This window comes from Streptomyces sp. NPDC059373, from assembly GCF_042751495.1.
Lineage (GTDB): Bacteria > Actinomycetota > Actinomycetes > Streptomycetales > Streptomycetaceae > Actinacidiphila.
The window spans coordinates 110328-160231 of the sequence record NZ_JBHYXC010000016.1 but is presented as its reverse complement, the minus strand read 5'-3'; the positions used below and the strand labels follow the sequence as shown (position 1 = coordinate 160231).

The window sequence follows — 49904 nt, the reverse complement described above, 5'->3', positions numbered from 1 at the left end:
ACGTCGTTGACTGACGACAACGCCGCGAGTTCCCCCAGCCCTGGGGGCTGGGAGGTGCCCCCAGTGCCAGGGCACGCGACGCCGCGGAGATCCACAAGACAGGCTCTAGCGGACCGCCTTGGGCGCCTCGTGGACCTCGGGCTCCTTGAGGGGGAGCCGCCTCGACGTGTCCTGGGAGCAGGGCAGCGCCGGGTGGCGGCCGAGCAGTACGACGCCGATGGTGATCGCGGCGAGGCCGGCCGCCTCCCAGGCCAGGGCGCCCGGGGTGACGCGCAGCCGGTCGCCGAGGAAGCCGACGCCGCAGGCTATGCCGGCCAGCGGCTGGGCGGCGGTCAGCGCGGGCAGCGACATGCGCAGCGGGGCGGTCTCGAAGGCGCTCTGGACGAGGACCAGGCCGGTGAGGCCGATCGCGGCCACGGCGTAAGGCTGCCAGTGCAGGGTGAGGGCCGCGATGCCCTCGTCCTCGACCAGCTGGCCGGTCGTACGGGTGAAGGCGTCCTGCAGCCCGTACAGCAGGCCCGCCGCCAGGGCGAGGACGGTGGCCTCACGCGAGGGCGTCAGCCGTTTCGCGACGCCGACCAGCAGCAGCGCGATGCCGGAGACGATGCCGACCAGCAGCCAGTGGCGCAGCGGCCCGGCGTGCCCCCCGCCGCCCGAGGGCTGGCCGGCGACGATGAAGGCGGTGACCCCGGCGGCGAGCAGCAGTACCCCGGACCAGCCCTGGCGGCCGAGCCGCTGGCCGGTGAGGCGGCGCGAGAGCGCCATCGCGAAGAGCAGGCTGGTGGCGGTGAGTGGCTCGACGAGCGAGACCTCGCCCTGGGTCAGCGCGAGGGCGCTGAGCACCAGGCCGGTGACCATGAAGAAGATGCCGAGCAGCCATTCGGGCATCCGCATGAGGTCCAGCAGCAGCCGGAAGGACAGGAAGTCCGAGAGCGGGGCACGTTGTGCGGCTCGCTGCTGCAGTACGAAGCCGAGCCCCAGGCAGCAGGCGGAACCCAGCCCGAGCAGGAACACGGCCACAGTTTGTCAATCCCCTCATAGGACGACGACGATCGAACGGCTTGGGGCCGACGATAACCCCACTGGGCATGTGATCGCGATGCTTGGCGACCTTGCGGGGGCGCCCTCTTGACAAACGCGGCTGTCACCGCTTGGTCACTTCCCGGATACGGTGCAGCTCGGCAACCACGTCCGCGAGGGTTTCGCACTCCGGGGTGGTCGTGAGCTCGGGCGGAGCGCCGTCGGCCCGCCCGTCGAGCGCGTCCGCGAGCGCGGTGATCGCCCCGGTCACCTCGGCCGCCTCACGCGCCGAGGGGCGGGGCGCGCCGTGCTCCATCCGCACCGCGCAGGCCGTCGCGGCGTCCACGATGCGTTCCGCCGCCGCGACGAGGGGGCCCCAGTCCGTGATCCGGGCGCGCTGGGCCGGCAGCTCGGCCCGTACGGTCTCGGCGGCGGCCCTGGCCTCGCCGAGCGCCTGGTACGCGGACCGGCGCAGCGCCATCCGCTCCCCCGCCCCCTCCCCCGCCGGTGCGGCGAGGACGTGGCCGAGGTAGGCCTCGGTACGCCGCAGGGCGGCCGCCAGCCGCAGCCCGACCCGGGCGGCGGGGTCGACCAGGCGCGGCAGATGCCCGGCCAGCAGCACGATGGCGCAGGCGATGGCGGTGTCGGCCAGCCGGTTCCCGGCCGCCTGGGTGTCGCCGCCGACCCAGACGAAGGACAGCACCAGCAGCGTCACCACGGCGGTCTGCAGGGCGTAGTGCCGGCTCGCCACCGGCACCAGCGCCCCGGCGGCGCCGGCGACGAAGGCCGGCCACCAGTGGCCGCCGGACAGGACGGCGGTCGCACCGGCGAAGACCAGGACGCCGAGCGCCGTTCCGGCGAAGCGGTTCACCACGCGGGAGAACAGCGGCCCGAGGTCCGGCTTGACCAGGAACGCCGCCGTGGCCGGCAGCCAGTACCAGTGGCCCGCCCGCAGCGCCAGCGCGACGGCGGCGCTCGCCGTCACGCACACCGCGACCCGGGCCCCGTAACGCCTGCCGGGCGCGCTCAGCATCCGGCGCCGTACGCGGGGCGGGGCCACGGACTCCACCTCGGCGGGGCTCGACACCTGCGGCACACTGCGGTCGAACGCCAGTGCGGCCTGCAGCAGCGCCCGGTCGAAGGCGGCGCGGGCGGCCGTGCTCGACTCGGGCGCGGGCAGCGCCCCCGGCGACGTACCGGTACGGATGGCGGCGGCCAGCCGGCGCGGCCCCTCGACGATGCGCGGCGGGAGCGACCGGCCCTCCCACAGCAGCGCCACGCCCGCCTCGCACAGCGCGGTCGCCGCGTCGAAGCGCTCGGTCAACAGCAGTTCCTCGTCGGTGACCCGGCGCCGCAGCAGCCGGTGCAGCCGCAGAGCCTCGTCGGCCCGGTCCAGCGCCGCCGTGAGCCGCCGCCGCGCCGGTACCGCCCCTGGGCCGCCGACCGCGGCCAGCGCGTCGGCCAGGGCCTCGAACACCACGGCCAGCGCGGCCCGTTCGCCGTCCAGCGCGCCGCCTGCCGGGCGCGGCGTCCGCAGCACGAGACGGAGCAGGAGCAGCCAGGCGGCGCCGGCGAGGAAGCACAGCGCCTTGAACCACGGCGTGCCGGGCAGCGGCATGCCCATCCCGATCACCGTGGTGACCATCAGCTGGACGCCCGCCGCCGAGCTGACCGGCCCGGCCGTGCTCACCGACCCCGACACCAGCCCGACCGCGAAGATCACCGGCAGCACCCACCACCCGGGCACGACGGCCGCCGCCACACCGCCCAGCAGCAGCCCCGCCGCGCCCGCCAGCGCCGGCAGCCCCACGTGGACGATGCCTGTCCGCCGGGTCCCGGGCCGGTCGTTCACCCCTGCCAGCATCGCGCCCAGCGCGGCCAGGACACCCGCCTCCGGCCGCCCGGCCCCGATTCCCGCCGCCAGCAGCGGTCCCGCCGCGAGCGCCCCGCGCGCCACCGCCGCCCACGGCACGGGCAATCGCTGCCAGCGCAGGGGGTGGGCAAGCCAGAGCGGCAACTTACGCAGGGGCAAGAGGGCATCCTTGACGTGATGGGGGTGCGAATGGGGGGCCGGCCAGGACGCCATCGACCGGCGGCTGCTCTCCAGGGTACGCGGGGCCCTGCCCGGCCCGGCGGCCCGCCACCAGGGCGGTCAGTAGCCGGTGATGGCCAGCGGCCCGGCGCCGGTGGTGCCGATCGCGATGTGGGGGCCGGCCGCGGGATCCGCCCAGCGCAGGATCCGGCTCATCGCCGCCGCCGGTACGGATACGCAACCGGCCGTCGCGCCATGGCCGTTGACGTGCAGGAAGATCCCGGCGCCCCGATTCCGGACGGGCTCGGCGTAGTTGAAGCCGATGACCATCGCCCGGCCGTACTGCACGGGGTACGCGTTCAGCCGCTCGGCCTCGGCGGGGGCGCAGTCGGCGGGCAGCGGCTGGACCCAGCGGTTGTAGTCGGCGGAGGCGTTGTCCTCGCACCACCACGAGGTCGCGGTGACGCGGCGGTAAGCGGTCCGGGTACCGCGCGGTGCCGGGTCGACGCCGAAGGCGAGGGGCAGGTCGTACAACCCGGTCGGCGTCGTGTAGGTGTTCTGCCGGCGGCTCGCGCCCTCGGCGAGTCCGTGGGCGCCGAAGCGGGCCGGGGCGGACCCGGCCCTGGTCCACCAGCCGTCCCGCAGGTCCCACCAGGTCACGGTGCCGGTGGTGGAGCCGGGTCCCTCCGCCTCGGCCGTGACGAGCTGCGTACCGCCGCCCGTGTCGGCCATGCGCGCCGGCAGCGACGCGCCGGGGACGCGCGGGCCCGCGCCCACCGTGCCGGCGACGGAGGCCAGCACGGCGGCGCAGGCCACGGCGAGACGGAGGGCGCCGGTCAACGCGGGAGGGCGGCCTCGATGGCGGAGGTGATCTCCTCGGCCTCGGGCTCGGTACGGGGACGGAAGCGGCCGACGACCTCGCCGTCGGAAACGAGGAACTTCTCGAAGTTCCACTGGACGTCGCCGGCCTCGCCCGCCGCGTCCGGCGTCTCGGTCAGCGCCGCGTACAGCGGCTGCCGGTCGCCGCCGTTGACGTCGGCCTTCTCGAAGAGCGGAAAGCTCACCCCGTACGTCGCGGAGCAGAAGGTCGCGATCTCCTCCGACGAGCCCGGCTCCTGGCCGCCGAACTGATTGCTGGGGAAGCCCAGCACGCTGAAGCCACGGTCCGCATAGCGCTTCTGCAGCCGCTCCAGGCCTTCGTACTGCGGGGTGAGCCCGCACTTGGAGGCCACGTTCACGATCAGCAGCGCCTGGTCGCGGTAGTCGGCGAGGGAAGCGGGCTCGCCGGACAGGGTGCGCAGGGGAATGTCGTACAGGCTCACGATGGATAACTCCTCGGTCAGCGGGTTGTCGTCCGTCTCAACCCCGCCGTCGGGCCCGATCTTCCCACGAGGGCCCCTGATCCGCCCGCGGGGAACAGAGCAAGGCCCCCTTTCCCGGAGTGACGGCCCTTGTGACGATCTGACGCCCGGCCAGGACCGCAGGGTCTCCAGGCCGACGCACGTCGCACGAAAGAGCCGAGCGGGAACTAATGGACCATCACCCATGTGCACCGGCCAGGGGCCCCGGGGCGGCGATGGCCCGAGCGGGTCGGGTCAGCCCCGGCGGCGGTGGCGACGGCCCTTTGGCGTCCGGGACTGTGTGACGACCGGGTCACGGACCGGGACCGCTCACCTCTCGCGGGACCTGCAGCTGTGCCATTCTGATGGTGTGAGCGCCCTGCCCAACGATGGCGGCGCCGGGGTCGGTGTCTCGGGGCCGAGAGCAGACGTGGCCGGGGCGGATGACGCCGCTGCGTCCTCTCCGGCGCCGGAGGAGGCGCTGAGGGAGCAGGTCCTGGCGTTCGCCGGGGCGGTGCTGGCCGCTGTATACGAGCTGGTCGACAACGCGGACGGGCTGCGGCTGGTCGAGACGGCCGGGGGGCGTACCGCCATGTACGGGTTGCCGGAGACGTACTCCCTGTCCGGTGCCTCGCCCGTCGCCGACGCCTTCGGCGCCGACCGGCCGCTGTGGCTGGACTCGGCAGGCCTCGCCGCGTACCGCGAGAGCGAGGCGGGGAGGCTTCCCCCCGAGGTGTCGCTGGGCGCGCTGCCGCTCGGGGCGCCCGGCGGGCCGCGGGGGTGCCTGGTCGTGGTGGGCGACGCCCCGGACGGCTTCGGCGCCGAGCAGCGCGGCTTCCTGGAGACGTACGCCGGGCAGGTCGCCGCACGGCTGCGGGCCGGGGACGGTGCGCCTCGGTCGCTTCTGGCGCTCGCCCTGGACCGGCTCCGCGTCGGCTCCTTCACGGTGGACCTCAGCACGGGGCGGATCGACGCGGACGCACGGCTGCTGGAGCTGGCCGGCATCGGCCCGGACGACTACGACGGCAGGGGCGAGTCCCTGCTGGCGCTCGCGGTGCCGGAAGACCTGCCCGCGCTCATGTCCATGGTCGATCCCGGCCACATGCCCCCGGGCGGCCGGGAGCTGGAGTTCCGGGTCCGCCGGCCCACCGGCGAGCTGCGCTGGCTGCGGGTGCGCAGCCGGATGCTGGCCGACGCCTCCGGCACGCCGGAGCGGGTGGTGGGCGTGGTCGCCGACGCCTCGTATCTGCGGACCGGTGTCGACGAGATCTCCAGGGTGCAGCTGCTGTCCGCCAGACTCGCCAACGCGACGACCATCAGGGACGTCAGCCGCGTCGTGGCGTCCGCGCTGCGCGAGCCGCTGGGTGCCGCGCGGGTGGCGCTCGCCGAGACCGAGGGCGACCGGCTGGTGGTCACCGTCCTCGATCCGCCCCAGCACAGCGCGTGGCCCGACGTGTGGCGTTCCGAATGGCGTTCCGAATGGCCCGACGCGCCGATCCGCGACCTGCCGACGCTGGAGGCGGCGCTGCGGGAGGGCCGTACGACCCTGTGGCCCGCGGACGCCGCCCTCGAACCCGGTCTCGCGGGCGTCGGCCCCGGCGGGCTCGCCGTGCTGCCGCTGCCGTCGCAGGGCCGGGTGGCGGGCGTCTGCCTGATCGGCTGGGACCAGCCGCACGAGTTCGTCCCCGAGGAGCGGTCGCTGCTGACCGCGACAGCGGGCCTGGTCGGACAGGCTCTGATGCGGGCGCACGCACACGACGCCGAGCAGGAACTCGCCACGATGCTCCAGCGCAGCCTGCTGCCCCGCAGGCTGCCGGAGCTGCTCGGCGGGGTGGCCGTCGCCCGCTACCTGCCCGCCATGAGGGGGCTCCAGGTGGGCGGCGACTGGTACGACGTCATAGCGCTCTCCGAAAGCCGGGTGGCGCTGGTCATCGGGGACGTCCAGGGGCACAGCGCCGGGGCAGCCGCGATCATGGGGCAGATGCGTACGGCGATCAGGGCCTACGCAGTGGAGGGCCATCCGCCCGATGTGGTCGTCTCCCACGCCAACCGGCTGCTCGTCGGCATGGAGACCGACCTGTTCGCCACCTGCTGCTATGTCGACCTGGACATGGAGGAGGGCAACGCCTGGTTCGTCCGGGCGGGACATCTGCCGCCGTTGCTGCGTCTCCCGGACGGCAGCACCGAGGAGGTGACGGCGGAGGGCGGCCTGCCGCTCGGGGTGCTCGCGGAGACGGATTTCCCCATGACCTCGGTCGGGCTGAGCCCGGGCACCGTTCTCGTCCTCCTGACCGACGGGCTGGTCGAGTCCGCGAGCCTGCACCTGGACGAGGGCCTGCGCCGCATGCGAGTCGTGCTGTCCACCGGCGATCCGTCGGACGCCGGGCGCCTGGCCGACGACCTGCTGGGCGACCGCAGCCGGCGCGACGACGACGTGGCGCTGCTGGTCATGCGCTACGACGGGATGAAGGTCCGGCCGATACGGGCCAACTGGACCGTCTGGCGGCTGCCCGACGCCGTCATGCACGCGCGCCGTTTCACCGCCCGCACCCTGCGCGCCTGGAAGATCACGGAGGTGTCGGACGTGGTCCTGCTGGTCGTCTCCGAACTGGTCACCAACGCCCTGGTGCACACGACGGGCGAGGTGCGCCTCGACTTCACGCTCGGCGCGGACCGCCTGCGGGTCGCGGTGACCGATTCGTCGCCCCGTGCCCCCGCCAAGCCGGTGATCGTGGACTGGGAGGCGACCGGCGGCCGGGGCATCCTGCTGGTCGAGGCGGTGTCGGCATCCTGGGGCGCCGTGCCGCTCGGCGGCGGCAAGCAGGTGTGGAGCGAGGTCATGGTGCCGCTGCGCGAGCCGGAAGAACCGGAAGAACCGGAAGAAGCTGCACAGGAGCCCTGACCAGGCGGCGGGCCGCTCAGTGCTCGGCCACTCGGCCGGCGTCGACGACCAGCCGGCGGGTGGTCTGCACCGCGTCCAGCATGCGCCGGTCGTGGGTGACCAGCAGCAGCGTGCCGTCGTAGGAGGCGAGCGCGGCCTCCAGCTGTTCGATGGCCGGCAGGTCGAGGTGGTTGGTGGGCTCGTCGAGGACGAGGAGGTTGACGCCGCGCGCCTGGAGCAGGGCCAGGGCGGCACGGGTGCGCTCGCCCGGGGAGAGAGTGGCGGCCGGGCGCAGCACATGGGCGGCCTTGAGGCCGAACTTGGCGAGCAGCGTACGGACCTCGGCGGGCGGGAGGTCGGGCACCTCGGCGCCGAAGGCCTCCATCAGGGCCTCGCTGCCGTAGAAGAGGCGCCGGGCCTGGTCGACCTCACCGACGACGACGCCGGGGCCGAGGGAGCCGCCTCCCGCGTCCAGGGGGACGCGGCCGAGGAGGGCGGCGAGCAGGGTGGACTTGCCGGAGCCGTTGGCGCCGGTGATGGCGACCCGGTCGGCCCAGTCGATCTGCAGGTCGACGGGGCCGAGGGTGAAGCCGCCGCGCCGGACCTCGGCGCCGCGCAGGGTGGCGACGACGGCGCCGGAGCGGGGTGCGGCGGCGATCTCCATCCGCAGCTCCCACTCCTTACGGGGCTCGTCGACGGCATGGGAGTCCAGGCGTTCGATCATCCGCTGGGTCTGGCGGGCCTTGGAGGCCTGCTTCTCGGTGGACTCGGCGCGCGTCTTGCGGCTCTGCTTGTCGTTGTCGCTCGCCTTGCGGCGGGCGTTGCGGACGCCGTGCTCCATCCAGTTGCGCTGCATGCGGGCGCGGGACTCGAGGCCGGCGCGGGTGTCGGCGTACTCCTCGTACTCCTCGCGGGCGTGGCGGCGGGCCACCTCGCGCTCCTCCAGGTAGCCGGCATAGCCGCCGCCGTACGTGTTCACCTGCTGCTGGGCGAGGTCGAGCTCGACGACCCTGGTGACGGTGCGGGTCAGGAACTCGCGGTCGTGGCTGACGACGACCGTGCCGGCCTTGAGACCCTTGACGAAGGCTTCGAGGCGCTCCAGGCCGTCCAGGTCGAGGTCGTTGGTGGGCTCGTCGAGCAGGAAGACGTCGTAGCGGCTGAGCAGCAGCGAGGCCAGACCCGCGCGGGCCGCCTGGCCGCCGGACAGCGAGGTCATCGGCTGGTCGAGGCCGACGGTCAGGCCGAGGGAGTCCGCGACCTCCTCGGCCCGCTCGTCCAGATCGGCGCCGCCGAGGGCGAGCCAGCGCTCCAGGCTCTCGGCGTACGCGTCGTCCGCGCCCGGCGTCCCTTCCACGAGGCCCTCTGTGGCGGCGTCGAGCGCCTCCTGGGCGGCGGCCACTCCCGTACGCCGGGCGAGGAAGGCCCGTACGGTCTCGCCCTCCCGGCGCTCCGGCTCCTGCGGCAGATGGCCTACGGAGGCGGTCGGCGGGCTGAGTCGCAGCAGGCCCTGCTCGGGCGTGTCCAGCCCGGCCAGCAGGCGCAGCAGCGTCGACTTGCCCGCGCCGTTGGCGCCGACCAAGCCGATGACGTCGCCGGGGGCGACGACCAATTCGAGACCGGAGAAGAGGACACGATCCCCGTGACCTGCGGCAAGATCCTTGACAACCAGTGTGGCGCTCATCAGAGGGTGATCCTAGCGGCCCCCGTGCGTCGGCCCCGAACCGTAGGAGAGGCTCCTTACATGCCCAGCCGCAAAGCCCTGGTCCGCCGCCCCAGCCCCCGTCTGCCGGAGGGCCTGGTCACGCACATCGACCGCTCACCGGTGGATCTCGCTCTCGCCCTGCGGCAGTGGGAGGCGTACGTGGCCGCGCTCGCCGCGCACGGCTGGGAGACGATCGAGGTCGACCCGGCCGACGACTGCCCCGACGGCGTCTTCGTCGAGGACACGGTGGTCGTCTTCCGCAACGTCGCCCTGATCGCCCGGCCCGGCGCCGACTCCCGCAAGCCGGAGACCCCGGCCGTGGAGCAGGCCGTCACCGCACTCGGCCTGTCCGTCAACCGGGTGCACGAGCCCGGCACCCTGGACGGCGGCGACATCCTGAAGGTCGGCGACACCATTTACGTAGGCCGGGGCGGCCGCACGAACGGGGAGGGCGTACGCCGGCTGCGGTCCGTCTTCGAGCCGCTGGGCGCACAGGTCGTCGCCGTCCCCGTCTCCCGGGTGCTCCACCTCAAGTCGGCCGTGACCGCCCTTCCGGACGGCACCGTCATCGGCTTTCCGCCGCTGGTCGACGACCCTGCCGTCTTCCCCCGCTTCCTTCCGGTGCCCGAGGAGGCCGGGGCGCATGTGGTGCTGCTCGGCGGCGGCCGGCTGCTCATGGCGGCGAGTGCGCCCAAGAGCGCGGAGCTGTTCGCGGACCTCGGTTATGAGCCGGTTGTCGTGGACATCAGCGAGTTCGAGCGACTGGAAGGTTGCGTGACCTGTTTGTCGGTCCGGATGCGGGAACTCTACGGATAGGAGGCCGGTTGCCTTTTCGACCGGTATTAACCTACGGTGGCGTAACCTACGCAAGCGTAAGTGTCTTTCAGTCGTCAGGAGCGAGCACAACGTGACCATCACCCCGTCCCAGCGCACCGAGTCGGACACATGGAGTGACACGAAGCTTCTGTACGCCCTGGAAGAGGTGGTCGAGACCGAGCTGAATCGCCACCTCGGCGTCGCCAAGGAATGGATGCCGCACGAGTACGTGCCGTGGAGCGACGGCCGTAACTTCGACGGGATCATGGGCGGCGAGGCCTGGGCGCCGGAACAGTCGAAGGTGACGGAGATCGGCCGGATATCGCTGATCGTCAACCTCCTCACCGAGGACAACCTGCCGAGCTACCACCACGAGATCGCGACCATGTTCGGCCGCGACGGCGCGTGGGGCACCTGGGTGCACCGCTGGACGGCGGAGGAAGGCCGGCACGCCATCGCGATGCGGGACTACCTTCTGACCACCCGCGCCGTGGACCCGGTGGAGCTCGAGCGGTTCCGCATGACCCACATGTCGGAGGGCTTCGAGTCCGACAACGCGCACAGCATGCTCCACTCGGTGGCGTACGTCGCCTTCCAGGAGCTGGCGACGCGCATCTCGCACCGCAACACCGGCAAGGAGTCCGGCGACCCGATCTGCGACCGCATGCTGGCGCGGATCGCCACCGACGAGAACCTCCACATGGTCTTCTACCGCAACCTGCTGGGCGCGGCGCTCGAACTCGCGCCCGACCAGACGATGCGGGCCATCCGCGACGTCGTCGTCGGCTTCCGGATGCCGGGCCACGGCATGCCGGGCTTCGAGCGGTCGGCCGCCCGGATCGCCATCGGCGGTATCTACAACCTGCGGATCCACCACGACGACGTCCTGATGCCCGTCCTGCGGCACCTCAAGGTCCTGGAGACCACCGGCCTGGGCCCCGACGGGCTCAAGGCACAGCAGGAGCTGGGCTTCTTCATGGGTGAACTCAACGCCCAGGCCGTCAAGTTCGACGAGCGTCGCGAGGCGCTGCTGGCCCGTCGGGCGGCCCGCGCCGCCTCCTGACCCGAAGCGGTCAAGCCGCCCGCCGCCGGAAATCATGCACGCGTGCTTGTTTCCGGCGGCGGGCGGTGCCAGTCTGGCGCCCGTGGCCGATCCGACGTACGTACTGAGTGATCTGCGGGACGAGAGCCAGGACCTGGACGAGCTGGTGTCCGGCCTGGCCGACCAGGCGTGGGCGACCCCAACTCCCGCCCAAGGGTGGACGATCGCACACCAGATCGCCCATCTCGCCTGGACCGACGGGCAGTCACTGCTCGCCGTCACCGACCCCGACGCCTTCGCCCGTGAAGTGGCGGACGCCATGGCCTCCCTCGACACCTACGTCGACGAGGCCGCCGAGCAGGGCGCGGCGCTCCCGCCCCCCGAGCTGCTCGCCCGCTGGCGCACCAGCCGCACCCGGCTCGCCGCCGCTCTGACGGCCCAGCCGCCCGGCGCACGCTTCCCCTGGTACGGGACCGCCATGAGCACCGCCTCCATGGCCACCGGCCGCCTGATGGAGACCTGGGCCCACGGCGAGGACATCGCCGACGCCCTCGCCGTCCGCCGCGCCCCCACCGCCCGCCTGCGCCACGTGGCCCGCATCGGCGTACGCGCCCGGGACTACGCCTACGCCGCACGCGGACTGGAACCGCCCACCGAGGAATTCCGCGTCGAACTCACCTCCCCCACCGGCGAGTTGTGGACCTACGGCCCCGAGGACGCCCCCCAACGCGTCACCGGCCCCGCCCTCGACTTCTGCCTCCTCGCCACCCGCCGCCGCCACCGCGCCGACCTCACCCTCACCACCGAGGGCAAAGACGCCGACCACTGGCTCGACATCGCCCAGGCCTTCGCCGGCCCGCCCGGCACCGACCGTGAACCCCGCGGATAACTTCCCTTCGCCGCCCGACCACGGGCGAGTGAGCCGAAGCGGAGCGGTCGCTGTCGAAATGGGGGCACCTCCCAGCGGAAGCGCTGGGGGAGAGAACGCGCGCAGTCCGCGAGGAACGAGCGGGCGAGCACGATCGACTGTCGACAGCGACTCAGCGCAGCGGAGGCGAACCGAGCCCACAAAAAAGGGGAAAGACGTGAGCGACACTTCCCGGGCCACCACGCTAGCTCGCCTCAGCGAGCTCGAATCCGCACACGCCAAGGCCATCGCCGGCGGCGGCCCCAAATACACCGAACGCCACCGCACCCGCGGCAAGCTGCTCGCCCGGGAGCGGATAGAACTCCTCCTGGACCCGGACACGCCCTTCCTGGAGCTCTCACCGCTCGCCGCGTACGGGAGCGACTATCCGGTCGGCGCGTCGATGGTCACGGGCATCGGGGTCATCGAGGGCACCGAGTGCGTGATCACCGCCAACGACCCGACCGTGCGCGGGGGCGCCAGCAATCCGTGGACGCTGAAGAAGGCGCTGCGGGCCAACGAGATCGCCTTCGCCAACCGCCTGCCGCTGGTCAACCTCGTGGAGTCGGGCGGCGCGGACCTGCCCAGCCAGAAGGAGATCTTCATACCCGGTGGGGCACTCTTCCGGGACCTGACCCGGCTGTCGGCGGCCGGGATCCCGACCGTCGCCGTCGTCTTCGGCAATTCCACCGCAGGCGGGGCGTACGTCCCCGGGATGTCCGACCACGTGATCATGGTCAAGGAGCGCTCCAAGGTCTTCCTCGGCGGCCCGCCCCTGGTCAAGATGGCCACCGGCGAGATCAGCGACGACGAATCGCTCGGCGGCGCCGACATGCACGCCCGCACTTCGGGCCTCGCCGACTACTTCGCGCTGGACGAACCAGACGCGCTCCGCCTGGCCCGACGCGTCGTCGCCCGCCTTCGCTGGACGAAGCAGGGTCCGGCTCCCGCCGCCTCGTACGACCCTCCACTCCACGACGAGGACGAGCTGCTCGGCATCGTCCCGGAGGACCTGAAAACACCCTTCGACCCCCGCGAGGTCATCGCGCGGATCACGGACGGCTCGGAGTTCGACGAGTTCAAGCCGCTGTACGGCCCGAGTCTGGCCACCGGCTGGGCGCAGGTCCACGGCTATCCGGTCGGGATCCTGGCCAATGCGCAGGGGGTGTTGTTCAGCGCCGAGTCCCAGAAGGCCGCCCAGTTCATCCAGCTGGCCAACCAACGCGACATCCCGCTGCTCTTCCTCCACAACACCACCGGCTACATGGTCGGCAAGGAGTACGAGCAGGCCGGGATCATCAAGCACGGCGCCATGATGATCAACGCGGTCTCCAACTCCCGCGTCCCGCACATCTCGGTCCTGATGGGCGCGAGTTACGGCGCCGGGCACTACGGGATGTGCGGCCGGGCCTTCGAGCCGCGCTTCCTCTTCGCCTGGCCGAGCGCCAAGTCGGCGGTGATGGGCCCGGCGCAGCTGGCCGGGGTCCTGTCGATCGTGGCGCGGCAGTCGGCGGAGGCGAGGGGGCAGGCGTACGACGAGGAGGCCGACGCCGCGCTGCGTGCGATGGTCGAGCAGCAGATCGAGTCCGAGTCGCTGCCGATGTTCCTGTCCGGACGGCTGTACGACGACGGGGTCATCGACCCGCGCGACACCCGCACCGTGCTCGGTCTGTGCCTGTCCGCCGTCCACAGCGCGCCCGTCGAGGGGGCACGCGGTGGCTTCGGCATCTTCCGGATGTGAGGGACGCACCACGTGAAAGAAGCAGAAGACGCAAGCACGAGAAGGGATGACCGTCGGTGATCCACTCAGTCCTGGTGGCCAATCGCGGTGAGATCGCCCGCCGTGTCTTCCGTACGTGTCGCGAACTGGGCGTCGCGACGGTCGCCGTCTTCTCCGACGCCGACTCCGAAGCCGCCCATGTACGCGAGGCCGACGCCGCCGTACGCCTGCCGGGCAACTCCCCCGCCGACACCTACCTGCGCGCCGACCTGATCGTGAAGGCGGCCCTGGCGGCGGGAGCGGACGCGGTCCACCCCGGCTATGGCTTCCTGTCCGAGAACGCCGGCTTCGCGCGGGCCGTGACCGCCGCCGGGCTCACCTGGATCGGCCCCGACGCGGAGGCCATCGATGCGATGGGCTCCAAGACCCGCGCCAAGCGGCTGATGGCGGCGGCCGGAGTGCCCGTCCTGGACGTGGGCGTGGCGGACGTAGGCCCGGAGGACCTCCCGCTGCTGGTCAAGGCGGCGGCGGGCGGCGGCGGGCGCGGGATGCGGGTGGTCCGCGAACTCGGCTCCTTGGAAGGCGAGTTGGCGGCGGCCCGGGCGGAGGCGGCGGCGGCCTTCGGTGACGGCGAGGTCTTCGTCGAGCCGTACATCGAGCACGGCCGGCACATCGAGGTACAGATCCTCGCCGACGCGCACGGGACGGTCTGGACGCTCGGCGAGCGCGACTGCTCCGTCCAGCGCCGCCACCAGAAGGTCATCGAGGAGACCCCGGCGCCGGGTATCGGCGACGACCTGCGCGGGAGCCTGTACGCCGCCGCCGAGGCCGCCGCCCGCGCCATCGGCTACACCGGTGCGGGCACCGTCGAGTTCCTGGTGGCCCCGGACGGCCGCGCGTACTTCCTGGAGATGAACACCCGTCTGCAGGTGGAGCATCCGGTGACGGAGGCCGTGACCGGCCTGGATCTGGTGGAGTTGCAGATCCGCGTCGCCGAGGGCGCCGGCCTCCCCGCGAGCCCACCGGCTCCGAGCGGCCACGCCGTCGAGGCCCGCCTCTACGCGGAGGACCCGGCCCGCGACTGGCAGCCGCAGACCGGCGTCCTGCACCGGCTGCGCTTCGGGCGAGGGGGCGGCCTGCGCGTCGACGCGGCGTACGAGGACGGGGACAGCGTCGGCACGCACTACGACCCGATGCTCGCCAAGGTCATCGCGCACGCGCCCACCCGCGACGAGGCGTTGCGGGTGCTGGCCCGCGCGCTGGAGCGGGCGCACATCCACGGCCTGGTCACCAACCGGGACCTGCTGGTCCGGGTCGTGCGCGACCCCGGTTTCGTACGTGGCGAGCTGTCCACCGCCTTCCTGACCCGGCTGCCGCCCGCCGCCGCGCCCGCACCGGAGGCCGTACGCCTCGCGGCCCTGGCGGCCGCCCTGGCCGATGCCTCGGACCGCCATCCGCTGGGCGGGTGGCGCAATGTCCCGTCCCAGCCGCAGAGCAAGGCCTACCGCGCCGAGCCCGCCGGGGAGACGCACGAGGTCCGTTATCGGCTCGGCCGGAGCGGCCTGGACGCCGAGGGCCACCCGGACGTACGTCTGCTGGCGGCGACCCGGGGGCGGACCGTGCTCGAAGTCGGTGGCATCCGGCGGGCGTTCGAGGTGGCGGTGTACGGCGACAGGGTGCATTTGGACTCGCCGCTGGGGGCCGTCGCGCTCACCGCACTGCCGCGCTTCCCGGAGCCCGAGGCGGCGCGCGCCGCACCGGGGTCGCTGCTGGCGCCGATGCCGGGCACGGTCGTGCGGCTGGCGGAGGTGAAGCCCGGGGACCGGGTCGGGGCCGGGCAGCCCCTGCTGTGGCTGGAGGCGATGAAGATGGAGCACCGGGTCACCGCTCCCGCGTCCGGGGTGCTCACCGCGCTTCATGCCGAGGTCGGCCGGCAGGTCGAGGTCGGCGCCGTACTCGCCGTCGTACAGGAACTCGCACCGGAACTCGTACCGGACCCTGGACAGAAAGAGGACGCCTCATGACCGCCGGCCTCGACACCGCCCTTCTGGAGAGCGACGAGAACCGAGCCCTGCGCGCTGCCGTCGGCGAGTTGGGCCGCCGCCACGGGCGCGGCTACGACTCGGAGAAGCTGTGGCGGGAGGCAGGCTCGCTCGGTTATCTCGGGGTGAACCTCCCCGAGGAGTACGGGGGCGGGGGCGGCGGGCTCACCGAACTGTCCCTCGTTCTGGAGGAGTTGGGTGCCGCGGGCTGTCCGCTTCTGCTGCTCGTGGTCTCCCCCGCGATCTGCGGCACCGTCATCGCCCGCTTCGGCACCGAGGAGCAGAAGCGGCGCTGGCTGCCCGGCCTGGCCGACGGTACGACCCGGATGGCCTTCGGCATCACCGAGCCGGACGCGGGCTCCAACTCCCACCGGATCACCACCACCGCACGCCGCGACGGCACGGACTGGCTGCTCACCGGCCGGAAGGTCTTCATATCGGGGGTGGACATCTGCGACGCCACGCTCATCGTGGGGCGTACGGAGGACGCGCGCACCGGCAGGCTCAAGCCTTGCCTGTTCATCGTGGAGCGCGACACGCCCGGCTTCGAGTACCGGCGGATCGAGATGGAACTCGCCGCGCCCGAGAAGCAGTTCCAGCTCTTCCTCGATGACGTACGCCTTCCCGCCGAGGCCCTGGTCGGCGACGAGGACGGCGGGCTGCTGCAACTGTTCGCCGGGCTCAACCCGGAGCGCATCATGACCGCCGCGTTCTCCATCGGCATGGGCCGCTTCGCGCTCGCCACGGCCGTCGACTACGCCGGCACCCGCCAGGTCTGGAAGGCGCCCATCGGCTCCCACCAGGCCATCGCCCACCCCCTCGCCCAGGCGCACATCGAGCTGGAGCTCGCCCGGCTGATGCTCCGCAAGGCCGCGTTCCTCTGCGACGCCGGGCAGGACATGGCTGCCGGCGAGGCGGCCAACATGGCCAAGTACGCCGCCGCCGAGGCCGGGGCCAAGGCGGTCGACCAGGCCGTACACACGCTGGGCGGCAACGGGCTGACGACCGAGTACGGGCTCGCGTCGCTGCTCGCGGCGTCCCGGGTCGGCCGGATCGCGCCGGTCAGCCGCGAGATGATCCTCAACTTCATCTCCCACCACACCCTGGGCCTGCCCAAGTCGTACTGAGCACCGAGTCGAACCGAGAGCACCGAGTCGTACCGAGCACCGAGGGGACACGCGCCATGCATCAGCAGCACACGGACACCTTCCGCAGCGACTACCCCGACGTTCCCGTCCTCGACCTCCCCATCCACGACGCCGTGCTCGGCCGGGCAGCCGAGTTCGCCGACCTCCCGGCCCTGATCGACGGCCTCGACGGCACCACGGTCACCTACGCCCAACTCGACGTCTTCAGCCGGCGCATCGCCGCCGCCCTCGCGGAGGGCGGTCTGCGCAAGGGCGACGTCCTTGCTCTCCACAGCCCCAACACGGTCGCCTATCCGGCGGTCTTCTACGGCGCCACGCGGGCCGGTGCGGCCGTCACCACCGTGCATCCGCTGGCCACCGCCGAGGAGTTCGCCAAGCAGTTGCGCGACTCGCGGGCCGCCTGGATCGTCACCGTGTCGCCCCTGCTGGCCACGGCCCGCGAGGCTGCCGAACTGGCGGGCGGCGTACGGGAGATCATCGTCTGCGACAGCGCCGAGGGCCACCGCTCGGTGCTCGGCATGCTGGGCTCCACCGCCCCCGAGCCCGACGTCGCCATCGACCCGGCGGAGGACCTGGCCGCGCTGCCGTACTCCTCCGGGACCACCGGCGTCCCCAAGGGCGTGATGCTCACCCACCGCAACATCTCCACCAACCTGGCGCAGCTCGAACCCGTGCTGCCCATGCGGCCCGGGCACCGCATCCTGGCGGTGCTGCCCTTCTTCCACATCTACGGCCTGACCGCGCTGATGAACGGCCCGCTGCGGCACGGCGCCACCGTCATCGTCCTGCCGCGCTTCGACCTGGAGCAGTTCCTCGCCGCCATCGAGACCCACCGCGTCCAGGGCCTGTACGTGGCTCCGCCCATCGTCCTGGCGCTCGCCAAGCACCCGGCGGTCGCCGCCCACGACCTGACCTCGCTGGAGTACGTGCTCAGCGCCGCCGCACCGCTCGACGCCGAGCTGGCGCAGGCCTGCTCCAAACGGCTCGGACTGCCGCCGCTCCTCCAGGCGTACGGGATGACCGAGCTGTCGCCGGGCACCCATGTCGTCCCGCTGGACACCCGGAATCCGCCGCCGGGCACCGTCGGGAGGCTCATCCCCAGCACCGAGATGCGGATCGTGCCGCTGGAGGGGACCGCGCCCGGCACCGGCGAGATCCTCATCCGGGGCCCGCAGGTCATGAGGGGCTATCTCGGCCGGCCGGAGGACACCGACGCCATGATCGACGAGGACGGCTGGGTGCACACCGGCGACGTGGGACGTGTCGACGCGGGCGGCTGGCTGTATGTCGTCGACCGCGTCAAGGAGCTGATCAAGTACAAGGGTTACCAGGTGGCCCCCGCCGAACTGGAGGCCGTTCTGCTCACCGACCCACGCATCGCGGACGCCGCCGTCATCGGCGTGCCGGACGAGGACGGCAACGAGATACCCAAGGCGTACGTCGTCCCGCAGCCCCGGCCCGGCAGCCCGCTCACCTCCGACGAGGTCATGGCGTACGTCGCCGGGCAGGTGGCCCCGTACAAGAAGGTGCGCCGCGTCGAGTTCACCGACGCGATCCCGCGCGCCGCCAGTGGCAAGATCCTGCGGCGCGAGCTGCGCGAGAGGGAGAGGGGCAACACCGCCCGATGACACCGACACTCATACGGCACGCACACGACCGGGGCATCACCACCCTCACCCTCGACTCCCCGCACAACCGCAACGCGCTGTCCGCCCGGCTGGTCGCCGAGCTGTCCGAGGAGCTGGCGCACGCCGCGAAGGACCCGGAGGTGCGGGCGGTACTCCTCACCCACACCGGCGGCACCTTCTCCGCGGGGGCGGATCTGAACGAGGCGGGCTCGCCGTCCGGGCCGCGGCTGCTGGCCGAACTGCTGCGGGCGATCGTGGAGTTGCCCAAGCCCGTCGTCGCCCACACCACCGGCCATGTGCGGGCCGGCGGCCTCGGCCTGCTCGCCGCCTGCGACCTGGCCGTCGCCGGGCCGGACGCCACCTTCGCCTTCACCGAGGCCCGCCTCGGCCTCGCCCCCGCCGTGATCTCGCTGGCCGTACTCCCCCGCCTCGACCCGCGCGCCGCCGACCGCTACTTCCTCACCGGCGAGACCTTCGGGCCCGCCGAGGCCGTCCGGACCGGCCTGGTGACCGCCCCGGACGACGCGCTCCCGGCCATCCTGGACGGCCTGCGTGCCGCGTCGCCGCAGGGGCTGGCCGAGTCCAAGCGGCTCACGACCGCAGCGGTGTTGCGGGCCTTCATACGCGACACCGACGCGGCCGTCGAGCAGTCCGCCCGCCTCTTCGCCTCGGCCGAGGCGGCGACGGGCGTACGGTCCCTCCTCGAACGCCGGGACCCGCCATGGGCGCTGTGACCTCGCGCCGGCCCCAGCAGGACCGCAGCCGCGCCACCCGCCGCCGCCTCCTCGAAGCCGCCGTGGCCTGCCTCGCCGAGCACGGCTGGGCCGGCAGCACCGTCACCGTCGTCGCCGAACGGGCGGGGGTGACCCGGGGCGCGGCCCAGCATCACTTCCCCACCCGCGAGGACCTGTTCACCGCCGCCATCGAGCACGTCGCCGAGGAATGGGTCCGCGCCCTCCGCGACGACCGCTCCCACGCCCTGCACAGTGCCGGCGCCCCCCGCACCCTGGCCGTCGTCGAACTCCTCGCCGACCTCTACACCGGCCCCCTCTTCCGCGCCGCCCTCCACCTCTGGGTCGCCGCAGCCAACGAACCGCCCCTGCGCCCCCGCGTCACCGCTCTCGAATCCCGCCTCGGCCGCGAGGCCCACCGCCTCGCCGCCGAACTCCTCGACGCCGACGAATCCCTCCCCGGCGTCCGCGAAACCGTCCAGGCCACCCTCGACCTGGTCCGCGGCCTCGGCCTCGCCAACCTCCTCAGCGACGACAGCGCCCGCCGGGCCGGCGTCGTACGCGAGTGGTCCAGGGTCCTGGACGGCGTGCTGGACGCAGCGCTCCACACCGACGGCACGCGCTAGGGGCGCGCGAGCACACCACCTGGCAGGCACGGCGCGAGCTGAGCGGCTGGAGGGCCGGTTGCTCACGCTCCGCAGTCACTGCCCGTCGGCGCGGACGGCGAGCGAACGTCGGCCGAAGGCGTGCAGCCAGCGGCGGCGCAGCCCTTCTTCCATCGGCGGCAGGGAGATCACCTCATCATCGGAGATCGCGGCGGTGAGCCGTTCGAAGGCGCTGAGCATCGACGTGGGGATGCCTGGCGAGTCGCCGAAGACGGCCAGGGTCTCCTCGTACGCGTAGAAGGGCCGGTACGGGATCTCCACCGAGCCCCAGTAAACATTGAGTTGATCGGCCGTCATTCCTCTCGGCAGTCCCTCGAACCTGGACCGGGCCAGGGATCGGCCCGCCTCAGCCTTTTCCAGCTCTCCCAGGTCGATGCGCATGGGAACAGGCAGGATCCGGATTCCCCGCCCGCCGTAGCGACTCTCGATATCTTTTGCGACGGCGGCGGCACCCTCGATGCTCTGGTCGCTGAGGGTGAAACAGTCCACCAGCACGTCGGGCAGGTGGACGGTGCAGATGTCGGCAATGTCGCTGAGACCGGTGCGGCTGTCGATGAGTACGTAGTCGTAGTGCCGTCGCATGTCATCGCGCAAGGCGTCGAAGAACGGGCCGCCGCCGAGGCGGTCGTAGAGGTTGTCCCAGTCCAGGTTGCTGACGGTGGCGGAGTATTCGCGGTTCTGCCGACCGGCGGAGACCATGTCAAGCGTGCCGCCCACGGGGAACGGCCAGTCGAGGGATACAGCGTGCGGCAGGATCCGTGCGTAGGCGAGATGCCAGTCGTCCGCTCGGTGCGCCTGCCCGTCGAGGGCGGCCCATGTGTAATCGGTGATCATGTCGACGACACCGGTGGTGGCGCTGAGGGTGGACACGTCGAGAAAAGGGTGGAAGAACCGGTGCAGTCCCGGGGCTTCCAGATCCCAGTCGACAACGAGCACGCGCATGCCGTTGGCCGCCAGGATCCACGCGGTGTTGGCCAGGGCCATCGTGCGGCCCGTCCCGCCCTTGTACGAATAGAAGGTGACGATCCGGCCGTCACGGTCTTCGGTCATCGACGCCCCCGCCATTGCCGCTGTCGGAGCCCATACGGTCGCCCGGACCCTTCAGACTAGCCGCTGGCGCCGCTCTTTTGCCTCGTTCCAGGAGCTGTTGGCCCGGCTCCGGGCTACCCTCGCGTTAGCGGAGACCGTGGGGGAATATTGAAGATCTTTCTGAGCTGGTCCGGTCCGCCGTCGAAGCGGTGCGCGGAACTCCTGGCCCCCTGGCTGCGCTACTTCAGCCCCGCCATCGTCCCCTTCGTCTCGTCGGCAAGCATCAGGAAAGGCGCCCGCGGCCTGCCGGAGATCGCCGAGCAGCTCGACGGATCGTACTTCGGGATCGCCTGCATCACCTTGGCGAACCTCCAGGCGCCCTGGATCAACTTCGAGTCCGGCGCCCTGTCGAAGCAGGTGGACGAAAGAGCCGGCCGGGTCATCCCGTTTCTCCTCGAAGGCACGCACCAGGATCTGGAGCAGGCCAACAGCCCCTTGCGGCAGTTCCAGGTGACGTTGGCCCACGAGGAGGCCGATGTGCTGCTCATGGTCAAGGCGATCAACGATCTGTGCGAACCCGTCAGCGACGAAGGGCGAATCGAGAATCTCTTCCGGAAGGTCTGGCCGGAGCTGAAGGAAGGGCTCGACGCGATCGATCTCACGGAGGAGGCCACGCAGCAGGTTCCCCCGCACAGAACGACCGAAGAGATCCTGGAGGAGCTCAACTCCCTGGTCAAGGAGCAGATCAGCAGGATCACCGACCTCGAACGCGCGGTCGACGCGTTGCGTAACGGCCAGGCCAGTCCGCCCAGGCGCCGGCCACGGTTCACCGGGATCTACGACGAGTCCTCCCCCCACTCCCCCCACCCGCCGCCACGGGACGACGACCCGGACGAGGGCGAGGAGGAGTGAGCCCGGCGACGCGCCACCGGCTCCGCACGCTCTACGGCACCCGTCACGGGTTGTCCGCGCTGGCCCGAGACTGCGCCGTCCAGTTCGGTCTGCTGTCCGGCATCGCCCAGCTGTATCTCACATTCTGGCCGGACAGCTCCCTGCCCCGGGGAACGACGCTCGTGGTAATCACCGGACTCGTTCTGGTCGGCGGGACATTACGCGCCTGGCCGCGCAACAGCATCAGCCGCGAGTTCCACAACCCCGGCTTCGCGGTGAGCGTCGAGGTCGGCGACCTCTTCGACCAGCCGTCGCATCTCGTCATCGGCTGCAACGACGTGTTCGACACCGACACACAGGACGATCTGCTGATCGTCCGCCGCAGCGTGCAGGGCCAGTTCCTGCACCGGGTGTACGGAGGCGACGTTCCGCGCCTGAACGCCGAACTCACCGCAGCCCTGGCCGGGACGGTCCCGGTCGGCGTCGAGGAGCCTTCGGCGAAGCGGGCCGGGAAACTGGCCCGTTATCCGATCGGCACGGTCGCCGTCATCGGCGCGCCCGAGCGCAGATACTTCCTCCCGGCGTACAGCACCATGCAGAACGACCTGACAGTGAGTTCAGGGGTGGACCAGCTGTGGCGCGGCCTGGGTGAACTGTGGGCCGCGGTGCACCTGTACGGCCGCCGGGAGGCCCTGGCCATGCCGATCCTCGGCTCGGACCTTGCCCGGGTCGACAGCATGGACCACGGTGGTCTGATCAAGCTGATCCTGCTGTCGTTCGTGGCCAGGTCACGGGAGGCGATCGTGTGCAACCACCTGACGATCGTGGTCCATCCCAAGGACTATTGCCGCATCGACATGCTGGAACTGGCCGCGTTCCTGCGGACTCTGTGATGGAGAGCGCCTGTTGGGAGGGCTGCGTGTGCACCGGGATTCGGGCGAGCACTCACCGTACTTCTTTCTGAGCTACGCGCACACCCCGCGCTTCGACGTCTCGAAGGCCAGCGACCCGGACATGTGGGTGGTCCGGCTGTACCAGGACCTATGTGAGCACGTGATGAGCCTGACGGACCATCCGGCCGGCTCGCCGGTCGGCTTCATGGACCGCGACATGCTCAGGACCGGCGAGAACTGGAGCCAACGTCTGTCGGAAGCGCTGGCGACCTGCCGCGTTTTCGTTCCGCTCTTCTCTCCGCGCTACTTCCAGAGCGAGGTGTGCGGCCGGGAGTGGTACGCCTTTTCACGACGCGCCCTGGAGAGCCGGTACGCGCAGAGCAACAGCCAGGCCATCGTGCCCGCCCTGTGGATTCCCGTGCTGCCGGAGAGCCTTCCGGATCCGGCCCGGCACCTCCCCGCCGTTCCCGATGAGTTCGGCACGGAATACGCCGCCAACGGCCTATACGGTCTGATGAAGCTGAGCATATTCCGGCGGGAATACGAAATTGCCGTGTACCAGCTCGCCAGGGCCATCGTGCGCACCGCGACGAGCGGGCCCACCGCGGAGGGACGCCCGCTCAAGTACAGCGAGGTTCCCAATGCCTTCGGTCCCCGGTCCGGCTCACGCCGGCTGCGCATCGTGGTGGTCGCCCCGACCCGGGACGAGCTGCCGGAAGGACATTCCGGGCGCTGCTATGGAGAGTCCAGCCTCGACTGGAACCCCTATCGTCCCGCCTCCGAGCCGCCGTTGGCCGAGGTCACCGCGAACCACATGCGCGGTCTGGACTACCTGACCAGCACCGTCTCCTTCGAGGAGGCGGCCGACGAGCTGATCGCCGGGGACCCGCCGGACGCCCCCACGCTGATGCTGCTCGACCGCTGGGCCCTGAACGACCCGCGACGGCGAGAGCTGCTCGCGCAGGTGGATGTGGCGGCCCGGCCGTGGGTCAGCGTGATCGTGCCGTGGAAGAGCGACGACCCCGACAACCTGTCCCTGGAGGCGCCCGCCCCGTCGGATGTGGAGAAAACCCTGCCCCGCGTCGTCCAGAGAGGCCGCAGTGTCTCCCGTGCGGCGACGGGCGGGGTACCCACGCTGGAGGCCTTCGTCGATGTCCTCCCGGCAGTGATCCAGCGGGCCACCGCGCAGTTCACCCGGAACGCGGTCGCCCACCCGCCCCGTGGACCCGCGATGGAACGGCCCAGACTGACCGGCCCGGTCGCGTCCCTCCCCGGGGAGGAGGCGACCGATGACCAGCGGCCGTAACGGACACATCGTCACCTTCTACTCGCAGAAGGGCGGCACAGGGCGCACCATGGCCATGGCGAACGTCGCCTGGATCCTGGCCTCCAACGGCTACCGCGTCCTGGCATCGGACTGGGACATCGAGGCCCCGGGGCTCCACCGCTACTTCCACCCGTTCCTTCCGTCGACCACCGTCACGGCCACCACGGGCGTGCTCAACCTCTTTGCGGACTACGTCGCCGACTGGCGAAACAGCACCCAGTCCGAGACCGACCTGCGGCAACACCACGCCCGGGTGCTGCCGCACGCGGTGTCGCTCAACTGGGCCTTCCCCGGCGGCGGCACACTCGACTACCTGTCCGCCGGCCGGCAGGACGGGGAGTACGTCACCAATCTGATGGACTTCAGCTGGAGGGAGTTCACCGAGCAGTTCAAGAGCGAGCGGTTTCTCGACGCGCTGCGCCACGACATGAAGACGCACTACGACTACACCTTCATCGACAGCCGCGCCGGGGTGAGCGATCTGGTCGCGCTGTGCACGCTGGACCTGCCGGACGTCCTGGTGAACTGCTTCACCATGAGCTCGCAGAGCATCGAGGGCGCCGCCGGCATGGCGCGTTCGATCGCGCGGGACACCTACCCGCGCGCGGTCAGGATCCTGCCCGTCGCCATGCGGGTCAACGGCGGCCAGGACAGCCGGCTCACCGCCGCCAGAGAACTGGTCAGAGCCTCCTTCCCGGAACTTCCGGCCCGTTACTGGGCGGGCATGGAGATCCCCCACCACCCGGACTACACCTACGAGGAGACGCTGGCCATCTTCGGGGACCGGCCGGAGGGCGGTGACACCCTGCTCGCGGCCTTCGAACGGCTCACCTCCGGGATCACCGACGGCCGGGTAGGACATTTCCCACCGCTTGACGACGATCTCCGCAGGCGCCACCTCGGTTCGTTCGTCCGGCCCATGTCCCCCGTGGCGACTCCGCTGGTGCTGTCGTACGTCCCGCAGGACAGGATGTGGGCGGATTGGGTCAGCTGGATCCTCACCCGTTCCGGATTCCAGGTGCTCACTCCCGCCGCTGGCGCGGACCCCGCCACCCGGCCGGGCGTGTCGCCCCGGACCGTGGCGTTGCTGTCCTCGTCCTTCCTGCGCTCACCGCAGTCGCGCACCCTGTGGGACTCCATCAGCACCGTGCGCCCGGACTCGCCACCGAAGCTGGTCCCGGTTCGCATCGAACAGATCACTCTCACGGCTCCGTTCACCCACTACGCCCCCGTCGACCTGACGTCCCTGGACGAGATGCAGGCCGCCGAGGCTCTGCTGCGCGGTCTGGATCACTCCGCGGAAGCGACCGAGCGGTCCCCGGGGGCCGGCCGGCCGAGATTTCCCAACAACGTCCCATCCGTCTGGGACGCTCCGCCGCGCAACCCGCTGTTCGTGGGACGGGACCGGCTGCTCGACCAACTGCATGCCACATTGAACGTGAGCCGCAGGGCCGCGATCCTGCCGCATGGCCGGCTGAGCGGCTGCGGCCGCACCCAGTTGGCCGTCGAGTACGCCCATCGCTTCCAGGCCGACTACGACCTGGTCTGGTGGATCCGTGCGGACACGCGGGACGCCGCCCTGACGTCGCTTGCCCGGCTCGCGGAACAGCTGGGTCTGCCGACCGGCGGCGGGGTGCCCCAATCGGCCCGCCTTGCCCTGGACTGCCTCGGCCGGGGCACCCCGCACGGACGGTGGCTACTGGTGTTCGACAACATCGGCGACCCGGCGGAGCTCTCCGGCCTGGTGCCTTCCGACGGCCCCGGTCATGTGCTGGTCACCTCTCGCGATTCCGGCTGGACCGAGGAGATGGACAGCGTGGAGGTCGTGGAAGTCGATGCCTTCAGCAGGGACCAGAGCGTCGAACTGCTGCGTAGGCGTGCCCCGGCGATCAGCATCGAGGACGCCGATTTGGTCGCGGACGCGCTTCAGGACCTGCCGCTTGCGATCGCGCAGGCGGGGGCCTGGCTGGCGCAGACCCCCTCGGTCGAGGGATATCGGCGCGAACTCACCGCGCAGGATGGACCTCCGCCGGCCGGACTGTCCGGCGACCTTCCGCACCCGGCGGTCCTGGCCAGCACCCGAGTGGCGCTGGCGAGCCTGGCTGCCAGGGCCCCGGCAGCACTGCGGCTGCTGGTGCTCTGCAGCCACCTGGCGCCCCTGCCGGTACCGCTCGGGCTGGTGCACAACGACACGACCCTGCACATCCTGCGGGCCCACGACGACACACTGCGCGAGCCGTTGCTGCTGGTCCAGGTCGTACGGGAACTCAGCCGGCTCGGCCTCGCCGAGGTCGACCAGGCGGCACACACCCTGCGGGTCCACCGGGTGGTGCAGTCCCTGACCCGCGCACGGTGCGCCGGGGACGAGGGAGACAAGGCCCAGCACGAGGTGCACCGCATCCTGAGTGCGGCGAGCCCACGGCGCGAGGACACCGAGGACCCGTACGACGATGCCTTCGAACGGCTGTGGCCTCACATGGATCACGCCCGGGCCGAGTCCTGCCGGGACGACGAGACCCGAGCCGCGCTCATCGAGCGGCTGCGCTGCACGGCGCAGCGCGGTCTGGTGGAGCAGGCACTCACGCTGGGCCGGCGGCTCGACCGGCTGTGGGCCGCGGACAGTGAGAGCGGCGCCGACCGCCACGTGCTGCTGCTGCGTCACCATCTGGCAGCCGTACTGCGCGACCTGGGCCGGTACGACGAGGCGCGCGACCTGGACAGGGCCACGCTGCGAGGCCAGCGGGAACTGCTGCCACCAGGGCATCCGCACATCCTGATGACCGCCGAGGGCCTGGCCGCGGATCTGCGGCCGCTGGGCCGGTTCACCGAGGCCCTGGAGCTGGACCGTGAGGCGGCGGCAGGCTTCCGGGAGGCGTTCGGGGAGGAGCATCCTCGCGCACTGGGCGCCGCCGGGGCTCTGGCCACGTCACTTCGTCTGGCTGGGGACTACGCGGCCTCGCGGGAACTGGGCCGGGCCACCTGGCAGCTTCAGCGCGAAGTGCTGGGCCAGCGCCACCGCTCCTCGCTCGTCTCGGCTCTCGGGCTCGCCCGTGATCTACGAGAAGCCGGTGAGTACGCCGGGTCGGTGCCGGTACTGCGATCCGCCCTGGCGACCCTGGACGGCCAGGGCTCCCCCGGCGAACTGCGGGCCGCGGTAAGCCTGTCGGTGTCCCTGCGGCGCATCGGACAGCAGGACGAGGCTGACTCGCTGGCCTCGGCCGCCGACGAGCGGTACCGGGCCATGCAGCGGCCGGACAGCCCTGACACGCTGGCCTGCGAGGTCAACCTCGCGGCCCTGCTCGCGGAAGCCGGCGACATGGCCGCCGCGAGCACCATCAGCCGACAACTGCGGCGCCGCTTCGCACAGGTCTGCGGGACCGGGCATCCGGACGCCCTGGTGTGCGACCACAACCTGGCCGTCTGCCTGCGCGGCGCCGGCGAACTGTCCGAAGCGCTGAAAATCGCCACCCGGACGGTGCAGGCGTTCGCGAAGTGCCTGGGCGACAGCCATCCGTACACGCTGTGCTCCAAGGTGACGCTGGCCAACGTGCTTGCCGACCTCGACCAGTTCGGCACGGTGGAGGAGCTTGCGCAGTCCTGCGCCAAGGCCTATCGCAACGTGCTGGGCCCCACCCACCCGGACACGGTGATCGCCGAAGCCTGTCTGGCGGTAACCCTGCGCTCGCTCGATCGCGAGCAGGAGGCACTGCGTCTGCGGGACAGAGCAACCGGTGAGTTCGCGCGCCAGCTGGGGGAGGGCCACGCGTGGACTCTCGCGGCCCGGCAATGGGAGCGCATCGACCGGGATCTCGAACCGCTTCTCCCCTCATAGCGACTCTTAAGACCGCGGCCCGGAAAGCTCACTGGGGCATCACTGGCGGCTCATAGGTTTTTCAGTCGCCTCCCTGAAGGTTGCTCATAGAGGGAAATGTGAGCAGGGAAGGGAGCAGCCGCCATGTCATGGGGGTCTGGAGGGGCCGCGGACACTGTCCGCAGAGGCTCGGCACGTACGGGAATGGTGACGGCGGGCGTGGCGCTGGCGGCGCTGTGCGGGACGTTCGCGCTGGTCGGTGTGATGCCGGACAAGGCGGTCTCGGCGAGCGGTTCCAGCAGCAGCGGGACGAGTTCGAGCAGCTCGAGCAGTTCCAGCAGCAGTTCGAGCAGTTCGAGTTCGTCCTCGACGCTGCAGGCGCCGACGGACAGCCCGACCTCGGCCGCGCAGGGTTCGTCCGGCAACTCGACTTCGGGGAGCTCGTGATGCGTGAGACGAATCTCGCGTCGGCGGACTTCCGGGCGTTGGGCTGTCAGGTGCGGCTGGTGGTGACCGACGAGGACCACCTGGACGCGTGCCGGTATCTGCTGGAGCTGGATCTGGCCGAGGTGGACGAGGCGTGCAGTCGCTTCCGGGAGGACTCGGAGCTGGTGGCGCTGGACGGGGCGGACGGGCGGCCGGTGCCGTTGAGTCCGCTGCTGAACGAGGCGCTGGCGGTGGCGCTGCGGGCGGCGAAGCTGACCGGCGGGGATGTGGACCCGACGGTCGGGTCGGCGATGGCCGCGATCGGCTACGACCGGGAGTTCGAGCTGGTCGAGCGGGACGGCGAGCCGGTGCGGCTGGAGGTGCGGCCGGTGCCGGGGTGGCGGACGGTGCAACTGGACCGGGAGTACGGGACGGTGACCATGCCGGCCGGGACGCGGCTCGACCTGGGCGCGACGGCGAAGGCGTGGGCGGCGGACCGGGCGGCGGCGATGCTCGCGGCGGCCTCGGGGTGCGGCGTGCTGGTGAGCCTGGGCGGGGACACCGCGGTGGCGGGCCGGGCACCGGCCGGAGGCTGGCTCATACGGGTGCAGGACGTCACCGGTCACCCGGACGAAGCCCCGGTCGGGTCGCACACGACGGTGGCGATCCAGGGCGGCGGCCTCGCGACCTCGGGGACGTCGGCCCGCCGTTGGCGGCGCGGCGGGCAGGAGCTGCACCACATCGTGGACCCGCGTACCGGCCTGCCGGCGCAGACCCCGTGGCGTACGGTCACGGTCGCGGCGGGCACGTGCACCGACGCCAACACAGCGAGCACGGCGGCGATGCTGCGCGGCGCGAGGGCCTATGAGTGGCTGAGCGAACTGCGGCTGCCGGCCCGGCTGGTGGCGACCGACGGCACGATACGCACGACGCCCGGCTGGCCCCGGGACGTGGCGACGGGGGTGGCGGCATGACGCTCTGGTATGTCAATCGCGCGACCGGTGTCGTCTGCCTGGTCCTCTTCACCGCTGTGGTGCTGCTCGGGGTGGCGGTGCATCTGCGGACGCGTTTCCCGGGTCTGCCGCGCTTCGGCACGGTGGCGTTGCACCGCGGTGTGTCGCTGGTCGCGATGGTCTTCCTCGGGGGGCACATCGCCTCGGCGGTGGCCGACAGTTATGTGTCCATCAGCCTGACCGATGTGCTGGTGCCCTTCGTGGGCAGCTACGCCCCGCTGTGGCTGGGCCTGGGCACGGTGGCCTTCGACCTGCTGCTGGCGGTGGTCGTCACCAGCCTGCTGCGGGCCCGGCTGGGGCATCGCGTCTGGCGGGCGGTGCACTGGCTGGCGTATGCCTCCTGGCCGGTGGCGGTCGTCCATGGTCTGGGCATCGGCACGGATCTCGCCTCGGGCTGGATGCTCTGGCTCACCGCCGGCTGCGTCGCCGCGGTGGCGGTCGGGCTGGTGCTGCGTACGGTGCTGGCGCCCCGGCGGGACCGGCCCGCCGACATCCTCGGGTCTTCCCATGGGTCTCGCCGTGACTCCTTCGGTGAGTCTCCCCGTGACTCCTCCCGTGAGCCCTCCCTTCCGATCGGAGTCTGACCGATGAGCACGACGACGACCACCACGACGACCACGACCACCACGGCGGCGCCGCCCCGGCTGATGCCGCTGTACGGAAGCGACAACCTCGCCTCGCATGTGGCGATGCACGGCGCCCCGCCGTACCCGGCCGCCGGGCACCTGGTCCGGCTGCTGGCCGATGCCGGGCTCCGGGGCTACGGCGGCGCGGGCTTCCCGGTGCACCGCAAGCTGGCCTATGTCGCGGAGGCGGGGCGGCGTACCGGGCGGAAGCCGGTCGTGGTCGCCAACGGCGCGGAGGGCGAGCCGGCCAGTGCGAAGGACAAGACGCTGCTGCTGCGGGCCCCGCATCTGGTGCTGGACGGGCTGCAGTTGGCGGCGGCGGCGGTCGGCGCGCAGGAGGCGTACCTCGCGGTCGAGGCCGGTACGGGCCTTGCGGCCGCCCTGCAGAGCGCCCTGGCCAAGCGGGCCCGCGCCGGGCTCGACCGGCTGACCGTGGGGCTCACCGAGGTCCCGCGCCGGTTCCTGTCCGGGGAGTCCTCGGCGCTGGCGGAGCATCTGTCGGGCCGTGCGGCGCTCCCCCGGTACCCTCAGCCGCCGGTGCGCGAGCGCGGGGTGGGCCGGGCGCCGACGCTGGTCCAGAACGTGGAGACGCTGGCCCATCTGGCGCTGATCGCCCGGTACGGCGCCGCCTGGTTCCGCTCGGTCGGTACGGCGGACGAGCCGGGCAGCATGCTCTGCACCGTGCACATCGCGGACCGCCGGCCCGAGGTGGTGGAGGCTCCCTTGGGCGCGCCGCTGTGGAGGCTGCTGATGCTCGGGCAGGGCGATCCGGTGCAGGCGGTGCTGGTCGGCGGCTACCACGGAGCGTGGATCCCGGCCGCCCATGCCGTGGGGCTGCGGCTGTCCGACGCCGATCTGGCACCGTACGGCGCGGCCCCGGGCGCCGGAGTGCTCGCGGCGCTGCCGGCCGACCGGTGCGGGCTGGTCGAGACCGCCCGCGTACTGCGTTATCTCGCCCTGCAGTCGGCGGGCCAGTGCGGGCCGTGCCTGAACGGGTTGCCGCGGATGGCCGCCGCGTTCACCGAGCTGGCGCGGCCCGGTGCTCCGGCCGGTGTGCGGGAGGACATCGCGCGCTGGGCCGGGCTGGTCGAGGGCCGGGGGGCCTGCCACCATCCGGACGGCACCGTACGGCTCGTGCGCAGCGCCCTGACCGCCTTCGCCGGTGAGGCCGACGCGCATGCCGCGGGTTTCTGCCGCGCGACCGACCACACGCCGTTGTTGCCGCTGCCGGAGAGGAACTGACGATGGATCAGCAGATATCGGTGGGGGTCGACTGGACCGCCTGCCAGGGTCACGGCCTGTGCGCGGAGCTGCTGCCCGAGCACATCACGCTGGACGAGTGGGGCTATCCGCTGCTGGACGGCACGCCCGTCCACCGTACGGCGGTCAAGCGGGCCCGCCGGGCGGCGGCGGACTGCCCGGTGCTCGCGCTGAAACTGAACGCGGTCGCCAACACAGCGAGTTCATAGGGAGGTTCAAGCCATTACCACAGGGTGGCATTGACGCGCCCATGTCATTGCAAAGAGCATCGTGAACGCACTCCGCACACCGCACTCCTGCGCATCCCCCACATCCAGGAGGACGTTCATGAGGTTCCCCCGATCCGGTAGACGGGCAACGGCCACCGCCGCCCTGCTCGCTCTCGCCCTGGCCGGCTCGCTCGCCGTGCAGGCCGACGCATCTCCCCCGGCAGTCGGCGACCGGTCCACGGCCGCCCCCGCCGACGAGTCCGTCCAGCAGTACGAGGTCGCCGGACCCCGCACCTACGCCGACCGCAACCGGCTCACCGCCACCGGCGCGTCCCTCGACGCGGTACTGGAGCACACCGTCGTCATCACCGCGACCGCAGCCCAGGCCCGCAAGGTCAGGGCACTCGGCTACCGGCTCGCCGTCCTGGAACAGCCCGACGCCCAGGGCACCGACGACACCGTCACGATCCAGGACTTCCCGAGCGCCGACTCCGGCTACCACAACTACGCGGAGATGACCTCGGAGATCAACTCCCTGGTCGCCGCGCACCCCGCCATCATGTCCCAGCAGGTGATCGGCACGTCCTACGAGGGCCGCAACATCGTCGCCGTCAAGATCAGCGACAACGTCGGCACCGACGAGGCCGAGCCCGAAGTGCTGTTCACCCACCACCAGCACGCCCGCGAGCACCTGACCGTCGAGATGGCGCTCTACCTGCTGCACCAGTTCGGGGACAACTACTCCTCCGACAGCCGGATCGCCGGCATCGTCAACAGCCGCGAGATCTGGATCATCCCGGACCTCAACCCGGACGGCGGCGAGTACGACATCGCCACCGGCGCCTACCGCAGCTGGCGCAAGAACCGCCAGCCCAATTCCGGCTCCTCGTACGTCGGCACCGACCTCAACCGCAACTGGGCCTACAACTGGGGCTGCTGCGGCGGCTCTTCCGGCTCCACCTCCAGCCTGACCTACCGCGGCTCCGCCGCCGAGTCGGCCACCGAGGTCAAGGTCGTCGCCAACTTCGTACGCGGCCGGGTGGTCGGCGGCACCCAGCAGATCAAGGCCGCCATCGACTGGCACACCTACAGCGAACTGGTGCTGTGGCCCTTCGGCTACACCACCACCAACACCACCACCGGGATGACGGCCGACCAGTACAACACCTTCGCCACCTTCGGCCGGACCATGGCCGCCACCAACGGCTACACGCCCGAGCAGTCCAGCGACCTCTACATCACCGACGGGTCGATCGACGACTGGCTGTGGGGCAGCCAGAAGGTCTTCGCCTATACCTTCGAGATGTACCCGACCTCCAACGGGTCCTCGGGCTTCTACCCGCCCGACGAGGTGATCAGCGCGCAGACCAGCCGCAACCGGGAAGCCGCCCTGCTGCTCCTGGAGAACGCCGACTGCATGTACCGCGCCATCGGCAAGGAAGCGACCTACTGCTCCTGACGTCGTCGGTCCGGCGCTTTCGTGGCGGGGGGCGGGCGGCCCGGCGGCCCCCCCGCGGGTTTCGTGGCGCGATGCCGCCCCGGACGGAGATAGACGCCCACACCCACGCCCCCGTGCTCCCCTTGGCTACCGCCGCCTGCAGGTCCCGCCCAACGGGAACGTAGGCGACCTACGGCACCTGAGGTGGGGGGCCGGGCGATTTGGGGGGGGGGGCCGGCGGGCCGCCGGCCCCCCGCTCGGTTAGCGTGCCGCTATGCCGCACCTGACGGAGATCGACGCCGACACCATCGCCCGCCTGCTCCCGATGGACGCCGCCGTCGACGCCCTCGAAGCCGCCCTCCTCGCCGGCCTCGACCCCGAGGCCGACCCGCCCCGCACCGCCTGCCCCGCCCCGGGCGCGCCCGGGGGCCAGGTCCTGCTGATGCCCTCGGCCTCGGTCTCGTACGCGGGGGTCAAGCTCGCCACCGTCGCGCCGGACAACCCCGGGCGCGGCCTGCCCCGCATCCAGGGCGTCTACGTCCTGTTCGACGGCGCCACGCTGGGCCCGCTCGCCCTGCTGGACGGCATCGCGCTCACCTCGCTGCGCACGCCCGCCGTCTCCGCCCTGGCCGTACGGCATCTGGCGGTCCCAGAGGCGCGGCGGTTGGTGGTCTTCGGCACCGGACCGCAGGCCTGGGGCCACGTGGAGGCGATGCGGGCCGTGCGCCCGGTCGAGCACGTCGACATCGTCGGGCGGGACCCCGGGCGCATCGCCGGTTTCGCCGCCGCCTGCGAGGCCGGCGGGCTCTCGGCCGCGTCGGCGACCCCGGAGGGGGTCGCCGCCGCCGACCTCGTCTGCTGCTGCACCTCGGCCCGCGCGCCGCTCTTCGACGGCGCCCTGCTGCCGCCGCACGCCACGGTGGTCGCCGTCGGCTCCCACGAACCCGGCGCGCGGGAGGTCGACGACCAGGTGGTCCGGCGGGCGGGCACCGTCGTGGTGGAGGCCCGGTCGGCGGCCCTGCGGGAGGCGGGCGACGTCATCCAGGCGGTGGCCACCGGTGCCTTCGACGCCTCACGGCTGGCCACACTCGCCGAGCTGGTGCGCGGTCGGGTCGCCGTTCCCGAGGGCCGGCCCCGGCTGTTCAAGAGCGTCGGCATGGCCTGGGAGGACCTGGTCACGGCCGCGGTGATCCATGAGCGCGCGGCCCTCAGCCCCCGGCCGCACCCGTGACGGGCAGCCGTACCGCGGCACGACCGTGCCCCGGGAAGGCGAAGCCGTCGGCCAGGCCGTACGCGATTGGTTGTGCCGAGTAACCCGGTCGGGCTTGGTCAGCCCCGCGGTCAGCCCAGTTCGCGACTCATGCGCCGCTCCGTCGCGCACGGCTGGTAGCCGAACCACTTGTTGACGGCGAGCATCGGGCCGTTGCCGAGGTCGTTGCCGGTGAAGGCCTCGGTGTAGCCGGCGACGCGGGCGCGGCGCAGGGAGTCGAGCTTGGCCAGCTTGGCGAGGCCGCGGCCGCGGTAGGAACGGCGGGTGCCGGTGCCGGCGGAGAAGTAGCGGGTGCCGCCGTCGGTGTGAGCGGTGCAGAGGGTGGCGACCACGCCGTCGACAAGGACGGCGGTGGTGAGATCGCGGTCCAGCTCGGGGCGCGACCACTCGTTGCCGAGCCACATCTCGTAGGCGGGGGCGCCCGTGGGGACGTCGTTGGGCTCGTCCTCGATGGATTGGGCGTCCACCTCGTAGAGCGGCCGGGGGTCGTCGACGAAGTCGGCGGCGGTGCGCAGTTCGACGCCGGGCGGGAGGGGCCGGGGTTCGGGCAGCGGGCCGGCGGCGAGGTCCAGGCGCTGGAAGGCGGAGGAGCTGCCGGCGCGGTAGCCGCGCTTCTCGCCGAAGGCGACCGAGCCGTCGTCCTCCAGGGCCCAGACGTACGCGGTGGTGGCGCCGAGCCCGGCGACGTAGCTCTCGCCGGCCGTCAGCAGGGCGCTGCCGACGCCTCGGCGGCGGGCCTGGGGGTGGACGTTGACATTGACGTACGCCAGGCCGGGCTCGCTGCTGTCGTGGAAGAGCCCGGTGCGGCCGCAGCCGACGACCCGGCCGTCCAACTCGGCGACAAGGAGCCGGTGGCGCTGCGCTGCGGGGGCGCGGGCGACGTTCCAGGCGATGACCTCCGGGGTGTTGGCGCCCATGTAGGGCAGGGCGGCCCGGACAAGCCCGGAGACGGCCTCGGCGTCGGTCGGCTGGAATTCGCGCACAGTCACGGTCATGACCGGCGACCCTATGCGGCGGAGTTGCGGATCGCCTCCTGTTTTTCTCAGGACGTTTTCTCAGGGCGTTTCCTCAGGACGTTTTCCTCAGGACGTTTCTCAGGACGTTTTCCTCAGGACGTGGGTGAGGCCAGGTCGGGGAGCATGGTGGAGACCGTGTCGAGACCCTGTCTGTTCGTCCCCTGTCTGTTCGCCCCCTGTCTGTTCGTCCCGGATGTGGGATACCGTCCCGTTCATGGGAATACCGGAGAGCGCCGCCCGTAGTGCTGCCGTGAGCGGTGGCACGGGATTCGACGCTCACGGCAGGCGGGTGCTCGCGGTGTGCGTGGCGGCGGGCTTCACGACGCTCCTCGACCAGTCGGTGCTCAACATCACGGTCCCGGCGCTGCGCGACTCGCTGCACGCCGGACCGACCGAGGTGCAGTGGATCGTGGCCGGTTACTCGCTGGCCTTCGGCCTCGCCCTCATCCCGGGCGGGCGGCTCGGTGACGTACGCGGCCGCAAGCCCTTCTTCCTGGCCGGGCTCGCGACCTTCGTGGCGATCGGCGCGGTGGCGGGCAGCGCGGCGCACCCGTGGGTACTGATCGCCGCGCGGCTGTTGCAGGGCGCGGGCGCCGGGCTGGTCAACTCCCAGGTGATCGGCACCCTTCAGGACACCTTCACCGGCCAGCTGCGCACCCGGGCGCTGGGCATGTACGCCGTGACGGCCGGCATCGCGACCGCCCTGGGGCCACCGCTGGGCGGGGCGCTGATCGCCGCCGCCGGCCCCGGGCTGGGCTGGCGGCTCGCCTTCCTCCTCAACGCACCCTTCGGGCTGCTGACGCTGCTGCTCGCCGCGCGCCACCTGCCCGCCGCCCGGACCCGCGCCGCGCACGCCGACCTGGACCTGGTCGGCCTGGTGCTGGTCGGTGCGATGACGTTGCTGGTGATGCTGCCGTTCGTCCTGTCCTCGGCGCCGGGCGGCCTGAAGCTCGGCCTGGCGGGCGGGGCGTGCGCGCTGGCGGGACTGTTCGCCGTCTGGCAGCGGCACTACGCCCGCGCGGGGCGCCATCCGCTGGTGCATCCGGCGCTGCCGCGCTCGGCGCCGTACGTGCTGGGCACGGTCGTGGCGATGGCGCAGTTCGGCGCGGGGATGGCGAGCTCGCTCGTACTGGCGATGTTCCTCCAGGACGGCCTCGGTCTGTCCGCCATGACGGCCGCCGCCGTCAGTCTCCCCAACGCCCTTGCCATGGGCGCCACTTCGGCGCTGGCCTGGCGCGTCATGCGGCGTTTCGGGCGGCACGCGGTGACCGTCGGGCTCGCCGCCGGCACGCTGTGCCTGGTGGCCGGCGGCCTCACCGCCCTGCACGCCTCCGCGTCCGCGCTGCCTTGGCTGCTCGGCCTCGTCCAGCTCTGCTCCGGGGCCGCCTACGGTCTCGTCATCTCCCCCAACCAGGCCCTCGTCCTGCGCCACGCCCCACCTGAGGCGGCCGGTGTCGCGGGCGGCATCCTCCAGATGTCCCAGCGCATATCCGCCGCCATCTGCGTGTCCGCCATCTCCGGCATCTACCTCCGCGGCTCCGCCACGGTCGCCCCCGCCGCCCCGGTCGCCTACTGGCACGCCGCCCTCACCTGCGCCGGCCTCAGCGCCGTCGCCGCCCTGGTCTCCCTGCTGGCCGGGCGCGCGCCGGCCCCGGCACCGGCCGGCAATTCGGTGGCCACGGGCCCGGCCGTGCGTGAGGCTAGACCGCATGAACGCCACTGATACGGCTGCCACGCTCACCCCCGGCAGCCCCGTCGCCGTCCGCCTCGTCAAGCACCCCCGCCCGGACGTCCGCTACCCCGCCGTCGCCCTCCACGACGACGGCAACCACGCGGTCGTACGCGCCCCCTGGGCCGGCGCGGCGAGCCGCGACTTCGGATTCGTACGCTTCGAGACCGGCGACCTCTTCACCGAGCACTACTGGCGCGACCGCTGGTACTCGGTCAAGGAGGTCCGCGCCGCCGACGGCACCCTCAAGGGCTGGTACTGCGACGTCGCCCGCCCCGCCGTCGTCGACACCCCCGGCTCCCTCGTCGTCGAGGACCTCGACCTCGACCTCTGGCTCTCCGCCGACCGCTCCACCGTCCTGCGCCTCGACGAGGACGAGTTCCTCGCCGGCGGCCTCGACACCCGTGACCCCACCGCCGCCGGCCACGCCCGCCACGCCCTCGACGAACTCGAAGGCCTCGCCCGGCGCGACGCGTTCGGCCCGCTGCTGCGGTACTAGTGCCCCTCCCCGGGCCCCGGCCGCAACCGCACCCACCGACATGGGCGGGCGCCACGCGACGGCGCAGGTCTGCCCCTTGTCAGGATCGGGCGATGCGGGCGTCCGCGCCGATCGCGGCGGCGACCGCGCCGTCGAGCGGGTAGGGCGCCTCCGGCGGGAGCAGCGCGGCGGCCGCGTCCCGGTCGCCGGCGCGCAGGAGGTCGTGTGTGCGGTGGGCGAGGTCGGTGACGTCGCGGACGGCGACCAGCCATTCGTCGGCGTAGAGCCGGGCCGCGCGGCCGGACAGGCCGACCTGGAGCGAGCGGTGGGGCAGGGGCCGCAGGCCGAGATCGCGCTCGGGGTCCCACTGGATGCGTACGGGCGACTCGCGCAGCCGCGCGGCCCACGCGTCGCGGTCGGCGTGGAGCGCGGGGTCGTGGTGGGACAGGCAGGCGTGGGCCAGAGCCCAGTCGAAGCCTTCGCGGCTGATGTCCAGGGCGAGGACGCGCTCCTGGCCTTCCTTGCGGGCCCAGCCGCAGCGGTACATCATCCACAGGAACGAGGGCTTGATCCAGGTCATCCGCGACCTGCTCCACGTCTCGGGGAAGCGGCCGTGCAGCGCCGCGTACTCCCCGATGTCGGGGCGGTAGGCCTGATAGACCGTCACTGTCCGTGCGGTGTGGGCGGCTCTGATCTGCCGGTAGGGGACGTTTTCCATGCGCACATGATCGCGGGATCAGGCCCCTGAAGCGACGGGATTTTCGTAGGGTCGACTCCATGGACTGGCACCAGTGGCACGACGACTACGACCGGCCGGACTCCGCGCTCGGGCGCCGGCTCGGGGTCGTACAGGAGCGGATCCGTCTGGCGCTGGACGCGGCCGCGCCGGGGCCGCTGCGGGCGGTCAGCGTCTGCGCGGGGCAGGGGCGCGACCTGCTGGAGGTGCTGGCGCGGCACCCACGGGGGGCGGAGGTGAGCGCGCGGCTGGTCGAACTGGACGCGCGTAACGCGGCGGTGGCGCGGCGGGCCGCCGAGGCGGCGGACCTGCGGCAGGTCGAGGTCGTCGTGGGCGACGCCGCGTGGACCGGGCACTACGAGGGGGTGGTCCCCGCGGATCTGGTGCTGCTGTGCGGGGTGTTCGGCAACATCAGCGACGAGGACGTCGAGCGCACCGTCGCCCACTGCACGCAGCTGTGCGCGACCGGGGCCACGCTGGTGTGGACCCGGCATCGCAAGGCGCCGGACCTGGTGCCCCGGATCTGCGAGTGGCTCGAGGAACGCGGCTTCGAGCGGCAGTGGTTGTCCGAGCCCGACGCGGGATTCGGCGTCGGCGTGCACCGCTTCACGGGTGCGGCCCAGCCGCTGTCGCCCGGGACGCGGATGTTCGGCTTCGTCGGGTACGACACCCTGGCCCGGCAACGGGCTCAGCGCGGATAGAGCTGGAAGGCGACGGCCGGGCGGCCGCCGAAGCGCTGCGCGGACACCTCCGTCATCCGCCCGAGGAAGGCGCGGGCGTAGTCGGCGGGCTTCTGGTCGCTCAGCGCGGCGATGTACGCCTTGTGCTCGGCCAGCGAGGCGACGGCCCGTTCGACGGCCCGCTCACCGACCGGCTCGGCGTGGGTCGGGTGCGGTGATCCCGCCACCGCCGTCCAGCGGACCCCGTTCCAGGGCTGGAGGCCCTGCTCGGCCAGCTCGGGGAAGATCCAGCGGTTGCCCGCGTCGCCCGCCGCGTCGAGGACGGCTCGGCCGACGATGCGGTGGTCCGGGGTGTTCCAGGCCGTGCCGCCCCAGGTGTCGTGATGGTTGAGGGTGACGAGCAGCTCGGGCCGGTGGCGGCGGACGGCGGCGGCCAGGTCGCGGCGCAGGCGTAGCCCGGGCTCGATGACCCCGTCGGGGTGGTCGAGGAATTCCACGGTGCCGACGCCGACGACCGCCGCGCTCGCCCGCTGCTCGTCCTCGCGGATCCGTGCGGCCCGCTCGGGCTCCATGCCGTCGATTCCGGCCTCGCCGCGCGTCACCAGCAGGTAGCCGACCTCGCGGCCCGCGTCGGTCCATTCGGCGATGGCGGCGGCTCCCCCGTACTCCAGGTCGTCGGGGTGAGCGACGATCGCCAACGCACGCTGCCAGTCCCCCGGCATGGGGGCGAGTTGCTCATCGGTCACGCCGTCACTCTACGAGAGCCCGCCCGGGGGCGTGCGGAGCGCGACATTGATCCGGTTCCACGCGTTGATGGTGACGATGACGCCGATGAGCTGGGCCAGCTCGGTGTCCTCGAAGTGGGCGGCCGCGCGCTCGTACACCGCGTCCGGTACGAAGCCGTCGGTCAGGACGGTTACCGCTTCGGTGAGCGCGAGCGCCGCCTGCTCCTTGGGCGTGTAGTAACCGGCGGCCTCCTCCCAGGCGTTGAGCAGATAGATCCGCTCCTCGGTTTCGCCCGCCCGGCGCGCCGCCCGGACGTGCATGTCGATGCAGAAGGCGCAGTGGTTGACCTGCGAGGCGCGGATCTTCACCAGCTCGACCAGGACCGGGTCGAGGCCCTTCCCGGCGGCCGCCCCCAGGTCGATCATGGCCTGGTAGACGTGCGGCACGAGGGAGATGAAGGGCATGCGCCTGCCGTGCGCCGCCGGCGCGGAGGGGTCGTTCGTCGTCATGCGTACGACCCTACGAGCCCATAGGCCCGGTCGGCCGGGCCAATCGTGCGCCGGGATCTTGGGCCAATGTCTTCACTACGGCAGCAGCGTGAACTCGGCCCTCCACCGGCGCACTCCCGGGGCGGCCGCGTCGCGGATGTCCTCGATGCGTACCGTTCGCAGGCCGCTCGCGGCGAACGCCTCGACTTCGGCCCGGGTGAGCGGCCACGGCGGCCCGTCCGCGCGCCCGTCCTGCTCCTCCCGGGCCGCCGCGATGACGAGGAGCGTGCCTCCGGGGGCGACCATGCCGGCCACGCGCGCGGTGGCGGCCGGCCGCAGGGTCCGTGGCAGGGCCTGGACCGTAAGGCTCTCGACGACCAAATCGAAGGCCTGGCGCCACTCGGCGGGCGGGTCGAGCAGATCCGCCGTCAGGTAGCGCACCGGCGAGCCCGGGAAGCGGTCGCGGGCGGCACGGACGGCGGTGGGGGCGATGTCGAAGGCCAGGGTGTCGAAGCCGAGGCCGGCGACGTACTCCGCGTCCTCCCCGAGGCCGCAGCCGACGACGAGCGCGCGCCGTCCGCTGCCGTCCAGGCCGCGCGCCCGGGCCCACTCCACCAGCAGGCGGTGCGGCGCGCCCCGGTCCCAGGGCACGTCCGCCTCACCGTGCGCGGCGGCCGTGTACAGGCGCTCGAACCAGCCGGTGGGGTCGTCGGCGTCGAGGGACTCGGCCGCCAGGCGGCGGGCCTCCTCGTCCGGGTCCCTCGCACTCACCGGGCCGCCGCCGCCCAGTCCCGGAGGATCGTGAAGTCCCGGTCGGTCAGGCCGATCCGCGGGTCCACGTGGTGCAGGAGGGCGGCCCCGGTGTGGTTCTCGCCGACCCATGCCCGGTCGGAGTCCTGGATCCCGTCGTCGACCCAGGCGAACGGCCGTCCGGCGGCCCACGCGACGAGGTGGCGGGTCTTCCAGTGGATGCCGTCCTGGGCCGCCTCCATCGTCGCCGGCCATTCGATGACCGGCAGTTCGGGCAGGCCGACCCGCGGCGAGATCATCGCGTTGGCGTCATGTGTCCAGGCGGTGGCCCACACCAGCTCGAACGGCAGTCCCAGCAGCGCCGCGCCGTGCTGCGGGTTGAGCCGTACGCGCAGCGGCGTGGCCCGGATACCGCGTGCGGCGCGGGACGCCACCCAGCCGTCCGGCAGGACCCGGTGGGTGGCGTATCCGCGCAGCCGTGGGCGGCGGAAGCGCCGTGCCGCGAACGGGTTCAGCGGCCCGTCCACGTCCAGCAGGAGCAGCGGTTTGCCCTTCGGCGAGGTCGGCATGAGCAGGACGTTAGCCTGCCGTCGGGGGCTGAGGGGTGTCTTCCGGCGTGAGTTACGGTCTGACCCATGACGACCGTGGGAACGCTGCTGCGCGGCTGGCGGGAGCAGCGCCGCATCAGCCAGCTCGAACTCGCCCTGCGCGCCGACAGCTCCGCCCGGCACATCAGCTTCATCGAGACCGGCCGCTCCCGCCCCAGCCAGCCGATGGTGCTGCGGCTCGCCGAGCAGCTGGAGGTCCCCGTACGCGACCGGAACGCCCTGCTCGTCGCCGCCGGCTATGCCCCCGCCTACCCCGAGACCCCCCTGCACGACCCCGCGATGGACCCGCTGCGCACCGGCCTGGAGCGGCTGCTGACCGCGTACGAGCCGTATCCGGCGCTGGTGATGAACGGGACGTACGACGTCATGGCGGCCAACCGCGGCATCGCGGCTCTGGTCGCCGGCGCCGCGGACCACCTGCTGCGGCCGCCGATGAACGCCATGCGGCTCACCCTCCACCCCGAGGGACTCGCCCCGCGCATCCTCAACCTCGGCGAGTGGCGGGCGCATCTGCTGGAGCGCATGGAGCGTCAGTCAGCCCTGCGCGGATCCGGGCCGCTGCGGTCGCTGTACGAAGAGGTCGCCGGGTATCCCGTTCCCGTACCGGAGCCCGACGAGGCGGCCGGCGCCGATCCCGAGGCCGCTCTGCCCTTCGCGCTGCCGATGCGCATCGCGCACGGCGGACAGGTGCTGTCCTTCATCTCCACGGCCACGACCTTCAACACGCCCATGGACGTGACCGTCTCCGAGCTCGCCGTCGAGACCTTCCTGCCCGCCGACCCGGCGACGGCCAAGGCCCTTCAGTCCCTGACGTGACCGATCTGTCGTGACCGACGGCGTGCGCAGGGCCGCTCCGTGAAAATCCCGTTGGCGCGCTCCCCCGTCCGGTGTTGCAATGTGCGGATGGATCATGATGCGGTACGCGCCCTGTTCGATCAGCAGATGCGCCAGGACCCGCCGCCCGACGGCCCGGGGGTACGGGTCGAGCGGACCGGTGGGGTGGTGCGGCAGGTCGGTGCCGAGAACGACTGGAACGGCGTGGTCTGGTCCGGTCTTGACCAGACCACGGCCGACGCGGCGATCGAGGAGCAGGTGGGGTACTTCGCCTCCCTCGGGCGGGAGTTCGAGTGGAAGCTGTACGACCATGACCGCCCCGCCGACCTCGGCGCGAGGCTGGCGGCGGCCGGGTTCACGCCCGAGCCCGCGGAGACGCTGATGATCGCCGAAGTCGCCGAGCTGCCCACGGGCGTCGCCCTGCCGGCGGGCGTCCGCCTGGAGGCGGTGACCGACCCGGCCGGCGTGGATCTGGCAATGGACGTCCACGACCAGGCCTTCGGCACGAGCAGCTCCCGCCTGCGGCAGCAGGTGCTCGGCCAACTCACCAAGAGCCCGGACACGGTGAGCGTGGTCCTCGCGATGGCCGGCGACGTGCCGGTGTGCTCGGCGCGGATGGAGCTGCACCCCGGAACCGGCTTCGCGAGCCTGTGGGGCGGCGGCACCGTACCCGCGTGGCGGGGCCGGGGGATCTACCGGGCGCTGGTCGGCCACCGGGCCGGTATCGCGGCCGAGCTTGGTTACCGCTTTCTGCAGGTCGACGCCTCCTCGCAGAGCCGGCCGATCCTGGAGCGGCTCGGCTTCGCGGCGCTGAGCACCACGACGCCGTACGTGTTTCAGCCGGGCAGGAGTCCCGCGCCGTAGGGCAGTTCGGCCCAGACCACACGGCCCGGGCCGGGCTCGGTGTCATGGACGCCCCATGCTTCGCTGAGGCACTGGACAACCAGCAGTCCGCGGCCGCTGTCGGCCTCGCCGGGGAGGGGGTTGGCCCGAGGGCTGTTCGGGCCAACCCCATGGTCGTGCACCGCGACGTACAGCCGCAGTCCGTGATCCGCCAGCTCGCACAGGATCGTTTCACCGCCGGCGTGGACGACGGCGTTGGTGGCGAGTTCGGAGACCACCAGGGCAGCGGTTTCGCGGGCGCCCGCGTCGAGATTCCAGCGAGCCAGTCGCGCCCGCGTCCGACCACGGGCGTATGCGACGGACTCCGCTTGCGCCGGCAGTGCGAAGGCGTACCGGCGGCCGCCTTCGGTGCCGGTATCCGGGCCTGACGGCCACTGTGTCATCGCGTTACCGGGTGCGGTCACGGCGCTACTATGCGCTCCGCCGCGAGCACTTGGCAAGGGTCACTCTGAAATTTCCAGAGTGCCCATGCCGCACGCCCCGAACATGCCACACTGCTCACACGAGCGTTCGGGGGAGGCAGACGTGAGTGAACCGCGGCCGGCCCCGACGGTGGGTCAGGTCGTCCTCGGCAAACGCCTTCAAACCCTGCGGGAGAAGGCGGGGTTGCGCCGCGAGGATGCCGCCACGGTGCTCCGGGTGGCGCCCACCACCATCCGCCGGATGGAGACCGCCGAGGTCGCGCTGAAGATCCCGTACGTCCAACTGCTGCTGAGGGCCTACGGGATCGCCGCAGACGAGGCCGACGCCTTCATCACGCTCGCCGAGGAGGCCAACAAGCCCGGCTGGTGGCAGCGGTTCCACGACATACTGCCGGACTGGTTCAGCGTGCACGTCAGCCTGGAGGGTGCGGCGAGTCTGATCCGCTCGTACGAACCCCACTTCATCCCGGGCCTGTTGCAGACCGAGGACTACGCAAGAGCCATCCTGCGCACCGGCTCCGTCGGGCAGATCAGCCCCGACGAGATCGAACGCCACGTGGCGCTGCGCATGGAACGCCAGACCCTGCTGACCCGCCCCGACGCCCCGCGCCTGTGGGTGGTGCTGGACGAGACCGTGCTGCGCCGGCCCGTCGGCACCCCGGCCGTCATGCGCGCCCAGGCCGACCGGCTGCTCAAGGCCGCCACGATGCCCAACGTCACGGTGCAGATAGCCGAGTTCGCCTCCGGGCACCACCCCGGCACGTACGGGCCGTTCGTCCTCTTCCGCTTCGCCGTTCCGGAGCTGCCGGACATGGTCTATGTCGAGTATCTGACCGGCGCCGTCTACCTCGACGAGCGGGCCGAGGTCGCCTCCCACCTGGAGGTCATGGACCACATGGTGGCGCAGGCGGCCACCGCGCAACGTACGAAGGAGATCCTCCGGGATTTCCGCAAGGAGCTGTGAATGGATCGCGGACACATCGTCAGGAACGGCGGCATACGCAACGGGATGCGCGCCGCCGACCTCGGCACCGAGGGCTGGCACAAGCCCTGGAGCGGTGGCAACGGCGGCAACTGCATCGAGGCGATGAGGCTGGGCGACGGCCGGATCGCCCTGCGGCAGTCCACCGATCCGGACGGGCCCGCCCTGATCTGCACGGACAGCGAGTTCACCGCGTTCATCCAGGGGGCGAAGGACGGCGAGGCCGACTTTCTGCTCTCCTGACCGACTGATGGATCGACCGACACCGCAACGGAGCGCTGTATGACCGGACATGAGCCCGCGACAGCTCGTACCGACCACACCGACCGTATCGATACCAGCAAGCCGCACCCGGCGCGCGTGTACGACTGGTTCCTGGGCGGCAAGGACAACTACCCGGTCGACGAGGAGCTGGGCAAGCGCATCCTCAGCCTCGACCCGGTCGTCAAGGTGGGCGCCAGGGCCAACCGCCGCTTCATGCACCGCGCGACGCGCCTGCTCGCCCAGCAGGGCATCCGGCAGTTCCTCGACATCGGCACCGGCATCCCCACCGAGCCCAACCTCCACCAGATCGCCCAGGAGGTCGCGCCGCAGTCGCGGATCGTCTACGCGGACAACGACCCCATCGTCCTGCGCCATGCCGAGGCCCTGCTGCGCAGCGCGCCCGAGGGCTCGACCAACTACCTTCAGGCGGACGTCCGGGAGCCGGAGCGGATACTCAAACCGGCGCAGGAGATGCTGGACTTCGCGGAGCCCGTGGCGCTGTCCATGGTCGCCCTCATGCACTTCGTGTCGGAGGACGAGGACGACGCGTACGGCCTGGTCCGCCGTTACCTGGACGCGCTCGCGCCGGGCAGCTATCTCGTCCTGACCCAGCTCACACCGGACGTGGACCCCGAGGCCATCGCCAAGGTCGCCGCCTCGTACCGCAAGGGTGGCACCGGCCTCTACCCCCGTACCCATGCCGAGGTCGTCCGGTTCTTCGACGGCCTCGACCTCCTCGACCCCGGCGTGGTCTCGGCCCCGCACTGGCGGCCCGAGCCCGACCCCGAGCCCGATCGGTCGGCGGGCAGCGAGCTCCCCGTCCCCATGTACGTCGGGGTCGCCCGCAAGCGGTGATGGCGGCGTCGACGCCCTCTCCCCCGTGCCCCCGTACTTCCCCCGTCGAGGGCGTCGACGTCCGTTCCACCGAGTTGTACCGACCCCCGCCGGTACGTTTCTCGGTGCCAGGAAGATGGTGGCAGCACAGGAGCCCGGCGCACATTGCCAGTTCCCGGCAATCTTGACGGGTATCTGACGGCCTGCTCGGGGTGCAACCGTTCGTGCCCTAAAGCGGCTGTTCCGGCCAGCCGAGCAGCCGGGCGCCCAAGGCCGCGGTCTCCAGCGTGTAGCGGTGCAGGGCGTCGCCGGGGTCGTAGCCGGTCAGCGCCCTGATCCGCTCCAGCCGGTACGTGAGGGTGCGCACCCCCAGGCCGAGCCGGCGGGCGGCCTCGGCGTTGACGTATCCGGCCTGCGCGTGGACGGCGATGGTCTCCACCAGCGGCCCGGCCCCGCCGCGCGCCTGGGCCAGCGGTCCCAGCACGGTGCGGACCAGGTCGGCCATGGCTTCCCGGTCGCGCATGAGCACGGGGAAGACCAGCAGTTGGGCGGCGTGCAGCACGGGCGGGCGCAGCCGCAGCCGGTCGGCGAGGTCCAGCGCGCCGAGCGCCTCCTCGTACGACCGCACGATGCCGCCGGGACCGGAGTGGGCGCGTCCCACCGCGACCCGGCGCGCCGGAGCGTACCCGGGCCCCGGCCGCTGGGCGAGGTCCGCGAAGGTGTCGAAGACCCCGCCCTCGCCGCCCGGGGCGATGCACACCAGCCGCCCGTCCTTGGTGGACAGAAGCACATCCCGTTCGCCGAACCGGCCGGTCAGCTCCCGCTCGATCCGGCGGACGACCGGCTGCACGTCCTCGTACGTCTCCTTGTCGCGTGCGACCGCCACCGCGACCGCGCTCGCACGCCCGAGCCGCAACCCGAACCGCTCGGCGCGCTCGGCCAGCAGCCCCGGGTCGCTGCGGCCGTACAGCAGGTCGTCGACGAACTCCCGGCGGGCCGCCTCCTCCCGCCTGGCCAGCAACCGCTGCGCCCGCTCGTGCCCTTCGCCGAGTGCCGCCACCGCTGCTTCCGCCGCGGCCAGCACGGCGTCGCCGACCCTCCGGATCTCCGCGGCGCCGCCCGCGGTGACGACGCCGGGCAGTGTGCTCCAGGCCTGATGGGTGGCGCCGAGGTAGTGCCCGACCAGCTCGCGCAGGCCCTGTCCGGACTCCGCCGCACGCTCGCCCAACTCCCGCAGCGCGTCCAGTTCCGGGCGGCGCAGCCGGCGGCCGGTGGTCGACACCTCGGACAGCATGCGCGGATACCCGCCGAGAAACCCCGGCGGTACGCCACCCACGGCCACGATCGCTCTCCCCTACCCCGCATATTGCCGGACCCCGGCGAGGAGGACGGTATCAATTCTGCCGGGTCCTGGCAGCCGCCGTAAGCGATGCACATATTCGAGAGCGGTGCTCTTGACGAGGAGCTGGAGCGGGTGTGACCATTGTTCGCAAGAGAGAGCATCGCTCTCGTTCGAGAGGAGACCCCCATGTCCCTGCACGTGATCGTCGGTAGCGGTGCCACCGGTGTCGCCACGGCACAGCTCCTGGCCCGACGCGGCGAACAGGTCAGGATCGTGACGCGCCGGGGCAGCGGTCCCGAGCACCCGGCGATCGAGCGGATCGCCGCGGACGCCACCGACCCCGACCGGCTCGGCGCGCTCGCCGAGGGCGCCACGGCCCTGTACAACTGCGCCAACCCGCAGTACCACCGCTGGCTCACGGACTGGCCGCCGCTGGCCTCCTCACTGCTGACCGCCGCCGAGCGCAGCGGCGCGACCCTCGTCACCCTGAGCTGCCTGTACGGATACGGGGCGGTGGACGGCCCGATGACCGAGGAGACCCCGCTCGCCGCCACCCATCCCAAGCTGCGCATGCGAGCCGACATGTGGCGCGACGCGCTCGCCGCCCACCGGTCCGGCCGGATCCGGGCCACCGAGGTCCGGGCGAGCGACTACGTCCAGGCGAACTCGATCCTCACCTTCGCGCTGGGCGAGCCCCTGCTCGCCGGCCGGCGGGCCTACTCCCCCACACCACTCGACCAGCCGCACAGCTGGACCTCGACCAACGACGTCGCGTCGATCTTGGTGACCGTGGCCGGTGACGAGCGGGCCTGGGGCAAGGCATGGCATGTACCGACCACCGCCCCGCTGACCGTCAGCGAACTCGCCACCCGGTTCACCGAGGCATCCGGCCTCCCCGCGCCGAAGCTGACGACGATCCCGTACCCGGCGCTCTGGGCCACCGGACTGTTCTCGACGATGGTGCGTGAACTGCGCACCACCCGATACCAGTTCGACCGCCCCTTCGTCCTCGACTCCACCGCGGCGACCCGGACCTTCGGCCTCCGGCCCGAGCCGATAGACGACGCCCTGCGCGAGACGGCCCGTCTGTTGAGCCGCACCGTCTCCTGAGGTGCGGGCACTGCCTCAGCCGATGCGCCGCGCAGCTGATCGACGGTGCTCGGCGCTCGGTCAGACGAAGCGGCGCACGAAGGCCAGCGCGGTGTCGGCGACTTCCTTCCAGCCGCTGTCGATGGTCAGCGCGTGGCCGCGCCCCTCGACCTCGGTGATCTCGGTGACGCTCGCGTTGCGCTGCTGCTTCTTGTACGAGGCGTTGGTGATCGCCCAGGGCACGGTGTGGTCCTTCTCTCCGGAGATGAGCAGCAGCGGCCCCCGGTCCGGGTTCTCGGTGTCGACCTTGGCCTCGGTCCACGGGTTGAAGTTGGCCGTCGCCGCCTGGAAGAGCGGCGCACCCGCGGCCGGCACCGCGAAGGTGTCGTACAGCTCCTTGGCCTCCTCCTCGCTGACCGCGTTGGCGAAGGCATAGCGGAACTGGTCGTACGTCAGTGGCACCGCCCGGTGCCGGTTGGCCGGATTGCCCAGCACCGGCGCGGACGAGCGCAGCGCCGACACCGGCAGCGGCAGCACGCCGCGGAAGGGGGCGGGGTCGATGGCGACCGACGCGGCGGACAGGCCGCGGCCGGCGATGATCTGAGTGATCAGGCCGCCGAAGGAGTGCCCGACCACGGCGGGCTTCTTCTCCAGCGTCCCGATCAGCTTCGCGGTGTGGTCGGCGACCTCCCCGACCGTCTTGCCCGCGAAGACCTCCGGGTGGGCGTTCGCATCCGTGACGGTCTCGGGGTCGTCGGGCCAGGACAGGAGGACCGGCGCGTATCCGGCCTGCTCGAAGTGGGTCGCCCAGCGGTCCCAGCTGCTGGGGAGCAGCCACAGACCGTGAACGAAAACGACCGGGATACGGCCGGAGGCATTGGCCTGCTCGATCTGCTGCACGTCATTGGCTGTCATGACTCGACGCTAGAAGCGGCCGGCGCCGCCCGCAATCAGTCAAATGACGCACCTGCGTCTGCTCCGGTGCGTGTGGGGCGCTCCCATAGGATCGAGGAATGAGTGACGACGGGGCCGCCCCTACGGAGGCCCCGGCGAGTACCGGGGCGGGTACCGAGAAGTACAAGCAGCGGGCTGTGCTGCTTCGCGTTCTGATCTATGTCTTCGCGACGCATCTGTTCGCGGGATTCGTCATCCTGCTGTTCTATCTGGGCGGCCACGCCCAGAAGTGACCTCCCGGGGGACATGCCTAGGACATGCCTACGGGCAGCTCTCGCCGAATTTCACCGCGGAGAAGGTCACCGGCTGCCCCTTCAGGGCTGCTCCGGCCTTGGGATCCTGGGCGCACACCTGCCAGTCGCTCTCAAGGAGGACGGTCCGGTCGTCGCCGGTCGCGTCCTTGACCCTGATCGAGGTCGACGAGTCGAGCGCTCGGCGCGCGGCCTTGACCGACGTGCCGACGAAGTCCGGCATCGTGTCGCCGGCCGCGCTCGGTGTGGCCTGGTCCTTCGCCGGGCACTTCTCGCCGAGCTTGACGGAACCGAAGTCCAACTCGGTGTCGACGGGGACGGTCCTGCCCGCCGCGATGTTCTGGGAGCAGACCTTCCAGTTGCGGTCGAAGAGCTGCATACGGTCCCGGCCCAGGGAGTCGTGCGAGGTGAGGGTGGCGAAGCCGGCCGCCTGCGCGGAGTCCTGCGCGGACTGCAGGCCCATGCCGACGAACTCGGGCACCCGCGCCTTCTGCGCGGAGCTCGTCCCGGTGGAGCCGGCCGGCGCGCCGGCGCCGGGGCCCGCGCCCGTGCCGGTGTCGCAGCCGACGACGGCGAGGACTGCGGTGCAGAGCAGTGCGGCGGCGATGGCGCTGCGGGGGTGCATGACTCATAGGGTGCCCGCCGTCCGGCCGTCACATTCGCCCGCCGGGATCCGTCAGTGAAGTGACGACGAGATCCCTGGAGGGGCAGTAATCATGCAGGCAAGTCAGATGTTCGCCGGGGGTTCGGGTTCGCCGAAGAAGTCCCGCAGCACCGGCGCCAGGGCGTCGGGGGCGGCGCCGTGGTCCTGGCCCTCCAGGGTCAGCCGCCGGGCGCCCGGGATGGCGTCGGCGACGGCGCGGACCGCGTTACGGGCCCAGGCCGGGCTGTTGCCGCCGTCCAGGACGAGAGTCGGAACCTCGACGGCACCCGCCCGGCCGGCCGGAACGG

Annotated in this window: 47 protein-coding genes and 1 pseudogene (1 of these 48 only partly in view); 30 read left to right on the top strand and 18 right to left on the bottom strand. The window is 72.1% G+C overall.

What is annotated here, in order from left to right:
- Positions 1-105: 105 nt before the first annotated feature.
- The 4 genes from ACFXJ5_RS22440 to ACFXJ5_RS22425 form a co-directional block, all read right to left on the bottom strand.
- Complete coding sequence (locus ACFXJ5_RS22440) at positions 106-1020, bottom strand: DMT family transporter (protein ID WP_384633698.1); 915 nt, start codon at positions 1018-1020, stop codon at positions 106-108.
- A 124-nt stretch (positions 1021-1144) separates the two neighbouring features.
- Positions 1145-3106 carry an FUSC family protein gene (locus ACFXJ5_RS22435; protein ID WP_459253990.1) on the bottom strand — a complete coding sequence of 654 codons (1962 nt, stop codon included), beginning with the start codon at positions 3104-3106 and terminating at the stop codon, positions 1145-1147.
- Positions 3107-3172: 66 nt separating this feature from the next.
- Positions 3173-3868 carry a L,D-transpeptidase gene (locus ACFXJ5_RS22430; protein WP_384633721.1) on the bottom strand — a complete coding sequence of 232 codons (696 nt, stop codon included), beginning with the start codon at positions 3866-3868 and terminating at the stop codon, positions 3173-3175.
- 20 nt (positions 3869-3888) lie between these two features.
- Positions 3889-4374: a glutathione peroxidase gene (locus tag ACFXJ5_RS22425; protein WP_384633692.1), complete on the bottom strand. Its 486-nt coding sequence runs from the start codon at positions 4372-4374 to the stop codon at positions 3889-3891.
- 397 nt (positions 4375-4771) lie between these two features.
- Between ACFXJ5_RS22425 and ACFXJ5_RS22420 the strand changes: the two genes are divergently transcribed.
- Positions 4772-7294 (top strand): SpoIIE family protein phosphatase, encoded by a 2523-nt coding sequence (locus ACFXJ5_RS22420; protein ID WP_384633718.1) that lies wholly within the window; start codon positions 4772-4774, stop codon positions 7292-7294.
- A gap of 16 nt (positions 7295-7310) precedes the next feature.
- Here the strand turns inward: ACFXJ5_RS22420 and ACFXJ5_RS22415 are convergent, their stop codons facing one another.
- Entirely contained in the window at positions 7311-8954 is a 1644-nt protein-coding gene (locus tag ACFXJ5_RS22415; protein WP_384633689.1) for an ABC-F family ATP-binding cassette domain-containing protein, read from the bottom strand.
- A gap of 60 nt (positions 8955-9014) precedes the next feature.
- Between ACFXJ5_RS22415 and ddaH the strand changes: the two genes are divergently transcribed.
- The 9 genes from ddaH (at position 9015) to ACFXJ5_RS22370 (ending at position 19635) form a co-directional block, all read left to right on the top strand.
- Complete coding sequence (gene ddaH, locus ACFXJ5_RS22410) at positions 9015-9791, top strand: dimethylargininase (protein ID WP_384633686.1); 777 nt, start codon at positions 9015-9017, stop codon at positions 9789-9791.
- A gap of 91 nt (positions 9792-9882) precedes the next feature.
- Positions 9883-10854, top strand: coding sequence for an acyl-ACP desaturase (locus ACFXJ5_RS22405; RefSeq protein WP_384633684.1), 972 nt, complete (start codon positions 9883-9885; stop codon positions 10852-10854).
- A gap of 82 nt (positions 10855-10936) precedes the next feature.
- Complete coding sequence (locus tag ACFXJ5_RS22400) at positions 10937-11722, top strand: TIGR03084 family metal-binding protein (protein WP_384633681.1); 786 nt, start codon at positions 10937-10939, stop codon at positions 11720-11722.
- 58 nt (positions 11723-11780) lie between these two features.
- The gene (locus ACFXJ5_RS22395; RefSeq protein ID WP_384633679.1) at positions 11781-13481 is read left to right on the top strand and encodes an acyl-CoA carboxylase subunit beta; all 1701 of its coding nucleotides are present in this window, start codon (positions 11781-11783) and stop codon (positions 13479-13481) included.
- A 56-nt stretch (positions 13482-13537) separates the two neighbouring features.
- Positions 13538-15484 (top strand): ATP-binding protein, encoded by a 1947-nt coding sequence (locus ACFXJ5_RS22390; protein WP_384633677.1) that lies wholly within the window; start codon positions 13538-13540, stop codon positions 15482-15484.
- On the top strand, positions 15481-16629 hold the full coding sequence (locus ACFXJ5_RS22385) for an acyl-CoA dehydrogenase family protein (RefSeq protein ID WP_384633675.1): 1149 nt from the start codon (positions 15481-15483) through the stop codon (positions 16627-16629). The genes ACFXJ5_RS22390 and ACFXJ5_RS22385 overlap by 4 nt, the downstream gene beginning before the upstream one ends.
- A gap of 56 nt (positions 16630-16685) precedes the next feature.
- Positions 16686-18278: a 4-coumarate--CoA ligase family protein gene (locus ACFXJ5_RS22380; protein WP_384633672.1), complete on the top strand. Its 1593-nt coding sequence runs from the start codon at positions 16686-16688 to the stop codon at positions 18276-18278.
- A complete protein-coding gene (locus ACFXJ5_RS22375; RefSeq protein ID WP_384633669.1) occupies positions 18275-19012 on the top strand; it encodes an enoyl-CoA hydratase family protein in 738 nt (245 codons plus the stop codon). Before ACFXJ5_RS22380 ends, ACFXJ5_RS22375 begins: the two co-directional genes overlap by 4 nt.
- On the top strand, positions 19000-19635 hold the full coding sequence (locus ACFXJ5_RS22370; RefSeq protein ID WP_384633666.1) for a TetR/AcrR family transcriptional regulator: 636 nt from the start codon (positions 19000-19002) through the stop codon (positions 19633-19635). The genes ACFXJ5_RS22375 and ACFXJ5_RS22370 overlap by 13 nt, the downstream gene beginning before the upstream one ends.
- An 84-nt stretch (positions 19636-19719) precedes the next feature.
- Here the strand turns inward: ACFXJ5_RS22370 and ACFXJ5_RS22365 are convergent.
- A pseudogene (locus ACFXJ5_RS22365) lies at positions 19720-20724 on the bottom strand (KGGVGR-motif variant AAA ATPase); the annotation flags it as partial.
- A 147-nt stretch (positions 20725-20871) separates the two neighbouring features.
- Between ACFXJ5_RS22365 and ACFXJ5_RS22360 the strand changes: the two are divergent.
- From ACFXJ5_RS22360 to fxsT, 4 genes are read left to right on the top strand one after another with little or no spacing between them, the layout of a single operon-like run.
- Entirely contained in the window at positions 20872-21615 is a 744-nt protein-coding gene (locus tag ACFXJ5_RS22360; RefSeq protein ID WP_384633664.1) for a hypothetical protein, read from the top strand.
- Positions 21612-22487 (top strand): macro domain-containing protein, encoded by an 876-nt coding sequence (locus tag ACFXJ5_RS22355; protein WP_384633661.1) that lies wholly within the window; start codon positions 21612-21614, stop codon positions 22485-22487. The genes ACFXJ5_RS22360 and ACFXJ5_RS22355 overlap by 4 nt, the downstream gene beginning before the upstream one ends.
- A 28-nt stretch (positions 22488-22515) precedes the next feature.
- A complete protein-coding gene (locus ACFXJ5_RS22350; RefSeq protein WP_384633658.1) occupies positions 22516-23793 on the top strand; it encodes a TIR-like protein FxsC in 1278 nt (425 codons plus the stop codon).
- The gene (fxsT, locus tag ACFXJ5_RS22345) at positions 23777-27646 is read left to right on the top strand and encodes an FxSxx-COOH system tetratricopeptide repeat protein (RefSeq protein ID WP_384633655.1); all 3870 of its coding nucleotides are present in this window, start codon (positions 23777-23779) and stop codon (positions 27644-27646) included. The genes ACFXJ5_RS22350 and fxsT overlap by 17 nt, the downstream gene beginning before the upstream one ends.
- 50 nt (positions 27647-27696) lie before the next feature.
- Here fxsT and ACFXJ5_RS22340 read toward each other — a convergent pair whose 3' ends face one another.
- Entirely contained in the window at positions 27697-28050 is a 354-nt protein-coding gene (locus tag ACFXJ5_RS22340) for a hypothetical protein (RefSeq protein ID WP_384633652.1), read from the bottom strand.
- A gap of 21 nt (positions 28051-28071) precedes the next feature.
- Here ACFXJ5_RS22340 and ACFXJ5_RS22335 point away from each other — a divergent pair, with 21 nt between their 5' ends.
- The 6 genes from ACFXJ5_RS22335 to ACFXJ5_RS22310 all read left to right on the top strand — a co-directional run bounded on the left by ACFXJ5_RS22335 (position 28072) and on the right by ACFXJ5_RS22310 (position 33828).
- Positions 28072-29025 carry an FAD:protein FMN transferase gene (locus tag ACFXJ5_RS22335; RefSeq protein ID WP_384633649.1) on the top strand — a complete coding sequence of 318 codons (954 nt, stop codon included), beginning with the start codon at positions 28072-28074 and terminating at the stop codon, positions 29023-29025.
- The gene (locus ACFXJ5_RS22330) at positions 29022-29648 is read left to right on the top strand and encodes a ferric reductase-like transmembrane domain-containing protein (protein ID WP_384633646.1); all 627 of its coding nucleotides are present in this window, start codon (positions 29022-29024) and stop codon (positions 29646-29648) included. The genes ACFXJ5_RS22335 and ACFXJ5_RS22330 overlap by 4 nt, the downstream gene beginning before the upstream one ends.
- 3 nt (positions 29649-29651) lie before the next feature.
- Positions 29652-30932 (top strand): NADH-ubiquinone oxidoreductase-F iron-sulfur binding region domain-containing protein, encoded by a 1281-nt coding sequence (locus ACFXJ5_RS22325; RefSeq protein ID WP_384633643.1) that lies wholly within the window; start codon positions 29652-29654, stop codon positions 30930-30932.
- Between the two features lie 2 nt (positions 30933-30934).
- Positions 30935-31159: a ferredoxin gene (locus tag ACFXJ5_RS22320; protein WP_384633640.1), complete on the top strand. Its 225-nt coding sequence runs from the start codon at positions 30935-30937 to the stop codon at positions 31157-31159.
- Positions 31160-31277: 118 nt separating this feature from the next.
- Positions 31278-32618, top strand: a complete 1341-nt coding sequence (locus ACFXJ5_RS22315; RefSeq protein WP_384633637.1) for a M14 family metallopeptidase — start codon at positions 31278-31280, stop codon at positions 32616-32618.
- A 253-nt stretch (positions 32619-32871) separates the two neighbouring features.
- Positions 32872-33828 (top strand): ornithine cyclodeaminase family protein, encoded by a 957-nt coding sequence (locus ACFXJ5_RS22310; protein ID WP_384633634.1) that lies wholly within the window; start codon positions 32872-32874, stop codon positions 33826-33828.
- Positions 33829-33938: 110 nt separating this feature from the next.
- Here the strand turns inward: ACFXJ5_RS22310 and ACFXJ5_RS22305 are convergent, their stop codons facing one another.
- Complete coding sequence (locus ACFXJ5_RS22305; RefSeq protein WP_384633632.1) at positions 33939-34862, bottom strand: GNAT family N-acetyltransferase; 924 nt, start codon at positions 34860-34862, stop codon at positions 33939-33941.
- A gap of 235 nt (positions 34863-35097) precedes the next feature.
- On the opposite strand from ACFXJ5_RS22305, the gene ACFXJ5_RS22300 reads away from it, so the two are divergent.
- On the top strand, positions 35098-36606 hold the full coding sequence (locus tag ACFXJ5_RS22300; protein WP_384633629.1) for an MFS transporter: 1509 nt from the start codon (positions 35098-35100) through the stop codon (positions 36604-36606).
- Positions 36593-37111: a DUF402 domain-containing protein gene (locus tag ACFXJ5_RS22295; protein ID WP_384633626.1), complete on the top strand. Its 519-nt coding sequence runs from the start codon at positions 36593-36595 to the stop codon at positions 37109-37111. The genes ACFXJ5_RS22300 and ACFXJ5_RS22295 overlap by 14 nt, the downstream gene beginning before the upstream one ends.
- Positions 37112-37190: 79 nt before the next feature.
- On the opposite strand, the gene ACFXJ5_RS22290 is transcribed toward ACFXJ5_RS22295, so the two are convergent.
- The gene (locus ACFXJ5_RS22290; protein WP_384633624.1) at positions 37191-37808 is read right to left on the bottom strand and encodes a DUF4291 domain-containing protein; all 618 of its coding nucleotides are present in this window, start codon (positions 37806-37808) and stop codon (positions 37191-37193) included.
- Between the two features lie 59 nt (positions 37809-37867).
- Here ACFXJ5_RS22290 and ACFXJ5_RS22285 point away from each other — a divergent pair, with 59 nt between their 5' ends.
- The gene (locus ACFXJ5_RS22285; protein ID WP_384633621.1) at positions 37868-38527 is read left to right on the top strand and encodes a class I SAM-dependent methyltransferase family protein; all 660 of its coding nucleotides are present in this window, start codon (positions 37868-37870) and stop codon (positions 38525-38527) included.
- Here ACFXJ5_RS22285 and ACFXJ5_RS22280 read toward each other — a convergent pair.
- The 4 genes from ACFXJ5_RS22280 to ACFXJ5_RS22265 all read right to left on the bottom strand — a co-directional run bounded on the left by ACFXJ5_RS22280 (position 38515) and on the right by ACFXJ5_RS22265 (position 41039).
- On the bottom strand, positions 38515-39228 hold the full coding sequence (locus ACFXJ5_RS22280) for a PIG-L deacetylase family protein (RefSeq protein WP_384633715.1): 714 nt from the start codon (positions 39226-39228) through the stop codon (positions 38515-38517). The two genes, ACFXJ5_RS22285 and ACFXJ5_RS22280, sit on opposite strands and share 13 nt — an antisense overlap.
- 33 nt (positions 39229-39261) lie before the next feature.
- Positions 39262-39741, bottom strand: coding sequence for a carboxymuconolactone decarboxylase family protein (locus ACFXJ5_RS22275; protein ID WP_384633618.1), 480 nt, complete (start codon positions 39739-39741; stop codon positions 39262-39264).
- A gap of 75 nt (positions 39742-39816) precedes the next feature.
- A complete protein-coding gene (locus ACFXJ5_RS22270) occupies positions 39817-40491 on the bottom strand; it encodes a class I SAM-dependent methyltransferase (protein WP_384633615.1) in 675 nt (224 codons plus the stop codon).
- Positions 40488-41039, bottom strand: a complete 552-nt coding sequence (locus ACFXJ5_RS22265; protein ID WP_384633612.1) for a hypothetical protein — start codon at positions 41037-41039, stop codon at positions 40488-40490. The genes ACFXJ5_RS22270 and ACFXJ5_RS22265 overlap by 4 nt, the downstream gene beginning before the upstream one ends.
- A 66-nt stretch (positions 41040-41105) precedes the next feature.
- Here ACFXJ5_RS22265 and ACFXJ5_RS22260 point away from each other — a divergent pair, with 66 nt between their 5' ends.
- Together ACFXJ5_RS22260 and ACFXJ5_RS22255 are read left to right on the top strand one after the other, a co-directional pair.
- Positions 41106-41894: a helix-turn-helix domain-containing protein gene (locus ACFXJ5_RS22260; RefSeq protein WP_384633609.1), complete on the top strand. Its 789-nt coding sequence runs from the start codon at positions 41106-41108 to the stop codon at positions 41892-41894.
- Between the two features lie 87 nt (positions 41895-41981).
- Entirely contained in the window at positions 41982-42776 is a 795-nt protein-coding gene (locus tag ACFXJ5_RS22255; RefSeq protein WP_384633606.1) for a GNAT family N-acetyltransferase, read from the top strand.
- On the opposite strand, the gene ACFXJ5_RS22250 is transcribed toward ACFXJ5_RS22255, so the two are convergent.
- Positions 42749-43219: an ATP-binding protein gene (locus ACFXJ5_RS22250; protein ID WP_384633604.1), complete on the bottom strand. Its 471-nt coding sequence runs from the start codon at positions 43217-43219 to the stop codon at positions 42749-42751. The two genes, ACFXJ5_RS22255 and ACFXJ5_RS22250, sit on opposite strands and share 28 nt — an antisense overlap.
- Positions 43220-43340: 121 nt before the next feature.
- Here ACFXJ5_RS22250 and ACFXJ5_RS22245 point away from each other — a divergent pair, with 121 nt between their 5' ends.
- Genes ACFXJ5_RS22245 through ACFXJ5_RS22235 form a run of 3 tightly spaced genes read left to right on the top strand, consistent with a single transcriptional unit; the run spans position 43341 to position 45338 of the window.
- Positions 43341-44201: a helix-turn-helix domain-containing protein gene (locus ACFXJ5_RS22245; RefSeq protein WP_384633601.1), complete on the top strand. Its 861-nt coding sequence runs from the start codon at positions 43341-43343 to the stop codon at positions 44199-44201.
- Complete coding sequence (locus tag ACFXJ5_RS22240; protein WP_384633599.1) at positions 44202-44462, top strand: DUF397 domain-containing protein; 261 nt, start codon at positions 44202-44204, stop codon at positions 44460-44462.
- A 39-nt stretch (positions 44463-44501) separates the two neighbouring features.
- Positions 44502-45338, top strand: a complete 837-nt coding sequence (locus tag ACFXJ5_RS22235) for an SAM-dependent methyltransferase (RefSeq protein ID WP_384633597.1) — start codon at positions 44502-44504, stop codon at positions 45336-45338.
- A 208-nt stretch (positions 45339-45546) separates the two neighbouring features.
- On the opposite strand, the gene ACFXJ5_RS22230 is transcribed toward ACFXJ5_RS22235, so the two are convergent.
- Complete coding sequence (locus ACFXJ5_RS22230; RefSeq protein WP_384633712.1) at positions 45547-46611, bottom strand: PucR family transcriptional regulator; 1065 nt, start codon at positions 46609-46611, stop codon at positions 45547-45549.
- A gap of 234 nt (positions 46612-46845) precedes the next feature.
- On the opposite strand from ACFXJ5_RS22230, the gene ACFXJ5_RS22225 reads away from it, so the two are divergent.
- Entirely contained in the window at positions 46846-47769 is a 924-nt protein-coding gene (locus tag ACFXJ5_RS22225) for an NAD-dependent epimerase/dehydratase family protein (RefSeq protein WP_384633594.1), read from the top strand.
- A 60-nt stretch (positions 47770-47829) separates the two neighbouring features.
- Here ACFXJ5_RS22225 and ACFXJ5_RS22220 read toward each other — a convergent pair whose 3' ends face one another.
- A complete protein-coding gene (locus tag ACFXJ5_RS22220) occupies positions 47830-48663 on the bottom strand; it encodes an alpha/beta hydrolase (RefSeq protein ID WP_384633591.1) in 834 nt (277 codons plus the stop codon).
- 98 nt (positions 48664-48761) lie between these two features.
- On the opposite strand from ACFXJ5_RS22220, the gene ACFXJ5_RS22215 reads away from it, so the two are divergent.
- Positions 48762-48935 carry a DUF6126 family protein gene (locus ACFXJ5_RS22215; protein WP_384633588.1) on the top strand — a complete coding sequence of 58 codons (174 nt, stop codon included), beginning with the start codon at positions 48762-48764 and terminating at the stop codon, positions 48933-48935.
- Between the two features lie 28 nt (positions 48936-48963).
- Here the strand turns inward: ACFXJ5_RS22215 and ACFXJ5_RS22210 are convergent, their stop codons facing one another.
- Both ACFXJ5_RS22210 and ACFXJ5_RS22205 read right to left on the bottom strand, forming a co-directional pair.
- A complete protein-coding gene (locus ACFXJ5_RS22210) occupies positions 48964-49578 on the bottom strand; it encodes a hypothetical protein (RefSeq protein WP_384633585.1) in 615 nt (204 codons plus the stop codon).
- A gap of 102 nt (positions 49579-49680) precedes the next feature.
- Positions 49681-49904, bottom strand: the final stretch of a protein-coding gene (locus ACFXJ5_RS22205) for an alpha/beta fold hydrolase (protein ID WP_384633582.1). It continues 577 nt past the right edge of the window; the window shows 224 of its 801 coding nt (coding positions 578-801); its start codon lies beyond the right edge, outside the window; it ends in the stop codon at positions 49681-49683.

Bases quoted from the DNA above. Each gene is read 5' to 3' on its own strand.
- ACFXJ5_RS22295 (WP_384633626.1), top strand. From the start codon at position 36,593: ATGAACGCCACTGATACGGCTGCCACGCTCACCCCCGGCAGCCCCGTC.
- ACFXJ5_RS22240 (WP_384633599.1), top strand. From the start codon at position 44,202: ATGGATCGCGGACACATCGTCAGGAACGGCGGCATACGCAACGGGATG.
- ACFXJ5_RS22395 (WP_384633679.1), top strand. From the start codon at position 11,781: ATGGGGGCACCTCCCAGCGGAAGCGCTGGGGGAGAGAACGCGCGCAGT.
- ACFXJ5_RS22275 (WP_384633618.1), bottom strand. From the start codon at position 39,741: ATGACGACGAACGACCCCTCCGCGCCGGCGGCGCACGGCAGGCGCATG.
- ACFXJ5_RS22300 (WP_384633629.1), top strand. From the start codon at position 35,098: ATGGGAATACCGGAGAGCGCCGCCCGTAGTGCTGCCGTGAGCGGTGGC.
- ACFXJ5_RS22435 (WP_459253990.1), bottom strand. From the start codon at position 3,106: ATGGCGTCCTGGCCGGCCCCCCATTCGCACCCCCATCACGTCAAGGAT.
- ACFXJ5_RS22235 (WP_384633597.1), top strand. From the start codon at position 44,502: ATGACCGGACATGAGCCCGCGACAGCTCGTACCGACCACACCGACCGT.
- ACFXJ5_RS22210 (WP_384633585.1), bottom strand. From the start codon at position 49,578: ATGCACCCCCGCAGCGCCATCGCCGCCGCACTGCTCTGCACCGCAGTC.
- ACFXJ5_RS22305 (WP_384633632.1), bottom strand. From the start codon at position 34,862: ATGACCGTGACTGTGCGCGAATTCCAGCCGACCGACGCCGAGGCCGTC.
- ACFXJ5_RS22375 (WP_384633669.1), top strand. From the start codon at position 18,275: ATGACACCGACACTCATACGGCACGCACACGACCGGGGCATCACCACC.
- ACFXJ5_RS22370 (WP_384633666.1), top strand. From the start codon at position 19,000: ATGGGCGCTGTGACCTCGCGCCGGCCCCAGCAGGACCGCAGCCGCGCC.
- ACFXJ5_RS22255 (WP_384633606.1), top strand. From the start codon at position 41,982: ATGGATCATGATGCGGTACGCGCCCTGTTCGATCAGCAGATGCGCCAG.
- ACFXJ5_RS22285 (WP_384633621.1), top strand. From the start codon at position 37,868: ATGGACTGGCACCAGTGGCACGACGACTACGACCGGCCGGACTCCGCG.
- ACFXJ5_RS22315 (WP_384633637.1), top strand. From the start codon at position 31,278: ATGAGGTTCCCCCGATCCGGTAGACGGGCAACGGCCACCGCCGCCCTG.
- ACFXJ5_RS22290 (WP_384633624.1), bottom strand. From the start codon at position 37,808: ATGGAAAACGTCCCCTACCGGCAGATCAGAGCCGCCCACACCGCACGG.
- fxsT (WP_384633655.1), top strand. From the start codon at position 23,777: ATGACCAGCGGCCGTAACGGACACATCGTCACCTTCTACTCGCAGAAG.
- ACFXJ5_RS22280 (WP_384633715.1), bottom strand. From the start codon at position 39,228: ATGCCGGGGGACTGGCAGCGTGCGTTGGCGATCGTCGCTCACCCCGAC.
- ACFXJ5_RS22260 (WP_384633609.1), top strand. From the start codon at position 41,106: ATGACGACCGTGGGAACGCTGCTGCGCGGCTGGCGGGAGCAGCGCCGC.
- ACFXJ5_RS22310 (WP_384633634.1), top strand. From the start codon at position 32,872: ATGCCGCACCTGACGGAGATCGACGCCGACACCATCGCCCGCCTGCTC.
- ACFXJ5_RS22265 (WP_384633612.1), bottom strand. From the start codon at position 41,039: ATGCCGACCTCGCCGAAGGGCAAACCGCTGCTCCTGCTGGACGTGGAC.
- ACFXJ5_RS22335 (WP_384633649.1), top strand. From the start codon at position 28,072: ATGCGTGAGACGAATCTCGCGTCGGCGGACTTCCGGGCGTTGGGCTGT.
- ACFXJ5_RS22215 (WP_384633588.1), top strand. From the start codon at position 48,762: ATGAGTGACGACGGGGCCGCCCCTACGGAGGCCCCGGCGAGTACCGGG.
- ACFXJ5_RS22380 (WP_384633672.1), top strand. From the start codon at position 16,686: ATGCATCAGCAGCACACGGACACCTTCCGCAGCGACTACCCCGACGTT.
- ACFXJ5_RS22325 (WP_384633643.1), top strand. From the start codon at position 29,652: ATGAGCACGACGACGACCACCACGACGACCACGACCACCACGGCGGCG.
- ACFXJ5_RS22385 (WP_384633675.1), top strand. From the start codon at position 15,481: ATGACCGCCGGCCTCGACACCGCCCTTCTGGAGAGCGACGAGAACCGA.
- ACFXJ5_RS22230 (WP_384633712.1), bottom strand. From the start codon at position 46,611: ATGCTGTCCGAGGTGTCGACCACCGGCCGCCGGCTGCGCCGCCCGGAA.
- ACFXJ5_RS22330 (WP_384633646.1), top strand. From the start codon at position 29,022: ATGACGCTCTGGTATGTCAATCGCGCGACCGGTGTCGTCTGCCTGGTC.
- ddaH (WP_384633686.1), top strand. From the start codon at position 9,015: ATGCCCAGCCGCAAAGCCCTGGTCCGCCGCCCCAGCCCCCGTCTGCCG.
- ACFXJ5_RS22415 (WP_384633689.1), bottom strand. From the start codon at position 8,954: ATGAGCGCCACACTGGTTGTCAAGGATCTTGCCGCAGGTCACGGGGAT.
- ACFXJ5_RS22220 (WP_384633591.1), bottom strand. From the start codon at position 48,663: ATGACAGCCAATGACGTGCAGCAGATCGAGCAGGCCAATGCCTCCGGC.
- ACFXJ5_RS22320 (WP_384633640.1), top strand. From the start codon at position 30,935: ATGGATCAGCAGATATCGGTGGGGGTCGACTGGACCGCCTGCCAGGGT.
- ACFXJ5_RS22225 (WP_384633594.1), top strand. From the start codon at position 46,846: ATGTCCCTGCACGTGATCGTCGGTAGCGGTGCCACCGGTGTCGCCACG.